The organism is Paraburkholderia xenovorans LB400, assembly GCF_000013645.1.
GTDB classification, from domain to species: domain Bacteria; phylum Pseudomonadota; class Gammaproteobacteria; order Burkholderiales; family Burkholderiaceae; genus Paraburkholderia; species Paraburkholderia xenovorans.
Window position 1 is genome coordinate 1,153,433 of the sequence record NC_007953.1, and the last position, 57,671, is coordinate 1,211,103.

Annotated in this window: 43 protein-coding genes and 2 pseudogenes (2 of these 45 running past the window's edge); 13 read left to right on the forward strand and 32 right to left on the reverse strand. The window is 62.9% G+C overall.

Annotated features, from left to right (window positions below; translation table 11 throughout):
* Positions 1–1,012: the 5' portion of a helix-turn-helix transcriptional regulator gene (locus tag BXE_RS41895; RefSeq protein ID WP_011494220.1), read on the reverse strand. It extends 185 nt beyond the left edge of the window; the window shows 1,012 of its 1,197 coding nt (coding positions 1–1,012); the start codon lies at positions 1,010–1,012; its stop codon lies off the left edge, out of view.
* Positions 1,013–1,275: 263 nt separating this feature from the next.
* On the opposite strand from BXE_RS41895, the gene BXE_RS41900 reads away from it, so the two are divergent.
* Complete coding sequence (locus BXE_RS41900; protein WP_011494221.1) at positions 1,276–2,616, forward strand: UbiD family decarboxylase; 1,341 nt, start codon at positions 1,276–1,278, stop codon at positions 2,614–2,616.
* Positions 2,613–3,248: a UbiX family flavin prenyltransferase gene (locus BXE_RS41905; RefSeq protein WP_011494222.1), complete on the forward strand. Its 636-nt coding sequence runs from the start codon at positions 2,613–2,615 to the stop codon at positions 3,246–3,248. The genes BXE_RS41900 and BXE_RS41905 overlap by 4 nt, the downstream gene beginning before the upstream one ends.
* Before the next feature lie 3 nt (positions 3,249–3,251).
* Here BXE_RS41905 and BXE_RS41910 read toward each other — a convergent pair whose 3' ends face one another.
* The 6 genes from BXE_RS41910 to BXE_RS41935 form a co-directional block, all read right to left on the reverse strand.
* On the reverse strand, positions 3,252–4,169 hold the full coding sequence (locus BXE_RS41910) for an ABC transporter permease (RefSeq protein WP_011494223.1): 918 nt from the start codon (positions 4,167–4,169) through the stop codon (positions 3,252–3,254).
* Positions 4,166–4,948 (reverse strand): ABC transporter ATP-binding protein, encoded by a 783-nt coding sequence (locus BXE_RS41915; protein WP_011494224.1) that lies wholly within the window; start codon positions 4,946–4,948, stop codon positions 4,166–4,168. The genes BXE_RS41910 and BXE_RS41915 overlap by 4 nt, the downstream gene beginning before the upstream one ends.
* A gap of 50 nt (positions 4,949–4,998) precedes the next feature.
* The gene (locus tag BXE_RS41920) at positions 4,999–6,057 is read right to left on the reverse strand and encodes an ABC transporter substrate-binding protein (protein ID WP_011494225.1); all 1,059 of its coding nucleotides are present in this window, start codon (positions 6,055–6,057) and stop codon (positions 4,999–5,001) included.
* 117 nt (positions 6,058–6,174) lie between these two features.
* Positions 6,175–7,686: an NAD(P)/FAD-dependent oxidoreductase gene (locus BXE_RS41925; RefSeq protein ID WP_011494226.1), complete on the reverse strand. Its 1,512-nt coding sequence runs from the start codon at positions 7,684–7,686 to the stop codon at positions 6,175–6,177.
* Between the two features lie 72 nt (positions 7,687–7,758).
* Positions 7,759–9,495 (reverse strand): thiamine pyrophosphate-dependent enzyme, encoded by a 1,737-nt coding sequence (locus BXE_RS41930; RefSeq protein WP_049782487.1) that lies wholly within the window; start codon positions 9,493–9,495, stop codon positions 7,759–7,761.
* A gap of 155 nt (positions 9,496–9,650) precedes the next feature.
* A complete protein-coding gene (locus BXE_RS41935) occupies positions 9,651–10,802 on the reverse strand; it encodes a porin (protein ID WP_011494228.1) in 1,152 nt (383 codons plus the stop codon).
* Between the two features lie 484 nt (positions 10,803–11,286).
* On the opposite strand from BXE_RS41935, the gene BXE_RS41940 reads away from it, so the two are divergent.
* Positions 11,287–12,273 carry an ABC transporter substrate-binding protein gene (locus BXE_RS41940; RefSeq protein WP_233518893.1) on the forward strand — a complete coding sequence of 329 codons (987 nt, stop codon included), beginning with the start codon at positions 11,287–11,289 and terminating at the stop codon, positions 12,271–12,273.
* Between the two features lie 2 nt (positions 12,274–12,275).
* Entirely contained in the window at positions 12,276–13,064 is a 789-nt protein-coding gene (locus tag BXE_RS41945; protein ID WP_011494230.1) for an aspartate/glutamate racemase family protein, read from the forward strand.
* Positions 13,065–13,134: 70 nt separating this feature from the next.
* On the opposite strand, the gene andAa is transcribed toward BXE_RS41945, so the two are convergent.
* From andAa to andAc, 4 genes are read right to left on the reverse strand one after another with little or no spacing between them, the layout of a single operon-like run.
* Positions 13,135–14,352: an anthranilate 1,2-dioxygenase system ferredoxin--NAD(+) reductase gene (gene andAa / locus BXE_RS41950; RefSeq protein ID WP_011494231.1), complete on the reverse strand. Its 1,218-nt coding sequence runs from the start codon at positions 14,350–14,352 to the stop codon at positions 13,135–13,137.
* Entirely contained in the window at positions 14,342–14,665 is a 324-nt protein-coding gene (andAb, locus tag BXE_RS41955) for an anthranilate 1,2-dioxygenase ferredoxin subunit AndAb (protein ID WP_011494232.1), read from the reverse strand. The genes andAa and andAb overlap by 11 nt, the downstream gene beginning before the upstream one ends.
* 10 nt (positions 14,666–14,675) lie before the next feature.
* Positions 14,676–15,149 (reverse strand): anthranilate 1,2-dioxygenase small subunit AndAd, encoded by a 474-nt coding sequence (andAd, locus tag BXE_RS41960; protein ID WP_011494233.1) that lies wholly within the window; start codon positions 15,147–15,149, stop codon positions 14,676–14,678.
* Positions 15,150–15,162: 13 nt separating this feature from the next.
* A complete protein-coding gene (gene andAc / locus BXE_RS41965) occupies positions 15,163–16,434 on the reverse strand; it encodes an anthranilate 1,2-dioxygenase large subunit AndAc (protein ID WP_011494234.1) in 1,272 nt (423 codons plus the stop codon).
* 210 nt (positions 16,435–16,644) lie between these two features.
* On the opposite strand from andAc, the gene andR reads away from it, so the two are divergent.
* The gene (andR, locus tag BXE_RS41970) at positions 16,645–17,610 is read left to right on the forward strand and encodes an anthranilate 1,2-dioxygenase regulatory protein AndR (RefSeq protein WP_011494235.1); all 966 of its coding nucleotides are present in this window, start codon (positions 16,645–16,647) and stop codon (positions 17,608–17,610) included.
* On the opposite strand, the gene BXE_RS41975 is transcribed toward andR, so the two are convergent.
* The 11 genes and pseudogenes from BXE_RS41975 to BXE_RS42020 form a co-directional block, all read right to left on the reverse strand.
* Complete coding sequence (locus tag BXE_RS41975) at positions 17,594–18,733, reverse strand: helix-turn-helix transcriptional regulator (RefSeq protein WP_233518892.1); 1,140 nt, start codon at positions 18,731–18,733, stop codon at positions 17,594–17,596. The genes andR and BXE_RS41975 overlap by 17 nt on opposite strands.
* Positions 18,734–18,939: 206 nt before the next feature.
* Entirely contained in the window at positions 18,940–20,646 is a 1,707-nt protein-coding gene (locus BXE_RS41980) for a hydantoinase B/oxoprolinase family protein (RefSeq protein WP_011494237.1), read from the reverse strand.
* Positions 20,643–22,787: a hydantoinase/oxoprolinase family protein gene (locus BXE_RS41985; protein WP_011494238.1), complete on the reverse strand. Its 2,145-nt coding sequence runs from the start codon at positions 22,785–22,787 to the stop codon at positions 20,643–20,645. The genes BXE_RS41980 and BXE_RS41985 overlap by 4 nt, the downstream gene beginning before the upstream one ends.
* 124 nt (positions 22,788–22,911) lie before the next feature.
* On the reverse strand, positions 22,912–24,507 hold the full coding sequence (locus BXE_RS41990) for a ShlB/FhaC/HecB family hemolysin secretion/activation protein (protein WP_011494239.1): 1,596 nt from the start codon (positions 24,505–24,507) through the stop codon (positions 22,912–22,914).
* Between the two features lie 276 nt (positions 24,508–24,783).
* The gene (locus BXE_RS41995) at positions 24,784–26,931 is read right to left on the reverse strand and encodes a filamentous hemagglutinin N-terminal domain-containing protein (RefSeq protein WP_011494240.1); all 2,148 of its coding nucleotides are present in this window, start codon (positions 26,929–26,931) and stop codon (positions 24,784–24,786) included.
* A gap of 310 nt (positions 26,932–27,241) precedes the next feature.
* A pseudogene (locus BXE_RS47720) lies at positions 27,242–27,343 on the reverse strand (SMP-30/gluconolactonase/LRE family protein); the annotation flags it as partial.
* 5 nt (positions 27,344–27,348) lie between these two features.
* Entirely contained in the window at positions 27,349–28,200 is an 852-nt protein-coding gene (locus tag BXE_RS42000) for a transporter substrate-binding domain-containing protein (protein WP_011494242.1), read from the reverse strand.
* Between the two features lie 12 nt (positions 28,201–28,212).
* Positions 28,213–29,859, reverse strand: a complete 1,647-nt coding sequence (locus BXE_RS42005; protein ID WP_011494243.1) for a rhodanese-like domain-containing protein — start codon at positions 29,857–29,859, stop codon at positions 28,213–28,215.
* Between the two features lie 52 nt (positions 29,860–29,911).
* The gene (gene metC, locus BXE_RS42010) at positions 29,912–31,102 is read right to left on the reverse strand and encodes a cystathionine beta-lyase (RefSeq protein WP_011494244.1); all 1,191 of its coding nucleotides are present in this window, start codon (positions 31,100–31,102) and stop codon (positions 29,912–29,914) included.
* Entirely contained in the window at positions 31,102–31,734 is a 633-nt protein-coding gene (locus BXE_RS42015; protein WP_011494245.1) for a cysteine dioxygenase family protein, read from the reverse strand. Before BXE_RS42015 ends, metC begins: the two co-directional genes overlap by 1 nt.
* Before the next feature lie 42 nt (positions 31,735–31,776).
* Positions 31,777–32,613: an amino acid ABC transporter ATP-binding protein gene (locus BXE_RS42020; protein ID WP_011494246.1), complete on the reverse strand. Its 837-nt coding sequence runs from the start codon at positions 32,611–32,613 to the stop codon at positions 31,777–31,779.
* A gap of 301 nt (positions 32,614–32,914) precedes the next feature.
* Between BXE_RS42020 and BXE_RS42025 the strand changes: the two genes are divergently transcribed.
* The 4 genes from BXE_RS42025 to BXE_RS45130 all read left to right on the forward strand — a co-directional run bounded on the left by BXE_RS42025 (position 32,915) and on the right by BXE_RS45130 (position 35,761).
* Entirely contained in the window at positions 32,915–33,766 is an 852-nt protein-coding gene (locus tag BXE_RS42025) for a transporter substrate-binding domain-containing protein (RefSeq protein ID WP_040123622.1), read from the forward strand.
* A 2-nt stretch (positions 33,767–33,768) separates the two neighbouring features.
* Entirely contained in the window at positions 33,769–34,512 is a 744-nt protein-coding gene (locus tag BXE_RS42030) for an amino acid ABC transporter permease (protein ID WP_011494248.1), read from the forward strand.
* A complete protein-coding gene (locus tag BXE_RS42035) occupies positions 34,502–35,347 on the forward strand; it encodes an amino acid ABC transporter permease (protein ID WP_011494249.1) in 846 nt (281 codons plus the stop codon). The genes BXE_RS42030 and BXE_RS42035 overlap by 11 nt, the downstream gene beginning before the upstream one ends.
* A gap of 240 nt (positions 35,348–35,587) precedes the next feature.
* Positions 35,588–35,761, forward strand: a complete 174-nt coding sequence (locus BXE_RS45130) for a hypothetical protein (protein WP_199577095.1) — start codon at positions 35,588–35,590, stop codon at positions 35,759–35,761.
* Positions 35,762–35,827: 66 nt separating this feature from the next.
* Here BXE_RS45130 and BXE_RS42040 read toward each other — a convergent pair whose 3' ends face one another.
* Together BXE_RS42040 and BXE_RS42045 are read right to left on the reverse strand one after the other, a co-directional pair.
* Positions 35,828–36,628, reverse strand: a complete 801-nt coding sequence (locus BXE_RS42040) for an EAL domain-containing protein (protein WP_011494250.1) — start codon at positions 36,626–36,628, stop codon at positions 35,828–35,830.
* A gap of 57 nt (positions 36,629–36,685) precedes the next feature.
* Positions 36,686–38,578 carry a methyl-accepting chemotaxis protein gene (locus tag BXE_RS42045; RefSeq protein ID WP_011494251.1) on the reverse strand — a complete coding sequence of 631 codons (1,893 nt, stop codon included), beginning with the start codon at positions 38,576–38,578 and terminating at the stop codon, positions 36,686–36,688.
* 1,255 nt (positions 38,579–39,833) lie between these two features.
* On the opposite strand from BXE_RS42045, the gene BXE_RS42050 reads away from it, so the two are divergent.
* Genes BXE_RS42050 through BXE_RS42060 form a run of 3 tightly spaced genes read left to right on the forward strand, consistent with a single transcriptional unit; the run spans position 39,834 to position 45,670 of the window.
* On the forward strand, positions 39,834–43,025 hold the full coding sequence (locus tag BXE_RS42050; RefSeq protein WP_011494252.1) for an efflux RND transporter permease subunit: 3,192 nt from the start codon (positions 39,834–39,836) through the stop codon (positions 43,023–43,025).
* Positions 43,015–44,199, forward strand: a complete 1,185-nt coding sequence (locus BXE_RS42055) for an efflux RND transporter periplasmic adaptor subunit (protein ID WP_011494253.1) — start codon at positions 43,015–43,017, stop codon at positions 44,197–44,199. Before BXE_RS42050 ends, BXE_RS42055 begins: the two co-directional genes overlap by 11 nt.
* Complete coding sequence (locus BXE_RS42060) at positions 44,192–45,670, forward strand: efflux transporter outer membrane subunit (protein WP_011494254.1); 1,479 nt, start codon at positions 44,192–44,194, stop codon at positions 45,668–45,670. Before BXE_RS42055 ends, BXE_RS42060 begins: the two co-directional genes overlap by 8 nt.
* 103 nt (positions 45,671–45,773) lie before the next feature.
* Here BXE_RS42060 and BXE_RS42065 read toward each other — a convergent pair whose 3' ends face one another.
* The 3 genes from BXE_RS42065 to BXE_RS42075 all read right to left on the reverse strand — a co-directional run bounded on the left by BXE_RS42065 (position 45,774) and on the right by BXE_RS42075 (position 50,691).
* Positions 45,774–47,957: a peptidase domain-containing ABC transporter gene (locus BXE_RS42065; RefSeq protein ID WP_233518891.1), complete on the reverse strand. Its 2,184-nt coding sequence runs from the start codon at positions 47,955–47,957 to the stop codon at positions 45,774–45,776.
* An 82-nt stretch (positions 47,958–48,039) separates the two neighbouring features.
* Positions 48,040–49,203 carry an HlyD family secretion protein gene (locus BXE_RS42070; protein ID WP_233518890.1) on the reverse strand — a complete coding sequence of 388 codons (1,164 nt, stop codon included), beginning with the start codon at positions 49,201–49,203 and terminating at the stop codon, positions 48,040–48,042.
* A 159-nt stretch (positions 49,204–49,362) separates the two neighbouring features.
* Positions 49,363–50,691, reverse strand: a complete 1,329-nt coding sequence (locus BXE_RS42075) for a TolC family outer membrane protein (protein ID WP_011494257.1) — start codon at positions 50,689–50,691, stop codon at positions 49,363–49,365.
* A 663-nt stretch (positions 50,692–51,354) separates the two neighbouring features.
* Here BXE_RS42075 and BXE_RS42080 point away from each other — a divergent pair.
* Entirely contained in the window at positions 51,355–51,699 is a 345-nt protein-coding gene (locus BXE_RS42080; RefSeq protein WP_011494259.1) for a hypothetical protein, read from the forward strand.
* Between the two features lie 352 nt (positions 51,700–52,051).
* Here the strand turns inward: BXE_RS42080 and BXE_RS47730 are convergent.
* From BXE_RS47730 to BXE_RS42105, 5 genes and pseudogenes are all read right to left on the reverse strand, one after another.
* Positions 52,052–52,577 (reverse strand): annotated as a pseudogene (locus BXE_RS47730) (IS3 family transposase); the annotation flags it as partial.
* A 14-nt stretch (positions 52,578–52,591) separates the two neighbouring features.
* The gene (locus BXE_RS42090) at positions 52,592–53,143 is read right to left on the reverse strand and encodes a fimbrial protein (protein ID WP_011494261.1); all 552 of its coding nucleotides are present in this window, start codon (positions 53,141–53,143) and stop codon (positions 52,592–52,594) included.
* 149 nt (positions 53,144–53,292) lie between these two features.
* The gene (locus BXE_RS43610) at positions 53,293–54,435 is read right to left on the reverse strand and encodes a fimbrial protein (protein ID WP_011494262.1); all 1,143 of its coding nucleotides are present in this window, start codon (positions 54,433–54,435) and stop codon (positions 53,293–53,295) included.
* 62 nt (positions 54,436–54,497) lie between these two features.
* Positions 54,498–57,236, reverse strand: coding sequence for a fimbria/pilus outer membrane usher protein (locus BXE_RS42100; RefSeq protein ID WP_158340974.1), 2,739 nt, complete (start codon positions 57,234–57,236; stop codon positions 54,498–54,500).
* A 122-nt stretch (positions 57,237–57,358) separates the two neighbouring features.
* Positions 57,359–57,671, reverse strand: the end of a protein-coding gene (locus tag BXE_RS42105; RefSeq protein WP_233518889.1) for a fimbrial biogenesis chaperone. The gene runs 380 nt beyond the window's last position; the window shows 313 of its 693 coding nt (coding positions 381–693); its start codon lies beyond the right edge, outside the window; it ends in the stop codon at positions 57,359–57,361.

A 57,671-nucleotide genomic window follows, 5' to 3' on the forward strand; every position in this document is an offset into this window, starting at 1 on the left:
AGTAGTCGCGAAACGCCGCGGTAAAACTTGTCTGATGCTGATAGCCCACCGCGAGCGCCACTTGTCCCACCGGCTGGCGTTCATCGACCAGCAGATGCAACGCATGGTTCATCCGGCAACGATGCCCATAATCGAAGATCGTCATGCCGTAGAGAAACTTGAAACCGCGCTTTAGTTTGGACGCGTTCGTGCCTACTACGCGAGCCAGTTCCGGAATGGTAGGCGCGTGCCGCAAATCTCCGACGATCATTTCGCGCGCCCTCTCGATGAGCCGCAAATCGCGCGCCGAAAGCGTTTCGCCGGGTTTGTCGGCGCTTAGATGCGCGAGCCACATTTCAATGCACGCGCACAGGATTTCCGTGCACTTGCCTTCGAGATACAGCATCTGACGCGCGCCGCGATACGGCGATGCCAGCAACTGCTCGGCAATATGCAGCGCTTCGACGCTGAAGGGCATCTGGCGGTTATAGATCTGGTCGAAGCCGATTGCAGCCAGCTCCGCGCGGATGCGATCCGCTTCGCCACCCAGCGAGCGCAATAGCCGATCGAAATACCGCTGCGTCACGTAAAGTCCGACCGACTGCCACGGACCCGGCCCGCACGTGACCTGGTAGCGCACGTCCGCGCCTTGCCGGCACACCAGCAGATTCGGTGCATTCACCTGTAGATTGCCGGTATCGGAAAAGTCGACGCTTGCCGGGCCCGACAGCGAAAAGTGGAACTCGACAAACGACTCGGGCAGCACGCTTTCCGAGCGGCTATGCGCGTAGTTGCAATCCGACACGACAATGAAGATCTCGTCGCGAATGCTCGCCATGCGCCACGCGCCTTCTTCCGCATCACCCGGCACCGGCACCACGGCCCCATAAAGGCCGAAGTCCGGCACGCTGATGCAATCCGGCCGCGTGCGGAGCGCGTCGAACGCTTCGGTGAGCCGCGCTTGCGGCCCCGCAAGCGAAGTGCGAAAAAGACCTCGGGGCAGACTTGCGGGAATTCCTGAAAGCGTCGACATATCGGACTCCAGAACCAGAGAAGCTGGCTAACTGACTACGCGATTAACCGCATCGCGGACCGCGTTATTATTGCCCCACAAAAAAAAGCGCGCTCCTGGTGCGTTCCCCACGTCGGACGCGTAATGAGACGAGGCGCAGATAAAAACCGTTTTGCCTAGATCGACGTCCCGATCGCTCACGTGCCCTTCAATTGGCGAAGGTATAAGTAGCCGACACGCGGCGCTGGCCGCAACGTGCTATTACCGATGAGATCCGCCCGACCATGAGACATTACCTTTCCCGGCTGCGCGCTCGCGGCGAACTGCTGACCGTGACTCGCGAAGTCGATCCGCGCCACGAAGTCGCCGCTGTCGCGCGCCAGTTGCAGCAGAAGACAACGCGGCCTGTGCTGTTCGAGAACGTGCGCGGCAGCCGTCTTCCCGTGCTGCTCAACGTCTATACCGATCACGACCGTCTGCGCGAAATCATTCGCTGCGAAGGGGATGAAACGTTCTGCGCGCGTCTCACCCGCGAGATTTCACTCGCGGCTCAACTCGACACGCCAGTCGAACGCGTCGCTCCGCCCGCGGACTGGATCACCGGCAAGCTCTCCGATCTGCCAGTCCTGACCCATCACGAGCGCGACGGCGCGCCGTACATTACGGCCGGCGTCTTTCTCGCGAAAGACCCCGATACCGGGCGCGGCAACCTGTCGTTTCATCGTTCGATGGTGGTCTCGGATGACGAATTGCGCATCCGTCTTGGCAGCAGTCACGACCTTGCGCAGTTCCAGTTGCGGGCAGAAGCGCGCGGCGAAGCGCTGGAGGCCGTCATTCTGCTTGGCGCCGATCCCGAGATCTTCATGAGCGCCTGCGTTTCGCTACCGCCAGACGCCGACGAACTGGCACTGGCCGCAACGATGCGCGGCGGCCCTATCGCCGTGCGCCCGGCTTTCACGGTCGATCTCGAGGTGCCCGTTTCGGCGGAGATCGTCATCGAAGGTCGCATCCTGCCGAACGTGAAGCGGCCGGAGGGGCCGTTCGGTGAATTCATGGGCTACTACGTCGAGGTCGGCGACAATCACGTGTTCGAAGTCACGCACGTCGGTTGGCGCCCAGGCGCCGTCTATCAGGGCCTGATTTGCGGGTCCGACGAAGATCTGCGTCCGCTCGAAGCGGCCACGGCCGCGCGCATTTACAAGGCCATTACGGGCCAGGTGCGCGGCGTGCTCGACGTGAGTTGCCGCCCTACGGTGATGAACACGGTCATCAAGCTCGACAAGCAATACGAAGGACACGCGCGACATGCGTTGCTCGCCGCGCTTGGCTCGCACCTCGATTACAACAAGCTCGTCATCGTGGTGGACAAGGACGTCGACATCTACAACATGGACGAGGTCATCTGGGCGTTTCTCACGCGCGGCCGCGCCGACACCCGCACGATGGTGCTACACGACGTCCCGGGCTTCTACCGCGACGCGCACAAGGACCATTGGGGCCGGCTCGCACTCGACGCAACCAAGCCGTGGGGACGCGAAGCCGAATTCGAACGCAAGTCGATTCCCGGCGTGGAGCAAATCGTGCTCGACGACTATCTGCCGCATTTTTCGCGGACCGAACCATGAACGCGCGGATGGCCGCTCACGATGACGGCACGCGCAAACCACAACGCCGCGTCGTCGTCGCGATCTCGGGCGCGACCGGCGCGATCTATGGCGTGCGGCTGCTGCAAGCGCTGCGCGCATGCAGTGTGACCACGCACCTGGTCGTGTCGCGGGCGGGCTGGATGACCGTCGCCGACGAAACGGGTTTCGACCGTGCCGCGCTGCGCGACGCAGCCGACGTCTACCACGACCAGAACGAAGTGGGCGCCAGCATTGCAAGCGGCTCGTTCCAGCACGACGGTATGGTGATTGCACCGTGTTCGATGAAAACGCTGGCCGCTGTCGCGCATGGCTTCGACGACAATCTCGTCGCGCGTGCGGCAAGCGTCACGCTAAAGGAGCGGCGCAAGCTCGTGCTGCTGGCACGCGAAACACCGCTGACGCTCGCGCATCTGCGCAACATGACGCTGGCAACCGAGATGGGCGCAGTCGTCATGCCGCCGCTGCCCGCGTTCTACGCGAAACCGGATAGCATCGACGCGATGGTCGATTACACGGTGATGCGGGTGCTCGACCAGTTGCGCATCGCGTCGGACAAACCGTATGCGCGCTGGCAGGGACTCGCGGCATCGCCCGCGAGTTTCGCGCGATGAAACTTACGCCCCCGCCGCGACCGTCCTGGCCTTCCTGCTATTGCCGCCGCGCTTCTTGCGAGCGGCCATGGAAAGCAGCGTGACGAGCACGAAAAGCGCCGTGACGAGCTTGAGATCCGATGGCTGGAAGCCGACGGCGAGCACGATCGAGATGAGCTGGAAGTAGATGATCGAGCCGAGGATCGGCGCGAGCACCTGACGCAGCATCGACCGGTTGCCCACCACCGCTTCGCCGAGCAACAGCGCGGCAAGGCCGTTGACGAGCACGCCAAAGCCCATGTTCACGTCGGCGAAACCCTGGTTTTGCGCGAGCATCGCGCCACCGAGCGCGGCGAACAGGTTGGCCAGACCGAGGCCGACCAGCGTATACACCTTCACGTTGATGCCTTGAGCTTTGGCCATCGAAGGACTGGATCCGATCGCGCGCATCGCAAGACCGTGCTGCGTGCCCAGGAACCACAACACGCCCGCGCCGATCACCGCGTCGATCACCGTCAGCATGAGAATGCGCGGCAAGTACCCGCCGCCCGCTTCGGGCAGCCACGAGAACACGCTGGAATAGGCAAACAGCGCCGAGTTCGGCTGACCCATCACGCGGATATTGACCGAGTAAAGCATGGACAACACCAGAATGCCGCAAAGCAGCGTATTGATTTTGGCCTTCTCGTGAATGTAGCCCGTGAGCACACCCGCGACAAAACCGGCAAGCGCGCCGCCAAGCAGCGCCATGACCGGATTGAAGCCGATCATCAGCAGCTTCGCGCACACGCAGGCGCCGAAGGGAAACGCGCCCTCGCCCGTCATGTCCGAGAAGTTGAGAATACGGAACGGGATCATGATTGCCACGGCGATCAATGCATACGTCAATCCCTGCATCATGCCGACCGGAACCAGCCCGATAAAACCACTGATCAGATTCATGCGTTCACCGTGCGTGCCATTGCTGGCTCTTCGTTGAAGGTTGCCATGAGTTTTTCCATCGTCATGGCGCGTTTCGCGTCGCCCGTCAGATCGCCGACAATGCGTCCGTCGCGCATCATCACGAGGCGGTTGCCGTAATCGAGCGCGTGCTGCATGTTGTGCGTCACCATCAACGTGGTGAGGCCGGCTTCGCGCACCACCTGTTCGGTGACGCGCATCACGATCGCCGCCGTGCGCGGATCGAGCGCGGCGGTGTGCTCGTCGAGCAGCAGCAGTTGCGGACGCTGAAGCACCGCCATCAGCAGCGAGAGCGCCTGGCGCTGTCCACCCGAGAGCAGCGACGCCTTGGCCTTCATGCGCTTCTCCAGACCGAGGTCGAACGACGCCATCCGCTCGCGGAATGCGTCGGACTGCGCTCGCGTAAGACCGCGCCCGAAGCCGCGTTTGAGCCCGCGCAGATTGGCGACGGCCAGATTTTCCTCGAGACTCAGCGCGGTGGCCGTGCCGATGGACGGGTCCTGGAACACACGCGAGATGTATTTCGCGCGCTGGTGCGTGGGCAGCGCCGTAATCTCCTTGCCGTCGATGGCGATCACGCCCGAGTCGGGTATCACTTCACCGGCAAGCAGGTTGAGAAAGGTTGATTTTCCCGCGCCATTGCCGCCCACGACAACAGCGAAATCGCCGGCCTGGAGCCTGAGTGAAACATCGGTCAACGCGATGCGCTCGTCCACGGTGCCCGGATGAAAGGTCTTGCTGATCTGTTCCACCGACAGCATCGGTATGTGCTTCTCACGCATGGTCGTCACCTTTGCCGGCGGATGGTCTTTCAGTCGATAAAGCATTTGCAATCCTCGAAAGACCTGGGGACCGTCAGCCCGATTTTCGCAAACTGGCTGCGGCTGATCTGGACGACGTAATCGGCCTTGCCGGGCAGCATCACCGGCATCGCGGTGGTCTTTTCGCCCTTCAGCACGCGCACGGCCACACGTGCCGCGTTCGCGCCCACCGATTGCAGCGAGACCGCATAGGAAGCCGTTGCCATGCCCTTCTTGATGGCTTCGGTTTCCGAACTGATCACGGGCACCTTCATGCGCTGCATGCTGGCCGCCACAGCCGGAATTGCCGACTGCACGAGATTCGATCCGGTGATATAGACGAAGCCCACGCCGCTGAGCATCTGCGCGCGTTGCGTGATGTCGTTCACGCTGTCCACGCTGACCGGCTTGAATTCGAGGCCCGCGCGCTTCGCGGCGGCTTCGAGCGCGTGTGTCGTGACCACGTCGTTCGCCTCGCCGGGGTTGTACAGCGTGCCGAACGACTTCACGCCGGGCAGCAGCTTCTTGGCGAAAGCCAGCACGGCGTCGAAGTCCTGCAAGTCCGACGAGCCGTTGAAGCGCGCGCTGCCGTGCTGCCAGTCTGGCGTCAGGCCGGCGGCGACGGGGTCGGTGACTTCGGTAAAGACGAGCGGGATAGCCGGATTGGTCACCGCCGAGCGCGCCACCTGCGAAACCGAGGTGGTTACGGTAAGGATGAGCGCCGGATTCTTCGTCAGGATTTGCGAGAACATCTGGGGCATCAGCGCCTGCGTGAAATTGGCGTCGCTGTACGCGTAATTCACGTTCTTGCCTTCCACGTAGCCTTCGTGGGCCATTTCGTCCTTGAAGCCCTGGATCGTCATGGCAAGCGACGGGTGCGGCCCGAGACTGGCGATGCCGATGGTCGTCGGCGTGCCCGGCTGCGTCAGCGTGGAGGCCGACGCGGCCAATGCGGCCGGCGCGGCGAGAAAGCCGGCCAACGCGGCAAGACCGGCAATACCGGCGATCGCCGCGAGGATGGCGCGCTGGGCAGCCGGCTGGCGTCGGGCGGTGCTGGTTGAACCTTTCATGGCAGAGTTCCGTAGCGTAAATGGGGTAGGGGGTAGCGAATTTGTAGCATTGAACCCGAAGGCGAATTTATTTCGCACCCGGCTTATGCCGTTTCGCTAAAAGTTGGTCCGTTTTGCCTAGTTTTGCGTGCGCGACAGCACGATCCGCGCGGCGCGTTCACCGCTCGCGCACGCGCCCGTCAACAGCGCCTGGGAAGTCCAGTCGCCGCAGTAGACGACCGGGCGTTCAGCGTTGTGCGCGGCGTTCTCCTGCCAGCGCCAGAACGCCTGCAAACGCTCGCCGTAGCCCGGCGCGAATACCGGCAACTTGCGGGGAATCCACTGATTCACGACCGCGCTCACATGACGGTCGAACCCGGGAATCCGCGCGCGCAGTTCGTCGCGCAGCAGTACATCGAGGTTGTCGGTCAGACCGCGGCGCTCAGCCTCCCCGGCGGCTTCCGGCGTGAGCTGGCAATAGATCTGCGTGAGCGGCCGCCCGTTGGCGGGCGCGGCGGGCAGTTGCTGGAAAGTCGAAATGCGACCGGGCGCGCCACGCAACGCAAACTGCATCGTCGGCGGGAGCGGCTGCGAAAAACCGTAGTGGACGACGCCGAGCGCGTTGTAGCGCACCGCCTGCAACATCTCGCGCTCCTCGCGCTGTGGATTTCGGACCAGCGCGCCCGCGAGCGAGCCTTCGGTTGCACACACGACGTGGTCCGCCGTCAGCACCGTGCCGTCGCTCAGCGTCACGGCGCAACGCCGGCCGCGCGCCGCGACGTTTTCGGTACTCGCCGCCGCGCCGTCGCGCCTGTCAGGCACGGCGTCCCGCATGGTTTCAATCGAAGCGACGGGCGCATTCGTGCGCACGTCGAGCCGCCCGGCCAGCGCCTGGCACACGCAGCCCATGCCGCCCTTCAACGTGTACACGGTATCTTCGCCAATCAGATGCGGCACGGTTGAACGGTAAAACAGCGCGGACAGCGTTTCGGGATTGAAGCTGCGGGTCGAGCGGAACACCGGTTCAATCATGCTGGAGAGGGCCTGCGGTCCGATCGCGTCGCGCACGTATTCGGCGAGGGTTTGGCGATCGGCGGCAGGGTCGTCGGCGATTGCGCTGATCGCCCAGTCCGGATCGACGCGGCTGCGTTGCGCGCGCATTCTGAGCGCATGGCTCACCAGCGCGAAGCGCTCGCGCATCGGCAGACCGGGCGTGGCCAGCGAGCGAACGGAAGGCATGAGCTCGATGGTGTGGCTGCCGCTGGGCGAAACGCATTGCGCCGTCAGATGACGCAGCGGAATCAGCACGTCGTGAAGCGAAAGATCCGCGATCAGCCGGTTGAAAGCGCTGCCGAACGGATACACGAGACGCGCGCCGCTATTGAACGCGATATCACCCACGCGCCGGTCGCCCATGCGGCCGCCAACGACGCCGTTCGCTTCGAGCACGGTCACCTGCATACCCGCCTGATGCATGCGGTAAGCCGCGGTCAAACCGGCAATACCGGAGCCCACGACAATCGCGCTTCCTTTTCCGCCCGATGGCGCCGTTGTATCGTTCCGCGCGCGTTGCCATGCGGCAGGATTGCGCAACAGTGCCGATGCGCGAGACGCATCGGGGTCCGATACAGACGTTTCAATTGCTTTCATGGGACTGCCGGGGAAAGTACTTTAAAAAGCCGTTTCAAGCGGCGCTTATCGATCCTTGCAGGCGGCGATGCGTCACGCGAGCGGTTTGCCCACCGAGCGCGGAACACGCAGTTCAATCAGCCTGACGCCGGGCTGCGCGAGCGCTGCATCGAGCGCGGGCGCAAACGCCGGGGTCTCTTCGACCACCCAGCTTTTTACGCCGAACGCGCCGGCAAACGCGGCGAAATCGATCTGGCCGAGTTCAGTGCCCGTCGTGCGTCCGAAAAGCCGCCGCTGCGCTCCGTCGATTGCACCATACGCGCGGTTGTTCACTACCAGCACGAGCAGCGAGATGCCCAGCCGCACCGCCGTTTCGAGTTCTTCCGCGTGCATCATCAGGCAGCCGTCGCCGGCGATGGCGACGATCTGCCGCCCGGGCTCCAGCACCAGCGCCGCGCCGATCGCGGCAGCGAGCCCATAGCCCATCGCACCGCTTTTTGGACCCAGTTGCGTGCCCGGCCGATGGTGCGTCAGATAGCGTTGCGGCCAGATCGCATAGGCGCCCGCGCCCGAGGTCACGACGGCGGTGTCGTCCAGCGCGGCATCGAGCGTGACGTACACGGCGCGTAGATCGAGCGAACCTTCGCAGCGTCCGCTCGTCACGTACGCAACGCGCTCGGCACGCAGCACGCTCATCCATTGGCGGCGTGCGTCGAGCGCTTGCGCGTCACACCACGGCGGGTCCGCCGCGCTGACCTGGTGCCACGCCTCGACCGCCGCGTTGGCTTCCGCGAGCAACGCGAGGTCCGCCTGATAGACCGCGTTCAGTTCGCCCGCGTCGGCGTGAAGGTGAACGAGGCGCTGAGTCTTGACGCGCTGCTTCGCATCCGGTTCGATCAGCGCATAGCCCTTGAATCCTTCGCCAAGCGTGTTGAGTTCGCCGAGGCGGCCGTTCAGCACGATCAGCAGATCGGCTTCGCTCACGCGTCTGGCCAGCGACGGATCGATCCCAATGCCGATTTCGCCGACGAACACCGCATCGTCGTGATCGACCAGATCGCGGCGACGGTAGGTCGTCGCCACCGGCACGACATGCCGGCGAGCGAGCGCGGCAAGCGCTTCCAGCGAAGCACGCTGCCAACCCGTTCCGCCCGCAATGATCATCGGACGATGCGCCGTTTGCAGCATGCCGCGCAAACGGTCGAGGTCGGCCCGCGCGATAGACGGCGTGGGCAACTGCGGCCTCGCAGGAATGGAGAGCCGGGCCTGAGCCTGTGCGACGTCCTCGGGCAGGACCAGCACGACCGGTCCGCGCCGCCCGCTCATCGCCACATGCCACGCGCGCGCGAACATCTCGCCGATCCGCTCGGGCGCGTCGATCAAGCCCACCCACTTGGCGAGCGGACCGAACACGCGCTGGAAGTCGTCGACATTGAGCATCGCCTCGCGGCCGGAGATCGCCTGGCTCGCCTGCCCGACGATCAGGACCATCGGCGCGCTATCCGTGAAAGCCGTGTGGACGGCAAGCGTGGTATTCAGCGCGCCAGGCGCGCGCGCGGCCAGACAGACGCCCGGCTGACCGCTCAACTGGCCTATTGCCTGGGCCGCGTAGGCCATGCCCGCTTCGTGACGAAAACTGGCGAGCGCGATCTGCGGCGTGTGGACCGCAAGTGCATCGACGATTTCAAGGATGCCTTCACCGGGAATGAACGTGACCGCGGGCACACCGTAGGCGCCAAGCACTTCCGCCACGATCCGGGCACCGCTGACGACGCGGTCGATATTACCGTCCGCTGCCGCTCCGGACGGGGCTGCCGCTGATGGATGCATTGGACCTGCTGGGTGCTCGCGACTCATATGAAATGCAACTCCTTTGACGTGACACGGCGCGCGCCGCCTCGCCTCATGCCTGATTGAACCCTGCTGGTGGCCTGCGTGCAGCGGCATCGCCTCGTACGACGAACCGCCGCCGCCACTCACCGTCATTAGAACCGGTGATAAATACCAGCGGTTATGGACACCTGACGCTTGGTCGCCGAAGCCCCGCCAGAACCGCTTGCGTATTCAATATTGGCGTGCTGTGCATCACCCGCAGCCAGCTGGAAGATACCGTCCAGATAGAGCGCGGTTCGCCTCGACAGGAAGTAGTTGTTGATCAGCGAGATCTGGTGATATTGCGGTTTGAAGTCGGTCGGCTGGATCGAGCCGATAGTGTAGGTGTAGTCGATCGCAGCCTGATAATCGGGTGCGAAATAATGGCTCACGTTCGCTTCGACGTTGGTGTAACTGGCGCGGCCGTGCATGAGACCCAGTTGCGCGACGCCCAGATCGTCGTAGCGGCTATGCGTGACGACGATGCCCGCGAACGTGTCTTTGGTGAAGGCGTACTGGCCGCCCGCGCCGTAAATTTCCATGCTCGAAGGCGCAATCGCATAGGAGACCGTCGGCGAACTGGGTGAGATCGACGCGAACGACGCCGTGGTCCACAAGCCTTCGCTGGCTGCCGAAGCCGGATGATTCATGCGCATGTAGGCGGCGGAAAGCTTGAGCGGGCCTTGCGCGTAGTTCACGCCGAATCCGACTGCGCTCTGGTTGCCGAAGCTGCCGGCCACGCCGCCGAAGCTGTACATCAACCCGGCCTGCAAACCACGATACGAGGGCGACACGTACTTCACCGAATTATTGGTGCGAAACTGGTAATTGAAGTTGTTGTTGTCGCCGATGGTCGCCGTGTAGCCGTTCCACATCAGCGGCGAAGAATACTGCGCAAGCCAGTCCTGCGTGAGATCGTACTGGCGGCCGAGGGTCAGCGTGCCGTAACGGCCGTTGGCCAGACCCACGTAGGCCTGGCGGCCGAATTCCCGGCTGCCCTGCGCCGCGGTGCCGGTGTTCGGATTGAAACCGCCTTCGAGCACGAAGACCGTGCTGGTGCCGCCGCCCAGGTCCTCGACACCCTTGAAGCCCCAGCGGCTGGGACCGTTCGCGGTGCCGATCGATGCGCCTTTCAGCGAGTTGTTGGAGTAGATCAGGCCTGACATCACCACGCCATATAGGGTGACGCCGGAGCCCGGCGAGCTTTGCGCGTGCGCGGCAGCCGCAAGGGAAAAAAGCAGAGCCGTAGTGTAGATACGTTTCATCTCGAAGGTCCGTAGAGGGATCGATGGTTTGCGGGAACATCCGTCCGTAGCATGTTGAACGCGTCGGTACGGCAACGCGGTTGCCAGAGCGAAGACTAGGAACGGCACAAACCAGTGACAATGTCCTCAAAATAGTTAGAACCGTTTTCCTTCAATTCTGAATCGCTTCACTAGAGCGCGGCCTCATAAAACGTTGTCAACGCACACCGCTTGCGCGTTTGTGCAACGCCGCAGCAGTATGGTTTTATATGATCGTCACCTGGCGTTGTGGCGGGACGGACGTTGCCAGAGGCTTGAATTGTTAGGTTTTCGGAACTGTTTATTTTGGCGGCGTGGGCTCGGCCACGCAGCTCCACCAGAATGAGCCTGTCACGACAGCGCAACGGCGTCACTGGTTGCCCCATTTTTTTTCACTTTTTTCTCAGGCAAATACGCTATGAAACTGCTCAGCGCGCGTGTCCGACGGACCGGCGGACGCCGCAGTATGACCACCGCGTTGCTATCGGCGGCGATCGGCTTCGGCAACCTCATGCCGGCCACGACTCATGCACAGACCGCGTCCGCCGCGCCGATCGTCGTGGGCATCGCGAACTTCGGACCGCATCCTGCGCTCTCGCGCACTATCCAGGGCTTCAAGGACGAAATGCAGGCGCACGGTTACGTCGAGAACAAAAACGTGCGCTACGTCTACAGCGATGCCAATTTCACACCCAGCCTGATTCCGCAGACGCTTGCGCAGATCGTCGCGCAGCATCCATCGGTGATCCTGACAGTCACCACGCCGGTTGCCCAGGCCGCCGTGCGCAACGTCGGCAATCTCGACACGCCGCTCGTGTTCTCGCAGGTCACGGACCCGGTCAAGGCCGGCATCGTACCTGACTGGCAGCACGGCAGCAGCCGCATCAACGGCACGTCGAGCATCACCGATTACAACGCCGTGCTCGACTTCGCGAAAAAGGTCTTTCCCAAGGCCAAGAAATTCGGCGTACTGTACAACGCGGGCGAAGTCAACGACGTGGCCGCCATCGCGAGCCTGAAAGAGGCTGCCGCGAAGTCCGGCCTCGAGATGGTCGCGACCTCCGCCGATTCCACCGTCGATGTGCCGCAACGCGCCAGCACGTTGCAAGGCATCGACTTCTTCTACGCGATCGGGTCCAGTCTGATCCAGTCGTCACTGCCGGCGGTCGCCTCGATCACCGATCACATGCATGTACCGATCCTGAGCGCGGAACACGAACTGATCCGCAAGGGCGACATCATCGCCGTCGCGTATGCCCCTTCCTACGAATCGCAGGGCGCGCATGCCGCCGACATGGCGTTGCAGATGCTAAAGGGCGTCAAACCGTCGGCGATGCCCGTGTATCGCGCCGTACCCGCCGACTACAAGGAACTGATCAACCGCCGCAAGATGGCGTCACTCGGCTTGCCGGTTCCGGCCGCGCTCGAAGGGTGCAACTGCTTCGTCAACTGACCATGACCGCACACTCGCACCCTGATGTACCAGTCAGCTCCGAAGCACGCGCGGTGCGCGCGCGCCGCCGCACGATCCACGGCGTGAGCATCGGCATCCTGATGCTCGACACCGGCTTTCAGCGCTTGCCCGGCGACATCGGTCACGGCGCGACGTGGCCCTTCCCCGTGCAATACGGCCTCATGACGGGCGTGACCGGCCCGCAGGTCATGGCGGCCACGAGCGGCGACGCGAAGGCGGCTGCACCGCTCATCGAGCGCTTTGTCGAAGCGGCGCAGCAGCTCGTCAATCTCGGCGTGGACGGCATCACGACGAGTTGCGGCTTTCTCGTCGCATTCCAGCAGGCGTTGACCGAGCGCTGCGCCGTACCGGTTGCGACCTCCGCGCTGCTGCAGATTCCTTCGGTCGCCACGCTGCTATCCAGGCGGCAGCGCGTGGGCATCCTGACGGCGCGCGCCGCTTCGCTGACGCCACACCATCTGCTCGCCGCGAACGCGCCAACCGATCTGCCGGTGGCCGGCTTGCACGAAAACAGCCGCTTCTTCCGCAACAATCTCGAGAATGCGCCGACGGTGGATTTCGACGAGCAGGCCGACGATCTTCTCGAATGCGCTGAGCGTCTGCTGCGGGCGCATCCGGAAACCGGCGCCATCGTCAGCGAATGCAGCAATTTCGCGCCTTACTCGGCGTTGCTCAGCGAACGGTTCGGCATACCGGTGTTCGATATCGTGACGATGATCGAATGGTTTCAGTCGGGCTTGAGGCCACGGCGGTTTCAGGCCGCCTCGTAGGTAGGCGTTGCAGATGTGGCAGCCGTGCGAGCGATGCTCGCACGGCCTTGAATCACCGGGCCTGCCGGCATCAGAGCAACGACCGCAGTGCTACAGCGGGATCGGCAAGCAGCGCTGGATCGAGCACCTTGCCGGCCACGACGAGCCGCTTGCAGGCGCCCATCTCCCGCCCCGCGTTGATCGCGACGACGGCGCGCAAACGCCTGCCTGCGTCGAGCGCGAGCACGCAAAACGGGCCGTTCCGCGCATCGCCGCGCTCGATCAACGTGTGCGACGCTTCGATCGTGCCCAGCGTCTGGATATTGCAATCGAACTGATCAGACCAAAGCCACGGCCACTCGGCGTATTCCTGCGTATCGCCGAGCATGTTGGCCGCTGCAATCGCAGGCTGATTTTCCGCAACCTGCCACGATTCGATACGAACGTGACGACCCAACAGCGGATTGAAATGCGCCGTCACTTCGCCCGCCGCAAAAATGCGTGGGTCGGACGTGCGGCACTGCGCATCCACCACGATCCCGTTATCCACCTGGAGACCCGCTTCGCGCGCCAGTTCGACATTGGGTAAGACGCCGATCCCCACCACCACGAGATCCGCCGCGAGTGTCCCGCGATCCGTTTCGAGCAGCGCACGGCCGTGCTCGTAGCCGATGCGCGACGGCGTTTCGGCGAGCCTGAGCGTCACGCCGCGCCGCGCGTGAAGCGCGGCGACGAAGCGCGCAGCCGCTGGCGGCAGCGAGCGTTGCAGCAGCGCGGCCGCCGGTTCGATCACCGTCGCTTCGCAGCCCGCCTGGGTTACCGCCGCGGCAACTTCCAGCCCGATGAAGCCGCCGCCCAGAATCGCGACCTGCCTGCCCGGCGCGAGCGCGGTGCGCAGCGCCAGCGAATCGGCCAACGTACGCACGTAATAAAGCGGCACACGCTCGTCCACCGGACCGGCAAATTCGCGCACACGCGACCCGGTTGCAAGCAGCAGTCTGTCGTAACCGATCGAACTGCCGTCGTGCAAACCGACCTCGTGGCGCGCACGGTCGATCGACTCGACCGTGGTCGCGAGTCGCAACTCGATATCGTGCGCAGCGTACCAGTCCAACCCGCGAATAAACGCTTTCTGTTCACCGCCTGGCGCGAGCAGCGCATCTTTCGAAAGCACCGGACGATCGTAAGGCGCGTGTGGCTCCGCGCCGATCATCGTGATCCGCGCGTGCGGGTCGCGCTCGCGCAAGGTTTCCGCGGCGCGGCGCGCGGCATGGCCCGCGCCGACGATCACATGCCGGTCAGCCGACATGAATCTCGACCCGCGAATCGACAATGCGAACCGGGAAGGTGCGCACCGGCTCGGTAATGGGCGCGCAACGCGGCGCGCCGGTGCGAATGTCGATCAGCCCCTGATGCAGCGGACATTCGACACAGCCGTCCTCCACATAGCCCTCCGACAGACGCGCATGGCCATGCGAGCAGAGATCGTTCAGCGCGAATACTTCGCCGCCGAGCCGGAAAACCGCAACTTGCCGGTCGCCGGCAATAATGGCGGCCGGTTCGCCCTCGGTGAAATCGTCGAGCGTGCCAATGGTTTGCCAGTTATCGAGTGTCTGTTCCATCTGCCCTCCTTCAGATCGGCGTGGCGAGCAGCGTCTGCACGCGCGACGTGTCGTACACCACGCGCTTGCTCCAATAGCGCAGACCGTCCGGCGTACGCACGACCCGGTCGTAGTACTTGCCCGCCTGGTATACGCCGGACTCGCCATTGGCGCGCGTTTGCACGACCACGTAGCTGCTTTCCGTTTCGATCACGCCGTCCGTCTCGCTCACGACCGTCAGGCCCGAGGTCATATGACGATACGTGTGCGCCTCGAAGATATTGGCGTTACGCAGCGACACCACGCGATCGCGCAGCATCCGCTGGTTCGTGCAGTGAATGATGCCGATCGGCAAACCCATGTCGGCGTTTTCCTTCGGCACGATCTCGTACGTACAGTCTTCGGTGAACAGCGTCGGCCATGCTTCGAGCCGGTCGTTGTCGAGATTGCTGATGTACTGGTTCTGCAGCATGTGCAATTCGAACCACAGCTTCATCGCTTCCATCTGCGTCCCCTGATCAATAGCCCATCAATTGCTGATAACCGACCCAGAAGCGGCGAATCAGGCTTTCGGTGATCACCGTGTCCTGCTGGTCCGGATTGCCGCGCGACATTTCGATCACCGAGGTCGCGTCGCCATCGCGAATCGTTCCGCGCTGGACCAGTTCCGTGGCTTCGGTGTCTTCCATCGAGATATAGCCCGCCGGTCCCACGAGATTCGCCTGCTTGATGCGTAGCGCGCGCAGCTCCGGCGTGTCGTCCGTGTAGCCGAAAAAATGGAAGATCAGTTCGAAATTGTTCGGGCCTTTCGGCAACAGCTGGCGCGCGACCAGTGTGTTGTGAATCTGCTGGATCACGAGTTGCGGGAAGATCGGTTGAATGTGGTTCGTGGTGTCTTCCTCGTACTCGGAGATATGAGCGAGCACCGTGTCGTCTTCGAGCGAGAAGCCTTCGTCCATCGAGCGGATGTTCTGCTGCCTGTATGCCGCCGACGTGTCTTCGCCCGTTTTCGTGACCGTGATGATGCTATGCAGACCATGCGTGGCGTCCGGAATCGAACGTGCCTTCATGCCCACGCGAAAAATGTTGAAGGTCGTATGGAACAGATGCAGCATGCTCGCGTGATACGGGTCCTTCACGTTCTCGAAGTACAGCTTCCAGTTCGACTTCGAATACTGCCGCGTGCAGCCAAGATATTCGATCGGCTTGTGAAAAATGCGCTCGATCCACGGGCGCATTTCCGCGCCGAGATAATCGGGTAGCGGCGCGACCTCATCGCTGAATGTCGCGAACACCACGCCACGGTAACTGTCCACCCGCAGCTTGCGCAGGCTGTGATTGTTCGGATCGAAGTCGGCCGGCATCCCGCTCATGCCTTTCTGTCCGCGACGGAACGGTACGCCGAGCAGATTGCCGCTATTGTCGAAGCTCCACTGGTGATACACGCAGGTATGCGACGTGGCGTTGCCGCGGGCTTTGCGGCACACGGAAGCGCCACGGTGCGCGCAGCGGTTGACCCACGCCGCGATCGAACCATCTTCCACGCGTGTAACAACCACCGGCGTATCGCCCACGAAGGTGCTCTTGAAGTCGCCCGGCTGTGGAATCTCCGCTTCCAGCGCAACGAAATTCCACGTCGGGCCGCGATAAATACGCTCCTGCTCGCGCTCGTACACCGCTTGCGAACTGAATACCTTGTATGGGACACGCGAGCCGTCGTCGCGCGGGAACACGACATGATCCGACTCCATGTTTTTGTTAATGCGCACGGGCGTTTCGGCCATTTCCATGCTGATGACTCCGCTAGATTGCTGGGTGCTGCCTGTATAAGGGGACGGTCGTTTGCACGCAGCTTTTTTGACGGCTGCAGAGTTATTTTTGGAGATCCAAAATAGTGGAGCTATCCGCTTCTGGCAGTACGCGCGCCGCCTGTCCGATTCAGGCGGTTTTCTGAACGAAGCCCGTTGCGGCCGGAACGCAGCACCTTATCCTTCGCCGTCATGCCCCGCTCCGATTTCCGTCCCCATGCGCTGCGCGATCATCGTCTGTTCGAGTCGAAAGACCTGGACGAGACGCGCGAACTCATCTCGCGCGTGATGCAGCCTCATTCGCTCGCGCCGTTCGGCGAGGGCAGCGGGCGCTCGCATATGGATTTCGTCAAAATCGGCCGGCTCGGCATTGGCGCGATCGGCTTCGGCAGCGGCATGCATGTCGATGTCGAGGCGGTAGACGGTTATTACCTGTTGATGTTCTGCGTTTCCGGCAGCGCCGAGGTGAAAGCGGCGGGCCGCACCATTGAAGTCAACGACCGGCAAGGCGTGGTTCGCGCGCCCGGCGAGCCGTTCAGTGCGAAGCTGTCGCCCCATTGCGAGCAGCTCGTGCTGCGTATCGATCCCGCCGCGTTGCCGGAAGACGCGGCGCTTGGCGCGGAACCGGGCGGCGCGCTCGTGCGCTTCGCGAGCGGCGCGATGCGCGCATGGCAAGACCAGTTGAAACTGATCGCGAGTTCGCCGGATCTGCTCGCCAGCGCGTGCGACAACGCTCGCGTGGGCGCGCACGTCGAATCGCTGCTGGTCAATCTGCTCGCGGCGGGTTCTGCCGAGCGCGATGCCCCGGCGGTCTCGCTGCCGCGCCCGGGCGTCACGCCGGGTTTCGTCCGCCGCGCGGAGGACGTGATGCTCGCGCGGCTCGGTTCGCCATTGCAGCTTGCCGATCTCGCCGAAGCGGTCGGCGTGCCGGTACGCACGCTATGCGACGGCTTCATGCGTTTCCGTCAGACCAGCCCAATGCACTATCTGCGGCAGATCCGGCTGGAACGCGCCCGCGCAACCATTCGCGCGACGCCTGCGGACGTACGTATCGCGAGCATTGCGCTCGATTGCGGTTTCAGCCACTTTGGACGTTTTGCGCAGTGCTACAAGGAACGCTTTGGCGAATCGCCGTCGCGGACTAGCCGGCTGCGTTAGCGCGGTCCGCGCCGCGCAGCTGCCGCGCGTCCTTCGGCGCGAAACCGTAAAAGTCGCGGAACGACGTCGTGAAACTCGTCTGATGCTGATAACCGACTGCCGCCGCCACCTGTCCCACCGATTGCCGCTCGTCCACCAGCAATCGCAGCGCCTCGTGCATGCGCCGACGCAAGCTGTATTCGAACACGGTCACGCCGTGCAGGAATTTGAACGCGCGCTTGAGCTTCGACGCATTGGTGCCGACCGCGCGCGCGAGATCGGGAATCGTCATGCTTTTCTGAAGGTCGGCGTCGATCATCATCCGCGCGCGTTCCATCAGCATCAGATCGCGTGACGACAGGATGCCGTCCTGCGCGCCATGGCGCAAACTGTCGATCCACACGCCCACGCTCGCGTACAGAATCTCCGTGCACTTCGCCTCGACGAACAGCAGTTCGCGCACACCTTCGCGAGGGCTCGCAAGCAGTTGTTCGATGGCCTGCACCGCGTCCATCGTCAGGCGCATCTGGACGTTGTAGAGTTCGTCGTCCTTCACGGCGGCAAGCCGCGCGCGAATCGCTTCGCCTTGCGCGCCGAGTGCCTCGATGAGCCGCGCGAAATAGCGCGACGACACGTACAGGCCGAGCGCGCGGCGTGGTCCTTGCGGACAGGTGATCTGATAGCGCAATCCCGCGCCCTGATAGCAGAGAATGAAGTTCGGCGCCTCGACCTGCACGGAATCGGCGTCGTCGCCGCCATCCACGCCGACATGGGCCGGGCCGGTCACGAGGTAATGAAACTCGACGAAGCCTTCGGGCGGCACGCATTCAGTGCGTGCGCGGGCGTACTGGCACGCGGAGATCGCCACGAAGATTTCGTCGCGAATCGAGATCATCTTCCACGAACCTTCGTCGGTATCGCCCGGCACGGCGACGCGGCGGCCGTACAGGCCCATTGCCGGCGCACTGATACAGCGCGGATCGTCGCGCAGGCGGCGATACGCTTCGCTCAGCGACGCGCCCGCCTGCGCGAGCGCAGTGCGAAACAGTCCGCCGCGCGCGTCGTCGGCGGGTGCGCCCGATGTTTGCACGGGCGGAAAAGAAGCTACAGGCGAAGGCGCAGGGAGCGTGGGAAGTCGGTCCATGAAGGCGGCCGCGCGGCGCGGTTCCATCGTCGTATACATAGGGACGATTCTAGTCATACGCCGCCCATCGCCAATATTCTGCCGATGCGCGAGCGACCCGTCCCGCGCGCGCTGAGGCGACAAAGAGCGGATTTCCTAGATTACGCGTCCGATCGCCAGAGTCGCCCCGTGACGGAACGCACGGCCACGCGTTTCGACATGCGGCGTCAGCGCAAACCATAAGCGTCGGCGGCGATGCGTTCACTGACGTAGCCGAGCCGCACGTCTCGCGCGACGTCCTCGCGCGCGCGCTCATGCGCCGCGCCAATGCCCGCGCCGCCCGGCAGATCCAGACACAGGCGACGCCCGCGCGGCACGGTTTGCAGGCCCATCGCGGCCATCGGCGTGCCGTCGTCCAGCGCGACGGCGCCCGGCGCGCCGGCGCCGCCGCCATCCCGGCCGCGCGCCGCGTGCACGATGCGGTCGTACATGCCGAAGAATTGAAACGGTGCACCATCGACGCTCGCGATTTCAAGCCGCTGTCCGAGGCCGCCGCGCCAGCGCCCGGGGCCACCGCTATCCGGCCGCAACTCCTTGCGCCAGATCACGACCGGATACAGCGATTCGACGATCTCGCAGGCGATCGCCCGCACGCCGCTGGGAAACGCGGTGCCTGACATGCCATCGTCGCCCACCCGCGCGCCGGAACCGCCGCTGTTGAAGAACAGCGTTTCGAAAGCGCGCGGCTGGGCCTGCGCGTTCGCGTCCGGCAATGCCTCGCCCACCGCCATCCACGCCGCCGCGCCGCCGCGCAGTTGCGCGCCCCACACACACGACGCGCCTTCGGCCGGCACGCGCTCGGGCAGCACACCCGCAAGCGCGCCAAATACGACGTCGGGCAGGAACTGGCCGATGATGTGCCGCGCGCACACCGGCCACGGCCGCTGCACATTGAGAATCGATCCTTCTGGCGCGCTGATGTCGAGCGGTTCGAGCGAACCCGCGTTGTTCGGCACTTCCGGCGCGACCGCCGCGCGTACCCCGAACGCCGCATACGCGCGCGTGTAGTTCAGCACCACGTTGATACCGCGATGGCTGGCGGGCGACGTGCCCGCGAAATCGACGCCGACCCGGCCGTTGCGCACGTCGAGCGTCGCGACGAGATCGACCGGCGTATCGAATCCGTCGATCCGCATCGCGTACGGATAACGTCCTTCGGGCAGCTTAGCGATTGCCTGCTGCATCGCCGCGCGCGAGCATTCGATGATCGCGTCGGACACGCGGACCATGTCGGATTCGCCGAACTCGTCGAGCATCGCCACAAGCCGCGCGCCGCTCGCCTCGTTCGCGCTGACATAAGACAGGATGTCGCCTTCCACTTCGTCGGGCGTGCGAACGTTGGCGCGAATGATCTCGATGAGATCGCTATTGATCACGCCCGCGCGTGCGAGCGGCAAACGTGGAATGCACAGGCCTTCCTCGAATACCGAGCGCCCGTCGGGCCCCTGACCGATTCCGCCGATATCGACCTGATGGCACGTGCACGCGAAAAACGCAATCGCGCGCTCGCCGCGAAACACTGGCGACACCACTGTCACGTCATGCAGGTGGCCCGACGCGAGCCATGGATCGTTGGTGATGAAGTGGTCGCCGGGGCGCATCGTGGCGAGCGGAAACACCTGTAAAAAATGCCCGACCGCTGCCGCCATCGAATTGACATGTCCTGGCGTGCCCGTTACCGCCTGCGCGACAAGACGTGCGCGCGCATCGAACACGCCAGCGGACAGATCACCGGCTTCGCGCACGGTCGGGCTGAACGCAGTACGCATCAGGAGACGCGCCTGCTCTTCGACGACGGCGATCAGGCGGTTCCAGATCACCTGCAAACGGATGGGATCGAGCGTGTCCTGCCCGATATCGTGCGGCGCGTTCATGCGTTCTCCTTCAATGGGGTGCGGCGTTCGAGCAGCAGATGGCCGCTCCTGTCCACGCGCGCGTCGAAATTGGGTGGCACGACCACGGTCGTTTCACGATCGACGATGACGACCGGGCCGCACACGAACGCACCCGCCGCGAGCTGGTCGCGACGATAGAAACGCGAGGTGACACGCTCGCGTCGCGACTGGTCGAGCACCCGGCGCTCGGCGGTCGGTATGGGTTCGGCCGTGGTAGCGGCAGCGACGGACGCAGCCGCGTGGCCGACCGGGGCCGCGCGCAGATCGCGCGGCGGCGCGCTCAGGCGCACGCTCCAGCCCAGCATTTCGATCGGCGCACGCGGCACGAGGCGCCCGAAGCGAGCCAGATATACGGCTTCAAACCGCTCGCGCAATATCGCGTGCGCGTCGGCATCGAGCCGCGCGGCAGGCAGCGCGACTTGCAATTCATGGCCCTGCCCACGATAACGCATCGATACCGTGACTTCGATGCTGCACGAGTCGCGCGGCACGACCTTACCGACGATAAGCGCGGCCTCTGCTTCCAGCGTGGCAAGCAGCGCGTTCACCGCGTCCACATCGACTTGCATGAGCGGCTCGATGCGGCTGCGAACCGCGTCGAAGGCGACCGGCGCGAGCAGAAAGCCGAACGCCGAGCCGACACCCGCGGCAGTGGGAATCACGACGCGGTCGATGCCGAGCTTTTCGGCGAGCCGCGCCGCGTGCAGCGGCGCCGAGCCGCCAAATGCAATCAACGTGCGTCCCGCGACGGATTTGCCCAGTTCGATCGCATGCTCGCGCGCGGCACAAGCCATCGCCTCGTCGGCGATTTCGGCAACGGCGTAGGAGGCGGCATCGGCATCGATCCGCAGCGGCGCGGCGATGTCCGACTCTAGTGCGCGGCGCGCCGCGTCGGCATCGAGCGCAAGCGTGCCGGCGGCGAACCAGGCGGGATCGAGACGGCCGGCAAACAGGTGGGCGTCGGTCAGCGTGGCGCGCTCGCCGCCCTGGCCATAGCATGCCGGCCCCGGCACCGAGCCCGCGCTAACCGGCCCGACCTGCACGCGCCCCAGCGTATCGACGCGCGCAATCGAGCCGCCCCCCGCGCCGATCTCGCACAACTCCACCACCGGGATCCGCAGCGGGATGCCGCTGCCCGGCTTGAAGCGGTAGAGCCGCGCTACTTCGAGCGAACGCGACATGTGCGGGCGGCCTTCGTCGATGAAGCATAGCTTGGCCGTCGTGCCGCCAATATCGAGCGACAACACCTGCGAAAGACCCAGCGATTTGCTGACATGCGCGGCCATCAGCGCCCCACCCGCCGGCCCCGATTCGAGCAGCCGCACCGGCAGGCGGCGGGCCGTGTCGACATCGCACAGACTGCCGTCGGACGTCATCAGCAGAAGCGGCGCGTGAATCGACAGGCTCGCGAGCGCGGCGGCAAGGCGCGTCAGATAGGAATGCATCAGCGGACGCACGTAGGCGTTCACGGCGGTCGTCGAGAAGCGTTCGAATTCCCGTACTTCCGGCGATACGTCGGACGACAGACTGATCGACAGACCAGGCAGCCGCGCGGCGAGCCACTGCCCCGCCTGCTGCTCGTGACGCGAATCGCGATAACTATGCATGAAGCCGATCGCAAGGCTTTCGATCTCGTGGGCGTCGAGCGATCGCGCGATGTCTTCGAGCGCGTCCATGTCGAGTGCTTGGAGTTCTTCGCCTTGCGCGCTCATGCGGCCGGCTATCGTGAAGCGCAGATCACGGTGGATTAGCGGCGTGGGTTGCCGCACGCGCAGATCGTAGTGATCGGCGCGCGCCTCGAAGCCGGTTTCGATGACGTCGCGAAAGCCTTCGGTGGTGAGCAGCGCAGTGCGCGCGCCGCGCCGCTCGATGACCGCGTTGGTGGCAAGCGTGGTGCCGTGGATGATGGTGTCGAGATCGCCAGCCGCAATGCCCGTCTCGTGCAACAGGTGTGCGATGCCTTCGAGCACTGCGCGTTCTGGCGCATCGGGTGTGGTGAGGCGTTTATGCGTGTGGCGGCGCTCACCGGCTTCGAGCACGAAGTCGGTAAAAGTGCCGCCAATGTCGACACCGAGACGCGCGTGGCGCGAGGACGCGCCGGATTCTGCAAATTGACTCATGACGTAGATCGGGCAAGTGATGGACACGCGTGGGTACGCAACCGGTGCATGAACGATACGAGGAATAATTTGCGCAGGGGTTGGATATCGGAACCCTATCGTTTGATATTGGCTATCAGCCGGCTCACGTCCCGATCGACACATACAAAAGCACAGTCGGCGCCTTCGAGCCATTCGGCATGGGTGCGCGTAAAGGCGCGCCATAGGTACAGCGGAAATCGACGAATCGCGACCACTTGAAGCGCACGCCTGCGCCGACGGCCGCGAGCAGACCCGGATCGTGCTCCGCCGGCTGGTCGATGCGATTCCACACCTGTCCTGCGTCGAAAAACACGAAGGGTTGCACAACCGCATCGCTCGCGCCGAGTGCGATCGCCGGTGTGCGCCACTCCGTCTGTACGCTCCAGCCGCGATCGCCGAGCACGGTATAGGGCTCGTAGCCCCGCACACTCGATTCCCCACCGAGCCCCAGCTCCTCGCTCGGCATCAGCGTGTTGGGGGTCCACTGGAACGTTCCATTGGCCGCCGCCGTGAAGCCGCTGCCGAGCGAAAATGCGCGTGACGCCGCCAGTTGCATATACAGGTAGCGGGCCGTTGCGCGCTGGCGTGACGCGTTGAATGCCGCGTCGCGGTTGTCGCCATCCAGTCCGCCCGGACTCGCGACCAGTGTCGCCGACGCATGCGCCACGCCGGCGTCAGCCGGCTTGCTGATGTCGTAAGTCAACAGGAACTGGTGGAGGTGCGTATTCGAGTTGAACACCTGAAAGCCGCCGAATTCCAGATCGTTGTTGCTCCGCTTGAAGTCGTAGCCGAACTGGATCAACTGTGTGGTGTCGGTGATCGTCGGTAGACGCAAGTCGTAACGCAAGCTGAGTTGGGCGGAAACGCCCGTTTGCCCGTAGGTGTCGGCAAGCCGTGGCGTGCTCTGCGCGTAGACGCCGAACAACTCGATGCTGTCGAGCCACGGCAGCGGCACCGTATAGCTCAGCGCGTGCGCGGTAAAGCGCGCGCGGTTCGCGTGGCCTTCGATTGCCGGACTGCCGCTGAAGAAATCGTTGCTGGCCGTGAACTGATAGGCGATCTGCTGATCGAGACCAAACAGGTTGCCGTAGATCACGCCCGCAAGGAACCGATCGCGCCCTGGCTCAGGCACGCCGGCATTGTCGTAACCCACGCTGGCGCGAAGCGGCAGGCGGTCTTCCGTTTGCAGCACGACGTCGGTCGTATTTGCCGCTTGACCGGCGGCGAACACAGCATCGACGCGTCGATAAGGATTCGCGTTGAGCACGGCTAGTCCCAACGAGACAGCCGATTGCAGGATCGGGCCGCCTCGGTCGAGCGGCATTTCGCGCTTGAGCAGTTCACTCGAAAAATAGCGGTTGCCGCTCGTGTAAACCCGGCCCAGTCTGAATTCGGCGATGTCGATGTGCACGACACCGGAGCCCACATCCTGCTCCGGCACATAGACGTCGACCAGCGGCTTGCCCGCCGCGCGATAACGTTCGACGACGGCGCGGCGTATCCCGGCAAGCCGGCCAAACGTGAGGGGTTGGTCGAGGTCCGTGGCAAACCGCTTGAGGAAGTCCGCGTCGAGTACCGGGAGTCCTTCCGCGACGATACGTTGCCGCTGCGTCGGCGGCGCTGCAAAAGCCGCGCCAGCGAGCGCGTCGCGCCAGATGCACCACGCGTCGACGACAGATGACGCGGGCCGGCTACGCAAGCTGCCGGCGCACAATGTGGCGCGTCGCTCCGGGCGGCGTCACCGCAATACCATGCGGAACGAACTCAAACGTCGATCGAAAGCAGCCGGCTTGCAACGCCAATCTCAACATGTCGCGCCTTCGTCGCTTGCGTATCCGGGATGCGCCGTGCCCAACCTATTGGCCGGCGGACCACCTCAGCACCGGATGGGTCGCGCCCGCCGGCATGAGCCAGACGCCGTTCGGCCCGAAGTCATACCCGGCGAAGCTCGCCCGATCGCTCATCTGCGCGGTGGTCAAACCGTTGGTTGGCGGCAAGTTCCCGCCGCTGCTCGGCTGGCCTGTCGTCTCCGTGTTCCAGTACACGTCCGGCGCGAGCGTGCCCGAACCGAACGCGATGACGCCGTGAGTCGGCATTGCCCCCGTCTGCACGGGGCCCGTCGCGAACGACTGGCTGATCGATCCGTCATTGATCCCGGCGAGGCCCCGCCGAATCCCGTCGAGAACACGGGATTGACGGCACCTGTCGCGTACGATTGCGTGATCGTGCCGACGTTGTAACCGACCAGGCCGCCATTCGCGCTGGAACCTGAAATCGTCGCGCTGCTCCATGAGCGCTCGATGGTCCCGTCGTTTTCGCCGACGAGTCCGCCGAATGTCGTGCCGTTCTGATAGATCTCTCCGGCACGACCGGTGGTGTGAGCATACGCGATCACACCCTGGTTGACGCCCGCCAGGATGCCGCTGCCTTGACTGCTCGTCGAGACGACACCGTTGCCGATGCCGACATCGCGCAGCACGCCGGCCGGTCCGACCACCCCAAACAGTCCCGCCGAATGGTCCTTCGTGAAATCGTCGATCTTGATCGTCGCATTCGACACGGTATGCCACATGCCGTCGAACTGGCCCGTGAACGGCGTCGTATGGTTGCCGATCGGCGTGAAGGTGTGGCCGGTGGCGTCGATATCCGTACCAAGCGCGTAATTGCCGCCGAGATCCTGCCGGATGTTGTCCAGGTCGGTCACGTTGTTGACCAGCTTGTACGCGGTGATCTGCGCGACCTGTCCGCTCGCGGAAGCGGGCGTCCATGCCGGATTGCCAACTAGCGTACCGGCGCTATAGGTCCCGCTCATGTCATAAAGCACATTGACGATCCCCGTGCTGCGCGACCAGTCGATCACACCCTGGTTGGCGACCGAGCCGGCGTTATCGAGGCTCGCCGCATCGGCGCGCAGCGCCAGCTTGCCGCTGCCCTGATTCGAAATGGTGGTTGTCGAACTCACCGTCAGCGTGCGATACGCGGCGAGCGAGAGCGCTGCGGCTCCCCGCCAGTTGATCGACCAATCGACGGCGAGGTCGCCGCTACTGCCGCTATGGCCGCTATGGCCGTTGGCGCCGGTCGTGCGCACGCTCACCGATGTGCCTCCATCGAGGCTCCGCGAAATAGCTTGCGCCGCCGCCCTGTCGATGGTGATGCCCGGCGTCGAGATGTCCCACTGGCTCGCGTTGACCGTCGTGCCGCCTGCCGGAAAAGTCAACCTGCCGGCATTCATGCTGACCGTACCGCCCGGTGCGTCGATCACGCCGCCCGGCTGCACGTGACCGTGCCCGGCGACGAGCCACACATGCCCGTTGCGCGTGGCCGTGCCGGTCGCACGAAGCGCCTCGTGATTGGCCGCGAGCGCGTAGATATTGCCGTCGACGGCCTGCAAGCTGATCTGCGCGGCCTGTATCCTGCCCAGATTCGTCAGCGTTCCGCCCGTGCCCGCCTGGACGAACACCTGTTTGTCCGAAGCGGAATCCTGCAACAATACCTGCTGCGCCACGGCGAGTTCCGCCGTGCCGGTGGGCGCGCCGATCGTGCCTTCGTTGACGACGGCTTGGCGCGCGATCAGGAACACATCGCCATCGCTCGATGAAATCTTGCCGAGATTGACGACGCCTGCCGCCGAATTACCGGTGAGTACGAGCGGCTGGCCGTCCATGAAAGCGGTGGAGTCGGCGTCGAGTGTCGACGCAACGAACCGGCCATTCGTGGCGACGACGCCCCTGGGCCCAACGACGATACCTTGTGGATTGATCAGATAGACACTGCCGCTTGCCGTGAGCGTGCCGAGAATGGCCGATGGCGCGCCACCCGTAACGCGATTGAGCGTCGCGCCGTTGCCGTTCGCGAAGATAACGCGGTTGTTGTTACCGATCGAGAAGCTGTCCCAATTGATGACGCCGCGTCCCGTCGATTGATTGATCGTCAGCGTCGAGGCGCTCGCGGAGATCGCACCGCTACCGGCGACGAACTGTCCTCCACGCGGCAATGTGCCCGCCGCTTGCGCATGCGAAGACGCCAGCGCACAAAAGACCATCGCGGCAACCGGCAGCACGACGCGTACATCGCCCCGCGGGCCACACCATCGGACAGGCGATACCGGCCATGCGTCATTCATCGCGTTTCCTGTCACTGGCAAGAGGTATCGGGCGTGATCAACCGCGCGGGGATACCGTGAAATGGGCGCCGAATGCAGACAGGGCGGGATACCGATGACGCACCGGAGCAGTTGCGCTCACGCGGTATTGTGGCAGAGGCTTTCAACAGGCGAACAGCGTTGCGACGCTCCACATATCGGCATTTTCGGCCTAAAGGCCAGCGATATTGGCCAGCAGCAACGCAAGCAACGTATGTATTTGAGTAACGATTACAGCCGGCACGCAACTGGGCCATGCGGCGTGGACGCCGGTTCGCTGACGCTCCAGCGTTGACCCGTCCGGTATCAGAGGGATCCGCCAGATCGCGTTGTCACGCGTCATCGCGACAAACAGCAGCTTCTCATCGGCAGACAGAACCAGTCCGTTCGGTGTCCCGCTCAGTTTTCGTTGCTGGCGGCGTATTGGCGATGCAATTGGAGCAGCCGTTGCGAAGGCGGCATGTGCCACCGGTTGCCTTCGTCGATCAGGAAGCCCGTGCGGTGCCAGTTCTTGACGATCCGGTCCAGCGCCGCGACGGTGTCCGTTTGTCCTTTGCGCACCCAGATCACCGACGGCGAAGGAACCAGTTGCGTCGCGATCGGCGACTCGTAGTCTTTCCATTCGCCCGAACTGCTCGCGAGCCGCGCCTGGATGCCCGGCGTCACGTGAACGGATGCCACGCAGGAGCCGCCGCGCAGCGCGAGCAGCGCCTCGGGCATACCCTTGAACGCCTTGACCTGCGCGCCGTATTGTTCGATCAGCGGCTTCGTATAGTTGCTGCCCTGCGAGACACACACCGGCTTGTCACGCAGATCTTTCCAGTCGTGGATTCCCGAGCCCTTGTGAACCATCGCGCTGCCGCCGATCTGTTCGAACGGCGTCGGCACGTAGCTGAGAATTTCGTCGCGCTCCTTCGTGTATTGCATGCTGGCGATCAGCACGTCGACCTTGCCTTGTTGCAGGAACTGCACGCGGTTGGGCGGCGTCACTTCGACGGCTTCGAATTTCACGCCGAGATGGCTCGCAAGGCTCTCGCCCAGTTCGACGTTGTAGCCCACCGGTTTGCGCGTCACGGGATCGAGCGAGCCATACGTGCCGTCGAGCACGACGCCAACCACCAGCGTACCGCGTGACTTGATGCGATCGAGCGTGGCGTCCGCGTGTGCCGTGTTGAGCCACGAACCGCCGACCAGCGCGATCGACACCAGCATGGAGAGCCGCTGCGTGCGTTTCGAAAAACGGGATGTCATGAACGAATGATGTCAGCGAGAGAAAGCTGCGTTGAACGCTTTCGTTTCGATACGGGCGTCGATATTGAAGTGGTCGAGTTCGTCGGGCGAGCACTGGGCGATGAGTCCGGTTTCCCACGCGAGATACGCGCGCGCGGCATCGAGATTGCCTTCGTGCCGGTCGTGCACAAAGAACAGGTGATCGATACGCTCGCTGTCCGCCGGTATGCCCGGCGACGAGTCAAGCGGTAGGCTCGCCTCGGTCCACGATCCAACGCCTTTCGCCGCAATCCGGACCGCTGTGAAGCCCGCCTCACGCAGATCGAGTGCCGCTAGCGCCGCGAATTCCGGGGTCTCGGCAAACAGCACGACCGGATCGGAGGCGCGCGCGCCGCTGCTGGCCAGCGTGTCGAGCAGCCGCGGCCGGATCGACCAGCGCGCGCCCGCCGGATGTTGCTTCCGATACGCCGCGCTCGAACGCAGATCGATCAGATGGCGGATGCTCGCGCCATTGAGTTCGCGCAGCCCGTCGGCATCGATGAGATCGGCTTGCGGCACGGCCGGCTGGCGGGCGCGTGGCGCCGGGCGCTGCAACGAAGCAGCATCCTGCGCAACCACCAGTGCGCTTTCAATGCCCATCTGCGCGAGCCACGTTGCAATCACGGGTGCGCGCACGGCGTCGTGGTCAACCAGCAGCACGCGCGCGCGGCGCACGCCGATCGTCTGATCCGTCGCCTGCAGCAATTGACCGCCTGGCGCATGCACGGCGGCGGGCACACCGTCGCGCGCGAACTCCTCGGCGCTGCGCACGTCGAGCAGATACGTCGTGCGGTCCGTTGCAGCGAGCCACGCCTGGGCGGTGCGCGCGCCGAGCGTCGTAATGGAAAAGCGGGTGGCCAGTGCGGCGGCGCGGCGGCGTGCCTGCGCTAACGAGCTTTCATCAACGGCATCCGGATAACGGCGCGTGCTGCCGTGCTCCAGCGTCAAACCCGCCAGCGCCCAGCCCTGCGTGCCATTCTCCAGCGCGATCACCGGATTCGGCAGGCCCAGATTGCGCAATAACTGCGCGCCGATGATGCTGCGCGTGCGCCCGGCGCAATGAACCACGATCGGCGTCCGCGGATCGGTGGCGAGCGGGCCGATCCGGTAGGCCAATTCGCCGTTCGGGCAGCTCACGGCACCGGGAATCGTCATCTTCGTATGCTCTTCGACCGTGCGGCCATCCAGCAGCACGAGCGGTACCCGCTCGTGCTGCTGTCTCGCGAGTTCGGACGCCGAGATGCGCGGCGTTTCGCACGCATGTTCGACGAGCTCGCCAAAGGTTTTCGACGGCACGTTCACGCCTTTGAACAGCGTATAGCCTACCGCCGCCCAGCCGCGCACCCCGCCTTCGAGGATCGACACATGAGTATAGCCAAGCGCTTGCATCCGCCGCGCCGCGCGTCGTGCTGTCACCTCGGCCTGGCTTCCACCGTCGGTCAGCACGATGCGGACGTTGCGACGCGGCGCCAGCCGTTCGATATCGAGTTCGAGACGGCTATACGGCAGCGGGATCGCGAAGAACGGATGGGCTTCGCCAAACTCGCCGGCTTCGCGCACGTCGAAGAGCGCGATTTCGCTCCGGTCATTCAACCATTCGCGCAAGGTCGGCGCGGTAATCAGCGGAAAAGTATCGGCCATTGGGGTCCTGGCGGGATCGGTCAGCCACGGGAAGAGAAAATGGAGAACGCGTCTATTTGAGGACGCGGCGAAATGCCTGGCTAAGATCGTCGATCAGATCGGCCGGATCTTCGAGGCCGATATGCAGCCGCACGACGGGTACGTCGCCGCGCCAATAGCTGTGCTCGCGCAGCCGTGCGGACGGCGCGATCAACGCCAGGCTTTCATAGCCGCCCCACGAAGCACCGATACCGAATAGCCGCAGCGCGTCGACGAATGCGCTCGCGTCGGCCGGTTGCGCGTGACGGAACGCAAATGAAACGAGCCCGTTGGCGCCGGTGAAATCACGCTGCCACAGTGCGTGGCCGGAATGGTCAGGCAACGCCGGATGAAACACCCGCGCGACCACGCGAGTCCCGGTTTGCAAAAAGCGCGCGACTTCGAGCGCATTGCGGCCGTGCTGCGCGAGGCGCACGGCGAGCGTGCGCAGGCCGCGAAGCGCCAGATAGGCATCGTCGGCGCCGACGCTCAGACCAAGCGCGTCGTGCGTGTCGCGCAGACGCCTCGCCAGCTTCGCATCGGCTGTCGAGACCGCTCCTTGCATCAGATCGGAGTGACCGCCGGGATACTTGGTCGTCGCCTGCACGGAAATATCCGCGCCCAGCGCGAGCGGCCGATACAGCAGCCCTGCGCCCCACGTGTTGTCCGCGGCGAGCAACACGCCGTGTTCGCGCGCGAAAGCCGCCAGCGCCGGCAGATCGACCACTTCATACAGGAACGACGACGGCGACTCCACATAGATGAGCCGCGTTTGCGGCCGCAGCAGCGCCGCAGGCACGCCGTCGCTCGCGCCGAAGTAGCTGAACGACACGCCCAGCCGCGTCAGCAGCGGCTCGATGCGTTCGCGCACTGGACCATAGACGCTGTCCTGCACGAGCACATGATCGCCCGGCGACAACAATGCGATGAACACCAGCGAAATCGCCGCGAGTCCCGACGGCGCAAGCAGCACATCGCTCGCGCCTTCGAGCTCGCCGAGCGCCGCTTCGAGCGCGCGATGCGTCGCCATGCCGTGTCGCCCGTAAGTGCTGACGGCTTCGCCCGCCTCGCGCCGGCGATGCAACGTGGCGCGCTCCGCGTCGCGCTCGAAGCGAACCGTGCTGGCACGTACGACCGGCACGTTCACCGGCGCGGCGCCGCTGTCGAACGGCGGCGAGCCTGCGCGCAGGACCCGCGTCTGCAATCGGTCGTCCCGCCCCGACATCAGCCGACCGCCTGGGTGGCACGCTGCATATGCGCGGCGTTGTAGCGCACGACGAGGCCGGTGTCAGGTTCGAAACCGAGCCGCCCGGTCAACGTTTCGAGCGGCCTGCCGTACAGGTGAAAGTGCAGCGTGGGCTCGGCGCCGCCGACGTGAATACTGTGAATGTCGTCCGGCAGAAAGGCGATCGGCACGCCGGGACGCACCACCACCTCGCGCGTCACTTCGACCTGCGCGCGATCGGGGTCGCGGCCATCGTCCGTGCGCCGATAGATACGGTTGAGTTCCGCGCCGTCGATCGCGGCGATCACAGCCCACGTATCGTGGTTGTGCGGGATCGTCGTCTTGCCCGGCAACAGTGAATTCAGATACAACGCGAGGCCGTCTTCACCGGGATTGAGCCGGTAGCGCGTCGAGGTGTCGCCGCTATCGGGCTGCGGCGGCGGAAAATCGGCGGCGTCGAAGAGCTCGCGGCGGCTCGCGAGTTCCAGCAGCCGCTCGCTGATCGTGTTCAACGCGTGGCGCGTCACCCCGTGTCCGGCGATGATCCGGCGGGCGTCGCCGAGCAGCGTTTCGACGGCCTCCTTGCGTTGCGTTGCAATGGCATTGCCAGTTTCGTTCGTGCGGGTCGTCATGGTTGTGGGGGAAATAGACGGAATGTGGAATGAGACGCCCGCTTAAGCGCGGCGCCGCACACGGCCTGCCCGGTCTTCGCCGCGCGCGCGTTGCAGGAATAGCCGCGTTCTGTCGTTGGACGGATTGCCGAAAATCTGCGCGGCACGGCCGTGTTCGACGATCACGCCGCCCTCGGTGAAGAACACTTCGTCGCTGATGTCCTCGGCAAAGCGCATCTCGTGCGTGACCAGCACGCAGGTCTGACCTTCGTCGGCCAGCTCGCCGATCACGTTGAGCACTTCGCCTACCGTTTCCGGGTCGAGCGCGGACGTGACTTCGTCGAAGAGAATCAGGTCGGGCCGCATTGCCAGTGTTCGTGCGATCGCGACACGCTGCTGCTGGCCGCCGGACAACGCGCCGGGATGCGCGTCGGCTTTGTCGGCGAGGCGCACTTTCGCGAGCAGCGCATGCGCGTCGCTTTCGGCCTCCGCACGGCTGCGTCCGAGTACACGCATTGGCGCGATGGTCAGGTTTTCGAGTACGCTCAGATGCGGAAACAGGTTGTACTGCTGGAAAACGAAGCCGATCCGCTTGCGCAGCGCGATACGTTGCGGGTCGGTTTTCTGCGCCCGCACGTCGATCCCGTCGACATGGATTTCGCCGCGTTGCGGCGCGATCAGACCATTGATACAGCGCAGGATCGTGGACTTGCCCGAGCCGGACGGTCCGATGATCGACACCGCCTCGCCACGCCGGACCGCCAGATCGATGCCTTTGAGCACCGGCGTATCGACATACGACAGATGCACGTCGCGCAGCGAAAGCAATACGTCGTTGGCGCGCGCGTTGGGAGCAATGTCGATGCGGGCGGCGCGCGCCGGCAGAATCAGTTCCGTCATCCGTTGTCCTTTCGAAAATGCGAGGCGCTGAGTGCAGCCCAATCGCCCGACCAGCAACCGACAATTTTAGGAACACCTGCGATATTCGCTAACCAACGAATGCGCGAAACCTTATCTATCGGTTTGCTATGTGACGGGCACGCGCGCGCCAGCGCATCGCGCCCACGCTTTAACCTCCGCATGCTTTGCTTAGCAGATCCATTTGGTTTGCCAGGCATGGAAACTGGCCTAGGGTATGCGGTTGCCGACGGCGGCGTCTTTAAAGACATGCGCGTCACCCTTCTCCCTTCATCCGATCGCTATGACATTATTCAAAGCGGCACGCAGCAAAAATATCGTGCGCACGGCGTTGATCGCCACCACCCTCGCCGTTGCCACCACCGCGCCCGCTCATGCGGACCCGACACTCGAGAAGATCGCCTCGCGTCACCAGATCGCGGTCGGCGTGCTGATTGGCGGCAGCCCGTTCGGCTCGCTCGATCCGCAGACGCAGCAGCCGCGCGGCATCAACGTGGACCTCGCCAACGACATCGGCAAACGGCTCGGCGTCAACGTCCAGCTGGTGTCGGTGCAACCGTCGACACGCGTGCAATTCCTGCAGCAAGGCAAGGTCGACATCCTGATCGCGAACATGGAGTACAACCCGCAGCGCGGCGAGATTCTCGATCATGTGCCGACGCCTTACTACCGCGTGGGCGGCACGGCGATCACACCGAAAACGAGCGGCATCACGAAGTGGGAAGATCTGCGCGGCAAGCCGGTTTGCATCTCGCAGGGCAGCAGCTATATCCGTCCGATCGTCGAGAAATACGGCGCGGTGCCACGCGCCTTCCCGGGTGCCTCGCAATCGCTGCTCGCGCTGCGCGGCGGTAGCTGCGTCGCCGCCGTGCATGACGCCGCGCCGCTGCTTTATCCGTTACAGCAGCACGATCCCGAGTGGCGCGATTACCGCACGATCCAGCCGGAGCTGGTGCCCGCGCCATCGGTAATCTGGGTTCGGCAGGGAGAAAAGGACACGGCCGCGAAGCTCGATGCCATCGTGCGCGACTGGCATCGCAGCGGCTGGCTGATCGAGGACGAAGCAAAAAACGGCCTGACGCCGCCGTCGCCGGCGCTGGCCGAATGGCACCGGCAACTGCCCACGGAGCAATGAACATGGCGGCTTCGCTGCATGCGCTGATCGATGCCACGGCCCACGCGGGGCTCGACTTCCGCTTCCTGCTCGACGCCTATGAGCGCGTGCCGTTCCTGCAAGGGATCGTGGTGAGCATCGGGATTGTCGTCTCGACGATGTGCGGCAGTGCGCTCGCCGGCCTGTTGCTGCTGCTCGCGTTGCGGGGCCGCAATCGGTGGAGCGCGGGCGCGGCGCGCGCGTTCGTCGAACTGACGCGCAATACGCCGACGCTCGTGCAGTTGTACTGTGCGTTTCTGGTCCTGAACATGCTCATCACGCAATGGCTGCGCGAGAGCCATCTCGACAACCCGTTCAAGCCGTTCTTCTGGGTCGTGCTGGTGTTGTCGTTGCACAAGGGCGCGTTCCATGCGGAGGCGTTGCGCGCGGGCTTCGACGCGTTGCCGGCGCAAACGCTCGAAGGCGCCGCGGCGCTCGGCTTCGACCGCGCGACGCGCTTCTGGCGCATCGAGTTGCCGCTTGCGTTTCGCACGGCATTGCCGGCGCTCGTGAACAACTTCGTCGAGCTCGTGAAGGCGTCGGCGCTCGCGTCGGCCATCGCGGTCGGCGACATTACGTATCAGTCGATCATGATCTGGACGCAACGCGACAACGTGCTCGCGCTGATGATCCTGATCCTCGCGTTCTTTGGTCTGCTGACGTGGCTGGTCAGTCTCGCGGGACGCTGGCTCGAACGACGTTTATGGATTCCCGGCTATGGCGCCTGAAGCAATCGCTACCTCCGCCGTTGGCGAACCGGCCTCCGGCCGCGACTCCGGCTCGCGCCGCACAACGCGCATGCAGGGCCTGGCCTCCGGCACCGCCACCGTGCTCGGCGTACTGATTGTCGGCGCGCTGCTGTGGGCCATCGCCCCCGATTCCGGTTCACGCGGCGAAACGCTCGCCCGTTTCGTCGAATGGACGCCCGCGCTTGCGCACGGATTCGCATTGAACGTGCTGATCAGCCTCGGCGCCATTGCGATCGGCTCCGTCATCGGCCTGGCGGTCGGCGCGCTGGCGCTGTCGCATTCGTTCGTGGGGCGCGTTGCCCGGCTTTGGGTGCAGGCCTTTCGCAACGCGCCGTGGCTGGTGCTGATCTACTTCACCACCTACGTGTTCCCGTTCGAATTCACCGTGTTCGGCGCGACACTGCCGTTTCCCGACTGGCTCAAGGTCACGCTGGGCCTCGCGCTGCCGGCAAGCGCGAACATCGCCGAAGTGTTTCGCGGCGCGGTGGCGTCGATCCCGACAACCCAATGGGAAGCCGCCAGTTCGCTCGCGTTCTCGCACACTCAGATCCTGTGGCATGTCGTGTTGCCGCAGTGCGTGCGGCGCATGTTGCCGCCGTGGATGAACGTCTACGCGATCATTACGATGGGCACGGCGCTGTCGTCGCTGGTGGGTATTCATGATCTGATCGATACCGCGCAGATCGCGAGCAGCACGGTCGCCCGTTCCAGTTTCACCGTACTCACGTACGTCGCGACGCTGGTGATCTTTTTTGCCTACTGCTATCCGATTTCCCAATTCACGCGCTGGCTGGAAAGGCGGTTCGCCGCCTGATCGCACAGCAAGGCGATCGGCGGGCGCCGCTACCATTCCGGGGCCATGGGTTTCACCCGCCATGCTGATTTCCGTCGAGCGACTTGAGTGACCGCGCCAACTCTCGCTGACGGTCTGCCAACGCTACGTCCGACCCTCAGCTTCGTTGATCAATGAGACCCGATCAGCTCAATTGCGTCCACCGACATCGCCGACGAACTGAAACATTGGTTCAGGAGCGAGGCCGCCGATGGCTTTGCCGTGATCCCGCCGATTCTGCCGGCAAGCCTCGACAGCTTCGTCGATCATGTCGTGCCGGAATTACAGCGGCGCGGCTTGTTCCGTCAGCGCTACGAACATGACACGCTGCGTGCGAACCTCGGTTTACCGGCCGACGTCGCTGCGCTGAGCAAGCTGCAGCGCTCCGCCGCTTGAACGGTTCGCGACCTTGCCGGCACAACCTTAAAGTTCGCGGGAATGTCGAAGCAGATTTTCCGGTGACTATTCGCCTGACCCGGGCAACGCACCACGCATGTCGCCAGCGACCGCCGAGAAGGGCAACTTCATCAGCATGCCCGTAGCCCTTTCCGTGAGTTCGCCGGACGCCTCCGGCAGACCGCCTATGAAAGGTCTGGCAAACAGAAAGCCTTGCATCAGATCAATGTTGGTTGAGCTCAGCGCCGCGACCGCTTCCAGGGTCTCCACGCCTTCCGCGACGAGGCGCATGCCGAGTCGATCTCCGCCCGAACATATCCCGAACATCAGCGCCTGCCGGTCATAGTCTGTCTCGATCTTCTGCACCAGTTTCATGTCGACCTTGACGATATCGGGCCGAAGTTCAAGGAGCGTGTTAAGGCCGTTAAACCCGGTGCCAAAGTCGTCAAGCGCGAGCCTCGCCCCGTTGTCTCTGTGGCGGTCGATACAGCGCCGCAGCGGTTTGTAGTCAGTCACCGGCTCGCGTTCAGTAAGTTCGACAATGAGCCGCTCAACAGGAAAGCCAAGTTCGAGTGCTGCCCTGACAGTCGCATCGATACCGTAACGGGGATGACAGGTGGCGCCAGGCATGAAATTCAACGACAGGTTGACGACCAGCCCCAGCCTGACTGCTTCACGAAGAGCCTGCGTGCGACAGCGAAAATCGAAAGCGTAAAGCGCCTCCGATGCATGCGACTTCAACAGATCGACGGGAACCCGTCCCTGCGCATCTCGCGCGAGCGCCTCATAGCCGTATGTAACGATCCCGTTCCTCGTCACGCTTGCGATCAACTGAAAAGCGGTGCGTATCGGCGAGCCCTGATTCATTGCGGTAGTTTCCGCCTGATAAAAGACTGTTGCGCGCTTTCGCCAGGCTCGATGGCGTCATGGATCGACACGAAACAGGCTTACCGTCGAGCGCAATTCCCGCCCTTGCGCGCTTAACGACTCCGACGCGGCCGCGATTTCTTCAACTAGCGCGGCATTTTGCTGCGTCGACTGGTCCATGAGGGCGACAGCCTGATTGATTTCATCGATTGAACGGGTTTGCTCGTCGGCGGTAGCGGCGATCTCCGTGGTGATGCTGGCGACTCTTTCCACTGCGTCATTCAGTTCGGCAATCGTCCTGCCCGCCAGGCTGATCTGGGTGGCGCCTTCCCTCACGTTACCGACGGATGCCTCCAGCAAGGTCTTGATTTCCTTTGCCGCGCCGGTTGAGCGTTGTGCAAGGTTTCTGACCTCCGCTGCCACCACGGCGAACCCACGGCCGCTGTCGCCCGCGCGCGCCGATTCCACCGCGGCGTTAAGCGCCAGAATGTTGGTCTGAAAGGCAATACCTTCAATCAGCGCCACAATGCCGACGATACGCTCCGACTGGGTCACCGCGGCTTCCATCGTCGTGGCCGCATCCGCTGCCGCCACGTTGCCTCGATGAGCGGTCTGGACGGCGTCCGATGCGATCGCATTGGCGCGCTTCGCGCGATCGGCGGCTTCGCGAACCGCGCCGGCGAGCTGTTCCATGCTGGCGGCCGTCTGCTGGATCGATGCCGCCTGCTGCTCGGTTCTGGCGGAAAGGTCGCCATTGCCGGCGGAAACCTCGCGCGCGGCGGTCTCGAAATGAGTGCTGCTCGACGCTACCTTGACAAGCACGCCATGCAGTTTTTCGACGAACGCGTTGAACCGGGTAGCGAGTAATCCAACCTCGTCTTCGCTGACCACCGGCAGACGCCGGGTAAGATCGCCATCTCCGGCAGCGATTTCATGCATCGACCCCGCGAGCTTCCGAAGCGGAACCGTGATGCGACGTCCAAGGACAATGGTGGCAAGCAGGGCCGCTGCCAGCACCAGAACACCTGTCAGTATCAACGCGAAGGTAAGGCGGTTGGCGGCGGCCATCATCCCCGACTCAGGCTCGAGAGCGTAATAGCGCCACCCGTTCCTTGGCGACGTATACGCATAAGCCTGATAGACGGTCGAATCGACGGCCACGCGCGTGGAGCCATCGGGAGCGGAAGCGAGCTGCTGATACCCGCCGCCCAGGCCCTTGAAGTCTTTGAATTCGTGTGCCTTGTCGCGTGGGTCGATCAGTATCTTTCCATTGCTGTCCGTCACGATAAGGTAGCCACTGTCGCCAAAGCGGATACCACTGGTCAGTTTGGCGAAACCGTCCAGCGAAAGATCCCCTTCCAGCACGCCCAGCACTTCGCCGCTAGCGCTCTTGACCACCCGGGCGAAAGGAATGATCGCTCCGCCGGAACCCGCAGCGCTGAGATACGGCGCCGGGCGCACGACGTGATCCGGATCGGTCATCGCCAGCTTGTACCAGGGCCGCTCCCGCGGATCATAATGCTCGCCGTTAAGGCTCTCGATCGGCCACTGCACATAGCCTCCCGAGTGCGTACCGATGTCGAGGTAGCGCATGTTCGGGTGGGTGTCACCGAACTGTTTGAGCAGAGCGAAGATAGTCTGTTCGATTCCGCCGTTGGAGTCCGGCTTCATCTGGCCACCGTGCGTCAGATAATTCGTGATGGAGTCGTCGGCAGCCTGCAGTTGGGAAGTCTGGACGAGGTACATCAGGTTCTGCTCGACCTCCTTGAAGGTTCCGTCAAGGGACTCGTCGGCCTGGGTAATCCTCGCGTGACTCGATTGCTCGAATTCGTCGACAGCCTGGCGCCGGACGTTCAAGGCGCCGACCGTGGTCAACACCGCAACGCTTAACGCGAGGGCGGTGCCGAATGCGGCCGTGATCCTGAAACCAATCGAGCTTGTGACTTTCACAGTAATTCTTCCGTTGAGCGCGTTAACTTGACCGGACACAGCCAGAACCGCACTGGGGACAAGCCTGTCTGTCGGCACAATCGAAGATTTCTTTATAGGCTTTTAATACGGCAAATTACATGGCGGGGAAACTCAAATTGCCGTCGCTTCACACACCTAAGTTTCAAACAGACACCTGTAGAATGGGCCGGCGTCCGCGCGATGCCGCTAAAGATCGTAATCCCGAGGTACGGACGATTACGGACGATTCCCGACCATTGAGCGCGACCTGGAGAGCGGTCACACCGCGATCGGGCGCAGCGGTGAGCGCGGCCTTCGCGCCGTCTTCCGCGACACCGCCCCACGAGCCGCCGATCGCCCAGGCCCCAGAGCCGATTTCCGACACGTTCTAGCCGGTGCGACCAGTTTTCTCTTCGCAAGCGTCATTTAAGTGCTCGTGCTGGGTTTCGCCAAATTGCGAACCGCGCCGCGTCCCCTGCCGGCGGCTCTTCCGGTTTGAATACGTGCAGGAAGACCGCGGCGCCACGCAGAACCCCTGGCGGCATCTTCGTTAAAGGAACGGTTCGGGATTAACCTTATTCCTTAAACGGCATTATTGTTAAAAACGCGATCAATATAATTTCCCCACGCGAAACCCGTGCCGTAAATATTGGTAATAAAAAACTGGATTCGTCGTCGGCCGACCTCGCCGGGACCCCGACTGTATGCTCCGAACGGAAGGGACGAACCGGAAACCGCTATCACACAGGGGTAACGGCTGCCCCACGGTTTTTTGCGCACAGCCGAAAATTGGCTGAGATAGAGTCAGACATGTCCGCGAATGCGCATTAGAACACTGCAAAATTGTTGTCGATTGTGTACATTCCCGCCTTGCCCGGCTCGGACACCATCACACGGGCGCAGTGATGTTTCATTTTTCAAATCGCTTTTTTTGCAGAACGTTTGAAAGGAATCCGAAAACCTGGCGACTCCGCTCGGCACCGCGTCGGCGCAGCCGCTTAAGCCGTGCCTGAACCGCATTTGAACCGCGGGATTGGCGCAATCGGATACCCGGACGAACGGCTTCCCCGTCAGCGGTCTCCGGAACAAGGATTATGTGTCGCGTCTTTCAGCAAAACGTCTTCAGCCAGGACGATATTGATTCCGTCCGGTGCCTTTCGCGGGCAGCGCGATTAGCCAAGGCCGAAGCTCGCCGACCGACGCGCGACGCGATGCATGGACGCCACCCAGTTCAACCCAAAGCCCTGGAAATTTCATGCTCGGCCTAGTACGTATCGCTCTCCGACGACCCTACACCTTTGTCGTCCTGGCGATCCTCATCTTGATCATAGGACCGCTGTCCGCGCTCAAAACGCCGACCGACATCTTCCCCGACATCCGCATCCCCGTCATCAGCGTGGTGTGGCAATACACGGGTCTGCCGCCGGACCAGATGGCAGGACGGATCACGTCGACGTTCGAACGCTCGCTGACCACCACCGTCAACGACATCCAGCACATCGAAGCGGAATCGGTGAACGGCTTCGCGGTCATCAAGATTTTTTTCCAGCCGGGCGTGAACATCAGCAACGCCAACGCCCAGGTAACCGCCATCGCTCAAACCCAGCTACGCCAGTTGCCGCCGGGCACCACGCCGCCGCTGATCCTGAACTACAACGCGTCGACGGTGCCGATCATCCAGCTCGCGCTGTCGGGCAAGGGACTGTCGGAACAGAACCTGGGCGACCTTGCGTTGAATCAGTTGCGTCCGGCGCTCGTTACCGTGGCCGGCGCGTCGATTCCGTATCCGTTCGGCGGCAAGTCGCGCGAAGTGCAGATCGACGTCAACCCTGCCGCGATGCAGGCGCGCGGGCTGTCCGCGCAGGACGTCGCGAACGCGCTCGCGAGCCAGAACCTGCTGACGCCGATCGGCACGGAAAAAATCGGCGATCATGAATACACACTGCAACTGAACAACGCGCCGTCCGCGCTCAAGGCGCTCGGCGACCTGCCGATCAAGGCGGTCAACGGCACCACCGTTTACATTCGCGACGTCGCCAACGTTCGCGACGGCAATCCGCCGCAAACAAACATCGTGCACGTGGACGGCAAACGTTCCGTGCTGATGTCGGTACTGAAGAACGGTTCGGTGTCGACGCTCGGCATCATCTCGGGCATCAAACAGCATGTGCTCGATGCGAAAGCGTCGTTGCCCGACGCGCTGCAGATCGCGCCGATCGGCGACCAGTCGCTATTCGTGCGCGCGGCGATCAGCGGCGTGGCGCGTGAAGGCGTGATCGCGGCCGCGCTGACCAGCCTGATGATCCTGCTGTTCCTCGGCAGCTGGCGCTCGACGGTGATTATCGCGACCTCGATTCCGCTCGCCATTCTCGGTTCGATCGCAACCTTGTCGGCGCTCGGCGAGACCCTCAACATCATGACGCTGGGCGGCCTCGCGCTCGCGGTGGGGATTCTCGTCGACGATGCGACCGTCACCATCGAGAACATCAACTGGCATCTCGAGCAGGGCAAGCAGGTTGAGGAGGCCATTCTCGACGGCGCGGCGCAGATCGTCACGCCGGCGTTCGTCGCGCTGCTGTGTATCTGTATCGTGTTCGTGCCGATGTTCTTCCTCGACGGCGTGGCGCGCTTCCTCTTCGTGCCGATGGCCGAGGCCGTGATCTTCGCGATGATCTCGTCGTTCATCCTGTCGCGCACGCTCGTTCCGACCATGGCGAAATATCTGCTGCATCCGCACCATCCGGAGGAGCCGGAACATGAAAAGAAACGTCCCGGACCGCTTGCGCGCTTTCAGCAAGGCTTCGAACGACGCTTCGAAAAGATTCGCGCCGGTTATCACGGCGTACTCGAACTGGCGCTGAATCATCGCGCGCCGTTCGTAAGCTGTTTTCTCGGCTTCGTGCTGCTGTCGTTCGCGCTGGTGCCTTTACTGGGGCGCAACTTCTTCCCGGACGTGGACGCCGGTCAGATATTGATGCACGTGCGCGCACCGGTCGGCGTACGGGTCGAAAAAACCGCGGAGATTTTCGCGAACGTGGAAAACTCCATTCGCCAGATCATTCCGGCCGCCGAACTCGGCACGATGGTCGACAACATCGGCATGCCGGTCAGCGGTATCAATCTCGCGTACAACAACACCGGCACCATCGGCTCGCAGGACGGCGACATCCAGATCGCGTTAAGCGAAGATCACCACCCCACTGCCGACTATGTGCGGCAGATGCGCGAGAAGTTGCCGCGCCTCTATCCGGGCGTGACTTTCTCGTTCCCGCCCGCGGACATCATTAGCCAGATTCTGAACTTCGGGTCGCCGGCGCCGGTCGACCTGCAGGTGCGCGGCAACAACCTGTCCGCGAACTTCGCGTACGCGAGCCGCCTGTTGCGCGAGATCCGCCAGATTCCCGGCGTGGTCGACGCGCGTATCCAGCAGGCACAAAATGCACCGACTTTCAACGTCGACGTGGATCGTACCCGCGCGCAACTGCTTGGCATCAACGAACGCGACGTGACCAATAGCCTGGTGGTCAACCTCGCCGGTTCGAGCCAGGTCGCGCCGACGTTCTGGCTGAACAACGCAAACGGCGTGTCGTATCCGATCGTGATGCAGACGCCGCAATACAACCTCGATTCGCTCGCCTCGCTGCAGAACCTGCCGATCACGTCGAGTCTGCAGAGCAGCGGACAAATCCTCGGCGGCCTCGCGACCGTCCAGCGCGTGAACACCAATGAGGTTGTCAGCCAGTACAACATCCAGCCGATGGTCGAGATTTTCGCGACCACCCAGGGTCGCGATCTCGGCGCGGTCGCGGCCGAGATCCAGCGAGTGGTGAAAGACAACGCCGGCACGCTGCCGAAGGGTTCGTCAATCGCGCTGCTCGGCCAGGTGCAGACGATGAATAGCGCGTTCGCCGGCATGCTGTTCGGGCTGCTCGGCGCGGTCGTGCTGATTTATCTGATTGTCGTGGTCAACTTCCAGTCGTGGGCCGATCCGTTCGTGATCGTCATGGCGTTGCCCGCGGCGCTCGCCGGCATCATCTGGATGCTGTTCGCCACCCATACCACGCTGTCCGTACCCGCGTTGACAGGAGCGATCATGTGCATGGGGGTCGCGACCGCCAACTCCATTCTGGTGGTCAGCTTCTGCCGCGAGCGCCTCGCCGAACACGGCGATCCGTTCAAGGCCGCGCTCGAAGCCGGCTTCACCCGCTTCCGTCCGGTGCTGATGACCGCCCTGTCGATGATCATCGGCATGGCGCCGATGGCGCTCGCGCTAGGCGAAGGCGGCGAACAGAACGCACCACTGGGCCGCGCCGTGATTGGCGGCCTGCTTTTCGCCACCACCGCGTCGCTGCTCCTCGTACCGGTGATCTTCTGCATTGTTCACTCGCGCCCTGGCCGCGCGATTGCCCCGAGACCTGCTACAGAAGGACCCGCTCATGTCGTCTGAACCTATTGTCACCAGCCAGCCGGTGCCGCGCCGCCGGCTCGTCATCATCGGTGTGATCGGCATCGCCATTGCCATCACCGTGGTCGCGGCAGGCGTGACGCTGCGCGCCGTCGATGCCCGTAACCTCAAGTCGTGGACCAATGCCCAAACCGTCCCGACTGTCACCGTGATCCATCCGGTGAGCGCGGCGAACGGGCCGACGCTCGATCTGCCCTCGCATCTCGAAGCGTATTCGCGCGCGCCGATTTTTGCGCGCGTGAGCGGTTATCTGAAATCGTGGGACGCCGAAATCGGCACGCCCGTGAAGGCCGGACAACTGCTTGCGGTGATCGAATCGCCCGAACTCGACCAGCAGTTACTGCAGGCGCGCGCGGACCTTGCCAGCGCGCAAGCCAATGCCGCGTTGGCCGGTACCACCGCGAAGCGCTGGCAGGCGCTGCTGGGCACCGACTCGGTCGCGCAGCAGGAAGTCGACGAACGTACCGGCGACTACACCGCGAAAAAAGCGGCCGTGGCGGCCGCGCAGGCCAACGTCGACCGGCTCCTCGCCACCAAGGGATTCGAGCGTATCGTCGCGCCCTTCGACGGCGTGGTAACCGCGCGCGACACGGACGTCGGCGCGCTCATCAATGCGGGCAGCGGCGGCGCCGGGCAGGAACTGTTTGTCGTCTCCGACGTAAAACGGCTGCGTGTGTATGTGCAGGTGCCGCAGAGTTTTGCGCCCGATGTACGGAGCGGCACGACCGCCACCCTGACCGTGCCGGAATATCCGGGTCAGCGTTTTACCGCGCGCGTGGTCGCGTCGGCGGATTCGGTCAACGCGGCATCCGGCACGACGCTGGTTCAGTTACTGGTCGACAACAGCGACGGCAAGCTGTTGCCGGGCGGTTTCGCAAGCCTGCAGTTCAAGCTGCCGGTACAGCAGAACGCGGTCCGGGTTCCCGCCAGCGCGCTGGTGTTCGACGCGCATGGCCTGCGGGTCGCGACGCTCGGGGCGAACAACCAGGTCGTATTCAGGACGGTGACGATCAATCGCGATTTCGGCGACTCGGTCGAGATCGGCTCCGGACTCGACGCGACGGACCGTGTGATCGATACGCCGCCGGACGGGCTGGTCGACGGAGATCGCGTGCAACTCGCCAGTAGCGCGACCAAGGGGGGCGCCCATGGCTAGTATGAGCAGGATCGCCGCGGTAAAGCTTCCCGCGCTGCTGGCCAGCGTCTGCGCGCTCGCGGCGTGTTCCCTTGCGCCGGACTACCATGTGCCGACGGCGCCGGTCGCCGCGCAATACCACACAGTGGGACCGTGGGTCAACGCGCAGCCCGCGGACCAGTTAACGCGCACCGACTGGTGGAATATCTATAACGACCCGCAACTCGACGATCTCGAACAGCGTCTGCTCGCGAACAATACCGATCTTGCCGCGTCCTACGCCCATTACCGGCAGGCCATGGCATTCGTCGATCAGGTCTCGTCGAATCTGTTCCCGCGGATCAGCGCGAGCGCGGTTCCGCAGCGTGACCGTCAGTCCGACACGCGGCCATTGCGCGCCGGCGGGCCCGATTACTACAACTCGGCCACGCTCGGCGGCGAAATCGATTACGACCTCGATCTATGGGGCCGCGTGCGCGATTCCGTGGCGGCGGGCAAGGATGAAGCGCAGGCCACCCAGGCCGATCTTGCCTCCGCGCAACTGAGCCTGCAGGTTCAACTCGCCGACAGTTATATCCGCCTGCGCGGGCTGGACCAGCAAACCCGGTTGCTGACCGACACCGTCGCGGCGTACGCGCGCGCATTGGAACTGACGCAAACGCTGCATGGCGGAGGGATTGTTTCGGGGCTCGACGTATCGCGCGCGAGGACGCAGTTGTCGTCGACGAAATCGCAGCTGTCGCAGAACCTTGCACAGCGCGCGCTGATCGAGCACGCGATCGCCGAGCTGATTGGCGCGTCCGCATCCGAATTCAGTCTGGCGCCGAAAACCGCATTGATCGCATTGCCGGTCATTCCGGTCGGCGTGCCGTCGACGTTGTTGCAACGACGTCCGGATATCGCGGCCGCCGAGCGTCGCGTGGCGGAGGCAAATGCGAAGATCGGCGTGGCACGCGCCGCTTATTTCCCGTCCATTACGCTGAGCTTGCAAGGCGGCGTCCAGAGCGCCGCGTATGCCGGGTTGGTCAGCGCACCGAACATTTTCTGGGCGATCGGTCCGCAACTCGTGCAATACGTTTTCGACGGCGGCTTGCGCCGCGCGCAACTCGACTCGGCGAAAGCGGCCACCGACGAAGCGGGCGCGCGTTATCGCGGCGTCGTGCTGTCGGCGTTCCAGCAAATCGAAGACAATCTTTCGCTGCTCCAGGACCTCGGCACCGCGCTTGACCAGCAGCGCGATGCCGACGATTCGGCGCAGCACGCCGTCGACCTGGCCTTGAACCGCTACCGGCAGGGCACGGTCGGCTATCTCGACGTGGTACAGGCGCAGACGGCGGCGCTCGATGCACAACGCGGCGTGCTCGATCTCCAGACCCGCTTGCTGAGCGCGAACGTGCAACTGGTCAAGGCGCTCGGCGGCGGCTGGTCGAGCCAGGAACTCGCGACCGCCGCGCATGCTCCAGCCCTGGTCGCAGCCCGCGGTTCACCATGAAATTCGCCTTCGCGGTACCGATCCTGGAACGGTCCGAATATGCCGGTCTGTAGCACAGCCACAGCGGAAAGCCGAGCCAGACAAGGCGATGCTGGCCTGTCGATCAGGGGTAAGTGATCTTGACGTTGCCCGAATCCAGTCTGCCCGCGGCAAATGTCGTCGATGGCTCGCCCGCCTGTTGCGCGCGGAGCTCGTGCGCCACGCCTTGCTGCATGGCAATGATGCGATCCGCGCTGCGGATGGTCTCCGGCCGGTGCGCAATGATGATCCGCGTGACCTCCATATTGCGGATCGCATCGTTGATCAGCCGTTCGCGATCCACGTCCAGGTGGCTTGTCGCTTCGTCGAGAATCAGAATTGACGGGTTGCGGTACAACGCCCGTGCAAGCAGGACGCGTTGGGCCTGACCACCGGAAAGCGACGATCCCATGTCGCCAACCAGGCTTTGATAACCCATCGGCATAGCCGTGATTTCGTCGTGAATCTGCGCGATTCGCGCCACTCTCTCGACTTGCGCGTAATCAGGATGGGTATCGAAAAAGCTGATGTTGTCGGCAATGGAACCGGCAAAGAGAATGTCGTCCTGCATGACCGAGCCAATCATGTCGCGGTAGCCAAGCATCCCCAGCTTTTTGATGTCCACGCCATCCACCCTGATTTCGCCTTTTTGCGGCATCAGGAGACCGAGCAGCAGTTTAGCCATGGTGGTTTTACCCTGGCCGGACGGGCCAATCAGTGCGACCGATTCCCCCGGCTCGACTGTGAACGAACAGTCTTTGATCACCCAGGGTTCCGTATCAGCATAGCGGAAACGCAGGTTGGAGACTTCGATGCCGGGCGCACGGTCTTTGGCTTCTTCAACCAGGTTCGCGCGAGTGACGGACCCCTCCATGTTGCTTTCCGGTTCCGTGAGGACGATGTCGGCCAGACGCTCCCCATGCAGACGCAACATACGAATATCGATGACGGTGTCGATCAGGCCGGACGCGCGCGACGTAAATTGGTCAGCAAAGCTGATGAACGCCACCAGCATCCCGGCGGAGAACTCGTTCTGCAGGACCTGACGGGCGGCCAGCCAGATCAGCACCACGCGGCCGATCCCCGAAATGACGCCTTGCAGCGTACTGAAGCTGATTGACAGGCGCTGGATGGCAATGCCCCGATTGGTCATATCGACCACGGAGTTCGTATAGGTAGCCACGCGTGCTTCCTGCTTGTTCCCGAGCTTGATCGTCTGAACGCCACGAATGGATTCCAGCAGTTGCGACTGCGCGCGTGCCGAATACGCGATCTGATCTTCATTGGCTCGCCGCAGCGGTCTGTAGGCAATCCACCGGATCAGCGCATAGACGGCAAACAGCCCAAGCACAAGCCACGTGAGCATGGGGCTATAGACGAACAGCATCACGAGGGTAATGCTCGCCATCACGCCGTCCAGCAGCGTGCTGATAAAACGGGAAGTGAGCATGCTCTGGATCGTTCCGACCGAACCGAAGCGCGAAACAATATCTCCCATATGCCGCTGCTCGAAATACGACATCGGCAATTTCAGCAAATGCGAACAGACGCTTGCTGTCCACTGCACGCTCAACAGGCTGGAGAACCACGTTACGACCCAGGAACGTAGCGCCGCAATCGCATTCTGGAACACCACCAGCATCAGGAAACCGATGCCAAGCAGCGTCAGCAGATCCACGTCGGCGGATACCAGAACCTGGTCCATCACCCACTGCATATAGAAAGGCGAGATGATGCCGCACACCTCCAGGGCGGCGGAAATAAGCAGAACCTGTACAAACGCCGAACGTATGCCGATTACGCCGCCGATAAGTTTAAGCATCGAGATCGACTGCTTTTCCGCAACCGGCTGGAACGACGCCGATGGCATCAGCTCGAGCGCAACGCCGGTAAATCCGCGCGATACCTCGTCCATCGGAATATCGCGAATGCCGCGCGCAGGATCATGCACCGTGATCTTGTCGCGCGAAACCTCCTTGAGCACGACAAAGTGATTCATCTCCCAATGGAGAATGCACGGACGATTCAGCTTTGCCAGATCATTCAGATCCAGCCGTAATGCCCGCGGCGTCAAGCCGAGCTGGTTGGACATCTGCATGATGTCATTCAGCGTGGCGCCTTTGAGCGACGTCGTGAAACGGCGCCGCAGGCTTGCCAGATCCATATCGTGGCCGAAGTAGTTGGCTATCATGCCAACACAAACCAGTCCGCACTCGGCGGCCTGAGTCTGCAACATCATCGGCAGACGGCGCTTCCAGCCGAAGCGCAATGCGTTCAGTGCTTTCATGGTTCTCGATGCACCAACGGCATCAGTAAAGAGATTAGGAAATTAGTGCGCGTCATTGGTGCCATTACAACGATGCACGTCGGCCAATGGCGAGCAAAGGTTCGAAGACCCACTCGATCAGGCGGCGATTTTCAAGCAGAATATCCGCCTCCAATGCCATGCCCGGCCGCAATATCTCGCTGTGACCGTATGTCATGATGTCCTGGCGATCCAGCGCCACGGTCACGCGATAATGCTGCTCCTGCACGTTGGACTGCCCCGTCATATTGGCGATCTCCAGAGGCGTCAATGCGGTGCGCGACAGTTCGACGATGCGGCCATACTGCTGTCCGAATTTCTGGTACGGATACGCCTGATACCGGAGAACGACACGGTCGCCTTCATGGATGAAGCCGATGGCCCGGCTTGGAACCATCAGTTGCGCTTCGAGCTCCGCCCCCTTGGGCAGCAGCGAAACCGCCGTTTGTCCGTTGCTGATAATCTGGCCCGGCTTGGCAAGCATCGCGGCCACGGTGGCCTCCTGCGGAGCGCGCAGGATCACCGCACGGCGCGATTCGTTTTCGATCATGGTCTGGTCGATATCGGCGAGTTTTCGCTCGATATCGTGGCGATGGTTCAACGAGTTGATCGGCAGCTCGCGCAGTTGCTGTCGAATCTGCGTGAGTTGCTGCTCCACATCCAGGCGCTGGCGTGCAAGGTCTTGCAGGCGCGCGCCCGCATCGATCACCACGCCTTCCTGCTGATCGACCTGACTGTTGGACGCGTAGCCCTCTTCCCGCATTTTCAGCAATTTGTCGAGTTGCGCCTGAGCCAGCTGGGCTTGCCGCTCGCGTTGCGACTTCTGCAAGCCGATCTGGGTCAACTGCGCCTGCAATGCCGTTGAACGCGCTTGCAGGCCACCACGCTCTTCACTGTTCAATTGCCGTTCGCCATTAAGGTCCATCTCCAGTCTGGAGCGCTGCAGCTTGAGTTGTTCCGCGATCGATTCACGCGTGCCGCCCATCTGGGTGGCCACTTCCGCCGAGATCACCATCAATTCGGTACCTTTTTCGACAGGCTGTCCCTCCTTGACCGACGTGCTGACGACCGTGCCACTGATCGGCGGGCTGACATTCAACGCCCCCTTGGCGGGAAGCAACTGGCCCGCGACGCGCTCTCGCCTGGTGTAAGTGCCGAACAAAAGCAGCAAAACGATGGTTAAGGTCAAGGCGGCAACAATGCTGATCACGAGCCACCGATACGGCGGCGTATACAACCTGACCGAACCCATCAGCTTGTATTTGTTGGCATCCAGGGCTTCCTGCCTGAAAAGTGAGTTAGCCATACGAGAAGCTCTTCAAAAAAATGATCGTAACGAGGACGCCGACGAGGCTGCGGGCAGGAGATCTCATTCGGCGATCGGAGGCCGGCACGCCAGAGCGTCGACATTGGCCTTGTCCAGCGCGCCAAGCGCGACATCGAAGTCGAGATGCGACTTAAGGTATTTGTAGCGGGCGTCGGCGAGATCCCGTACGGCTTCGAAGTACTGCTGATCGGCGTTGAGCACATCGATACTGTTGCGCAGCCCGACGTCGCGGCCAAGCCGCGTCGATTTCACTTTGCTGTCGGCGGAGGACAGCACTTTTTCCTGGGCTCGCACAAGAGCGAGGCCGTTGATGATGCCGAGGTACGACACTCTGGCGCGTTGCCGTGCCTCGCGCAGCGCATCTTCCCGCGCGTCGAGCGCGGCGCGGTAGTGGTGGCTTGCTTCCCGTACCGAGGACAACTGTGCCCCGCCGGAAAACAGCGGTATGGTCACGCCGATGCCCACCATGGTGGATTTCGACTTCGAGTTCGTACCCAACAGGATGTCGCCTAACGTTTCTGGCCTGTTGTTGTGGCTCCAGCTACTGCCATAGCTCGCCTGGAAGGAGACAACCGGCAGATTGGAGCTGGCGGCGGACAGTTTGTCCACCTTGCTCTGCTCGACTTGCAGTTCCGCGCTGACGACATCGAGATTGTCCGCGGCCCGATCTTCCGCAGTGGCGGCGTCGACCGGTACGCCCGCAGGCATGCACGACCAGTTGAACGGCGTCAGGTCCTCGCTTCCAAGTCCCGTCAGGCGTCCAAAAGCCGTGCCCGCCGAATCAAGGTTGTTCTGCGCGCTGATTTCCCGCGCGCTGGCCTGGTCATAGTTGGCCTGCGCCTCGTCGACGTCGGTGCGAGCCCCTTCCCCGATGGACAGGGCCATGGTCGCCTGCTTGAGTTGCTCTCCAAAGGTAGTCTTTGCGGCCTTCGCTGCCTGCAATACCTCTCGCTGGAACAGGACACCGAAGTAAGCGTTCGATACGTCGTAAATCAACTTCTGCCGGGCTTTGGCGAAGTCGATGTCCGCCTGCTCAGACAGTACTTTGCCTCGCTTGAACTCGGCTATCCTGGAGCCGTCGAAAATGGGCTGGACGACGCTGAAGGAATAGCCGTGCTTCCGGACTCCGGCGGCATAGGCCGCGCCAGGTTGGTCCTGTTTGCTGCCATGCGCTTCGAACTGCGCATTGGGAAGCAAGGCCGCGATGCCTTGCCAGCGCTTTTCGTGTCCGGCGGATTGCACGTTTCGCGCGCTGGATATACCGGAATCGTAGCCAAAGGCCGCATCGACCGCGTCGACCAGATCGACGCTCCCATGGGCAAGAACGGGAAATACCAGGCTGCAAAGCAGAAACGGTGTGGCAATTTTCATAACAAGCTTAATCAGTCGCGCCTTGGGTCTAGCATGGTTTTAAATGGGGTATTGGGAGGGGCTATCGCACGGCAATATTCGGGCCGCCCGACAGGAAGAATTGAAATCGAACCGGGAAAGCTGAAATCAACCAACTTGCAAAGTTTTACAGGCTGGCGACGGTCTTCAAATAGCTATCCATCCATTCTGGCGCTGCCTTTCGGATCCGGCAGAACGCCCGTCCGTCCGCGCGTGCTGGTTGCCAATTGCTAACGAGGCGAGATTCGAAGCGTTGCGCCCGCATGACCGGCTTCCGGCGAATGGGGTTGTCTGCGTTCTGGTTTGGAGGGCGCGACGGCGGTGTCGTTGCGGTTGTCGCGGCTTTGGTTTGCGGTCGGTGTTTCCGGTGCGCGGCAATTGCATGGAACCAATATGCGCAAATCCGTGCCCGCTGAATTTGGACGTTCAGCGATAGGCGCGCCAGGTTTGCATTGCCACAATTCTCATTCGTCGTAGATGAGGTACATGTAAAACAGATTCGCGCCGGCAATGGCTCGCGTCTGATTGAGCGTGCATCTGCGTACGACCGCTTCCCGTCCGGTAATACGGACAGGAATATTAAAGTGCCGGCTGCTATTGACGCCGGATTGACTAGTTCTATTTATCTTTTTTAAGAGTATTGAAATGCGTGAATTGACTTCGTATGAACTGCAAGCCGTGTCGGGTGGCGACTTCTTTAGTGATCTCGGCAATGCCTTTACCGCAGTGACAAACGTTGTTGCGTCGGCAACGGTGGGTGCCCTGTGGGGCGGCGGTATCGGCTCCACCATGGGCGGCCGTTACGGCGCGACGGCAGGTGGCTGGGGCTTCAGTGCTATCTCGGCTGGCGTGGCCCTGATTTTCGGTGGGGTTCTTGGCGCTGCGGTGGGTGCCGCTACCGGCGCCGTTATCGGCGATGCAAAAGTCATGATCGACAAAGCTGTCGAGTTCACCTCGATCCTGTTTGGCCCGGGCTCGAACATCGCCTAAGCATGTCGGTCCAGTCCAAGGCATGAAATGAGCGCTTCATGCCATGTTGGATGGCGGCGGGGGGTTGGCACGTTGGGTGCTGATCCCCCGCCGCCTTTTTAGGTGGTGCCATCATGCACCGTTGAGGCGCGACGTCATTCCGCGATGATCACCCGGTATTTCACGGTATTGCTTACGGGATGTATCCGGAGCGTTGGATGTGAAGCCGCCCGGGAATCACCGCCCGCTGTTGACACGCTCGCGGCAACGCAGCACGGCATTATGCTTTTCCAGCCGACATGAACGGCCTTTCCTCGTCGCCCACATCGGCGACCGAGCGCGGAGTTCGTCTGAAATCGCAGAGGCCAACGGGTTAAGCCGCGATCTGATTCAAATGGGCGCGCGGCGTAAATGCGGCAGGCGATTCGTAACAGAGATAAGCCTGCGTCCGTTGCCGGTTATAGAAGATCTCGATGTATTCGCTGAGCGCTGCCGTGCCTGCTCGCGCGCGGCGAAGCATTGATTGCGACCCGCGATCGGTAGGATAAATCAGGCCCTCAGGCGGTCGTCTGGACGCGACGGCGCGAAACAGGTCCGCCGGCCCAGATTTTCCGTCATTCGCTCGCTCGTCGCGTAGCTGACCATCTCGCCACTGTACAGGTCCTTCAGCGAGATACAGTCATCGGGCGCGATACAACGTAATGTCGCCGCACCGGACCTGATTGAGCGCTGTCGCCGGGAAGTTGTGGCTCAGCATCTGCAGATTCGGCGCGACAGCGCAGGTCGTGCTTCGACTGGATCGTGGCCATGACCCGGCGTTTCTGCTTACAGCGCAGTCCCGGTTTCTTGCGTTGCCGCCTGATTCCATAAACGCCGGTTCGGACGCCACGTTCCTCGAGACTTTAATTTCCCGCTAGAAATAATTCATCGCAAACGTCACCGTACCCTGCACGTCGCCGGCACCCGCTGCAGCGCCAGCGGCGTAGTACTGGGTACTGTAGTGCAGGGTCGCCGTGCCGCCATTGATCGGCGTGGCAGCCGCTGCCTGCTGGCTAGCCGCATTACCCACCTGGAGTTGGGTACCATCCTCATACGTCAGTTGGATCTGGACATTCGCCGCGGGGCTGCTCGCCTGGTTGACCAGATTGAAATTAGGCGCGACATTCGCGCCGCCTTCAAAGAACGGACGGGCGCTCGCGTACGAGGCCGGACACGCGCTCAGCCCAATCGTGAGATCCGTCGCCCCCGCCGTGGCGCCGGCTGCCGGCAGCTGGCTTTTCGAGACCGTCGGCAGCGTGACGATATTTGCGGAACCACCGCCGTTGACAGAAACGGTACAGGTGACATCCACAATTTCCCCATCAATGGTAATCGTGCCGTCGGACGCCTGCGCAACGATGGGTGGCGCCAGGACGCATGCCGCTGCGAGAACATACAACCCATTCCATGCCAGTTTCTTTCTCATAGAAGACTCGTAAATAAAACCACTCCCGATGAAGGACCGACCGCACCCGGGTGCGCGTTTCCACCCTGAGCGCCGTTCGCTCCCGCCAACCCGTTTGCCCTTTCCCACCGGAGCCAAACGGCAATACCTGGGCAACGCTTGAAGCATGCTTATGGATAGCTAATCGTGAACGCCGCTTGCGCGCGGGCCCTGCCCGGCGATACTGTCTGGCCCGTCTGAATAAAGCGTGCATATAGCGGCACGGAAAAGCTCGTGGGAGGACGAATATCCACGCCGAACTGCCCCACCATCTGCAAATTTCCGAATGTCACCGGGTTGATGCCAGCGCCATCCAGAATCTGAATGCCTGCACCGCTTGCCGTGCTCGTGCCATCCAGCGCCAGCACCCCATTTTGCCCGGGCACCGATAGACCCGCCGGATCCAGCGTTAATGCCAACTTGTAGGATGCCGGAGTTCCGTTGGTGTAACAGTTCATATCGATCGTGAAAGACCTGCCAACGGAAGTACTGTTCACTGAATTCCCGAATCCGTTTTCGCCCAGCGTTACCTTCCCCAGATCGACGGTAGTATTGGGCGATGCCGCCTCGCACGTCTGCGGGAGCAGCTTGATGCTATTCAGCCCGTTTATCTTCAGGAAGTTGCTGACTACGGTCACCGGATACGGAGCGCCATAATTGGGCATGATCGTAGCAAGGAACAAAACGGGAATGGCACTACTCGTGAGGTTATTCGGGCCTACCGTCATTTCGCCGGTTTTCACCAGTTCGATATCGACCTGCGCCGAAAAGGTCACATTCTTCGACCCATAAATATTGGGCACATCGACCCCCAAATCGAGGGCGTAATCGGTCGCATTGGAATACTGGTTGCCGTTGATCGTGACAAAAAGTTCCAATCCAGATCCATTCCACAACTGGAGCTTCTGCGCCCCGCCACCGGCGGTGCTGCTGGTGTGCCCCACCAGCAAAAAGCCGACCCTCGGGGTTTGCGGATAAGTACCGCCACTATCCTTTCCACATTCGCCGGAAATCGTGAACGACTGCCGCCAGACTACCGTATTTATCGGCGTATTAGGACTCAGGCCGAGGCTGTTGGGTAAGGTTACCGTAGCAGGAAGTCCCGCGACGGGACTGCATATTACCGGCTTGGTCTCGGCGAACGCATTCGGCATGGCGACAAGGCCCGATACGACGCATATCAGCACTCTTGTTCCCAACCGCCACAACGTTCGCATGCGCGCCACGGCGCCTGGCTTCGACCGCCCGCGACGGCCCGGTTCATTCGCTTCCATTATCAATCTCCATGTGCTCTGCTTCACGTTTCACGTGCAATGCTGCGTTGCATTCGTTCTCTTCAGGAAGCAAGCCCATCCGCACTTTTCCCTGCCTTCCCTGCCTGGCGACTCGACGGAGCCGAGCCCTCCGTCATCTCGCAGGGTGCCTCCAGGCGCTCGAAGGCCATCGCGTTATCGCCCGCCTTATGCTCAGGCAGCCGGACACGAATGACACAGCTGTAAGCCGACGGCGAAGCGCCCCATGTCACCTTGAGCTCGTCGGCCAGTCCGTTGATCCGCGCGTAGACCATGCCGCCCTGCGTGACCATGCCAATGTTGTTGCCCTTGCCGTCACTGACGGGGGCGCCGAACGGCAGCGCATTTCCGTCCGGCAGGTGTGACCTGATGAGCACGGGGCGACCGGTGACAGTCGGATAATCCAGCATGACCACCGCGCCAAGACGTGGCGCGACCTGCCGGCTGGTCGTCTGCAGTTCTATATTGGCGTCGGTGCCTTTCGGATCCAGCGTGACCTCATTCAGCCGATAGGGCGTCAGATAGGGCACCACGGCGTTGCCGTTCGCATCGAGCTTGACCCCGGGATAGCCCGTGACGACAGCGCCCGCGCCACCCGGGGCCGACACGATGCCGATGGTATCGGCGGTGTATGCGCTAGCAGTCACCCCTCGAGGGTGCGCAACGATGGAGCCACTCACCCCAGCGTTAACCGATTTGTAGCCCGAGCCTGTGGAGAAGCCGGCCTGCAGATTGGTGTACGGCGCGCGGTACTGGCCCGACAGGTTGCCCGCGTAGCGAGCGCCGCCGTCACGCGTCACACCGGCGGCATAGCCGATCTGGTTGTCCTCGCCCGCCACACCGTTCACGAGGGTTTGCACCGCCGTTCCACTCGACCGATCGTTGACAACGTTGAAGCTCAACGTCGGCGCCTGCAGGGTGCGACCGAGAGGCAGCGACAGGTTCACCATGTACCGCGTATCCATCGCACCGCCGCCCGTGCGCACGCGTTCCACGGAAACGCCGTAATTCACCGCGCCGATACGATTGACATGACCGATCTGAAACTGCGTGTCGCGTCCGGGGCGCGTCCAGTAATCCTGGATATAGCCGCTGACAAACAGTTGTCCCCAGCGGCTATCATGGCCCAGCCCCTGGCTGGCCGTGACAGACAGGCGGTTCCTTGCGCGCTGGAGAGACGACATATCGCTTTGGCCAGTGCGCGCATTGTTGATGAACGTCAGCGCATCGTTCAGGTCCAGATACCCTGTGGACGAGAAACGATATGCCGCCACCGAGACGTTGCTATCGGTTTGCGTGATGAGTTTGCTGTAGGCGGCTCGAATACTCAGGCCGCGGCTGGCCCTCGCGCCAGAGGGCGACGCATTGGAGCCGGACGCGTCGAGCGCTATAGCGCCAACGGGCGTGCCGACTGCTGCGCCCGCGAGCACGGAACCGTAATTGTTGCTGGCCAGCACGCCGCCGTACAGCGTCAGCGCATTCGTCACACCACGCTGCACCGTCGCTAGCGCCACCGCCGGCGTATAGGAAAGCTGACGGCTGCGGATCGAGCCCGCCATCAGGTTGTAGCGCGTCATGCCGGGGCGCAGCGCCTGCGCGACCGATGCGTAGGGCACCCTGAAGGTGCGCACACGCCCGTCCGCTTCGATGATGGAAACATCCAGATCACCGCCATAGCCCGTGGGATACAGATCGTCGATAACAAACGGACCCGCCGGCACGGCCGTATCATAAAGGACGTAGCCATTCTGGCGGATCGTCACCCGTGCATTCGTTTCCGCCACGCCGCGAACGACCGGGGCGTAGCCCCGCATGGAGTCCGGCAGCATGCGGTCATCCGATGCGAGTTGCACGCCGCGGTAGGCAAATGTATCGAACAGTTCGCCATTGGTGTACGAGTCGCCCAGGGTGACGCGCGATTTCCACCTGGTGACATCGTGCTGGACATAGTTGTAGGCCGTGTTGTAGTGGCGCCGGGCGCTCTCGTAATGGTGCCCGCCGCCGTCGGACCAGGTCAGTGTGCCGCTGTGGCGGAATGTCCAGCCACCCATATTGAAACCAGCATTGAGACCGAGATATCCCGAGTTGGCCGCCCCGCTTCCCTCAAATTCGTTGCGATACAGATTGGCGGTATAGCTCAACCGCGCGGACGTCGCGCCCTCATCCCACAACGCGGGATCCACATAGCCACGGGCCGTGCGCTGCAACGACGCTTGCGGAATGTCGACGTCCAGCCGCAGATCCGACTGATTGAACGTCACGCTGGCGCCGGAAACGATGGACGACAGGTCGAGGCAGCCATCCGGTTGGGCGAACTCGGCCACATGCCCGCTATCAAGCTTGCTGGTATCGACATTGAGTCGCTCCAGCAGGGCACGATTGAAACAGACTTGCGCCCTGCCCTCGGCGTCTGCGCGAATAACCAGGCTTTCACGGCCGATCAGACGGCCATTCAGATAGACGTCCGATCGGTATTCGCCCGGCATGACGGGGTTGCCCGTCTCATAGCGGGAGACATCGACGGCACGATCCGCCGAACTCATGAGGAATGACGAATCGAACTGGACCGACGCCAGAAGCGGCGCCGCGGAAGCCATCAGAAGCGGTGCGGAGGAGACCGTCTTTTTCCCCGCGTCGTTGAGCATCGCGTCACGCGCCGCCGTGGCGCTGACGCCATCCTGAGTTGCGGCCCACGATGCCGGAAGATACGCCAGCAGCATGGCAGCGCACAGCGGCCGCATGGCCAGACCATTTCTGTTAGTTATGCCAAATAGTCGTTTCATTAAGCGAGCCCGAATCTCCATCACGCGGTCTAACGTCGAGTCACAGAGCCAGGGACCGGCGATGCGCTCATGGGGTAAATGCGAACGTGCCCCAGGCTAAGGAACAGCGCCCGCTGGTGTCGTCATTGTGAATATGCACCGATGCGCGCCTTGACAGGCACGAAGCCGCCGGCGTCGTTCACCACCGTGAAGTCGAACTCCGTACCATCGGGCACAAGGGTGGAAAGCCGCTCGCTGAACTCGAATGACCGGGATGCGCCCGGCGCAATCATGGCCCCTTCCTTGATCGTGTATTCGTGCCCGCCGCTGCGGATCTGAACTCCGGCGACGTTGACATGGTAGGCGGATGCGTTCGTTGCCCGAATGGCGTACGCGCCTTGCGAGCCCGCTGACACCAGTTTCCAGGCGACGGCGTTTACCGCTTCGCGCGCACCC

What these genes read in the sequence shown, in the direction of transcription:
- BXE_RS41995 (WP_011494240.1), bottom strand. Translation starts at nt 26,931, where the DNA reads ATGAATGACGCATGGCCGGTATCGCCTGTCCGATGGTGTGGCCCGCGG.
- BXE_RS41935 (WP_011494228.1), bottom strand. Translation starts at nt 10,802, where the DNA reads ATGAAACGTATCTACACTACGGCTCTGCTTTTTTCCCTTGCGGCTGCC.
- andAb (WP_011494232.1), bottom strand. Translation starts at nt 14,665, where the DNA reads ATGGAACAGACACTCGATAACTGGCAAACCATTGGCACGCTCGACGAT.
- BXE_RS43610 (WP_011494262.1), bottom strand. Translation starts at nt 54,435, where the DNA reads ATGGAAGCGAATGAACCGGGCCGTCGCGGGCGGTCGAAGCCAGGCGCC.
- BXE_RS42015 (WP_011494245.1), bottom strand. Translation starts at nt 31,734, where the DNA reads ATGACGACCCGCACGAACGAAACTGGCAATGCCATTGCAACGCAACGC.
- BXE_RS42025 (WP_040123622.1), top strand. Translation starts at nt 32,915, where the DNA reads ATGACATTATTCAAAGCGGCACGCAGCAAAAATATCGTGCGCACGGCG.
- BXE_RS41900 (WP_011494221.1), top strand. Translation starts at nt 1,276, where the DNA reads ATGAGACATTACCTTTCCCGGCTGCGCGCTCGCGGCGAACTGCTGACC.
- BXE_RS41925 (WP_011494226.1), bottom strand. Translation starts at nt 7,686, where the DNA reads ATGAAAGCAATTGAAACGTCTGTATCGGACCCCGATGCGTCTCGCGCA.
- BXE_RS41905 (WP_011494222.1), top strand. Translation starts at nt 2,613, where the DNA reads ATGAACGCGCGGATGGCCGCTCACGATGACGGCACGCGCAAACCACAA.
- BXE_RS42060 (WP_011494254.1), top strand. Translation starts at nt 44,192, where the DNA reads ATGGCTAGTATGAGCAGGATCGCCGCGGTAAAGCTTCCCGCGCTGCTG.
- andAc (WP_011494234.1), bottom strand. Translation starts at nt 16,434, where the DNA reads ATGGAAATGGCCGAAACGCCCGTGCGCATTAACAAAAACATGGAGTCG.
- andAd (WP_011494233.1), bottom strand. Translation starts at nt 15,149, where the DNA reads ATGGAAGCGATGAAGCTGTGGTTCGAATTGCACATGCTGCAGAACCAG.
- BXE_RS42100 (WP_158340974.1), bottom strand. Translation starts at nt 57,236, where the DNA reads ATGAAACGACTATTTGGCATAACTAACAGAAATGGTCTGGCCATGCGG.
- BXE_RS42030 (WP_011494248.1), top strand. Translation starts at nt 33,769, where the DNA reads ATGGCGGCTTCGCTGCATGCGCTGATCGATGCCACGGCCCACGCGGGG.
- BXE_RS41915 (WP_011494224.1), bottom strand. Translation starts at nt 4,948, where the DNA reads ATGCTGTCGGTGGAACAGATCAGCAAGACCTTTCATCCGGGCACCGTG.
- BXE_RS42020 (WP_011494246.1), bottom strand. Translation starts at nt 32,613, where the DNA reads ATGACGGAACTGATTCTGCCGGCGCGCGCCGCCCGCATCGACATTGCT.
- BXE_RS41975 (WP_233518892.1), bottom strand. Translation starts at nt 18,733, where the DNA reads ATGGACCGACTTCCCACGCTCCCTGCGCCTTCGCCTGTAGCTTCTTTT.
- andAa (WP_011494231.1), bottom strand. Translation starts at nt 14,352, where the DNA reads ATGTCGGCTGACCGGCATGTGATCGTCGGCGCGGGCCATGCCGCGCGC.
- BXE_RS42090 (WP_011494261.1), bottom strand. Translation starts at nt 53,143, where the DNA reads ATGAGAAAGAAACTGGCATGGAATGGGTTGTATGTTCTCGCAGCGGCA.
- andR (WP_011494235.1), top strand. Translation starts at nt 16,645, where the DNA reads ATGCCCCGCTCCGATTTCCGTCCCCATGCGCTGCGCGATCATCGTCTG.
- BXE_RS41985 (WP_011494238.1), bottom strand. Translation starts at nt 22,787, where the DNA reads ATGAGTCAATTTGCAGAATCCGGCGCGTCCTCGCGCCACGCGCGTCTC.
- BXE_RS41980 (WP_011494237.1), bottom strand. Translation starts at nt 20,646, where the DNA reads ATGAACGCGCCGCACGATATCGGGCAGGACACGCTCGATCCCATCCGT.
- BXE_RS42035 (WP_011494249.1), top strand. Translation starts at nt 34,502, where the DNA reads ATGGCGCCTGAAGCAATCGCTACCTCCGCCGTTGGCGAACCGGCCTCC.
- BXE_RS42050 (WP_011494252.1), top strand. Translation starts at nt 39,834, where the DNA reads ATGCTCGGCCTAGTACGTATCGCTCTCCGACGACCCTACACCTTTGTC.
- BXE_RS41910 (WP_011494223.1), bottom strand. Translation starts at nt 4,169, where the DNA reads ATGAATCTGATCAGTGGTTTTATCGGGCTGGTTCCGGTCGGCATGATG.
- BXE_RS42005 (WP_011494243.1), bottom strand. Translation starts at nt 29,859, where the DNA reads ATGGCCGATACTTTTCCGCTGATTACCGCGCCGACCTTGCGCGAATGG.
- BXE_RS41930 (WP_049782487.1), bottom strand. Translation starts at nt 9,495, where the DNA reads ATGCATCCATCAGCGGCAGCCCCGTCCGGAGCGGCAGCGGACGGTAAT.
- BXE_RS41945 (WP_011494230.1), top strand. Translation starts at nt 12,276, where the DNA reads ATGACCGCACACTCGCACCCTGATGTACCAGTCAGCTCCGAAGCACGC.
- BXE_RS42080 (WP_011494259.1), top strand. Translation starts at nt 51,355, where the DNA reads ATGCGTGAATTGACTTCGTATGAACTGCAAGCCGTGTCGGGTGGCGAC.
- BXE_RS42040 (WP_011494250.1), bottom strand. Translation starts at nt 36,628, where the DNA reads ATGAATCAGGGCTCGCCGATACGCACCGCTTTTCAGTTGATCGCAAGC.
- metC (WP_011494244.1), bottom strand. Translation starts at nt 31,102, where the DNA reads ATGTCGGGGCGGGACGACCGATTGCAGACGCGGGTCCTGCGCGCAGGC.
- BXE_RS42000 (WP_011494242.1), bottom strand. Translation starts at nt 28,200, where the DNA reads ATGACATCCCGTTTTTCGAAACGCACGCAGCGGCTCTCCATGCTGGTG.
- BXE_RS42055 (WP_011494253.1), top strand. Translation starts at nt 43,015, where the DNA reads ATGTCGTCTGAACCTATTGTCACCAGCCAGCCGGTGCCGCGCCGCCGG.
- BXE_RS41940 (WP_233518893.1), top strand. Translation starts at nt 11,287, where the DNA reads ATGACCACCGCGTTGCTATCGGCGGCGATCGGCTTCGGCAACCTCATG.
- BXE_RS42075 (WP_011494257.1), bottom strand. Translation starts at nt 50,691, where the DNA reads ATGAAAATTGCCACACCGTTTCTGCTTTGCAGCCTGGTATTTCCCGTT.
- BXE_RS41920 (WP_011494225.1), bottom strand. Translation starts at nt 6,057, where the DNA reads ATGAAAGGTTCAACCAGCACCGCCCGACGCCAGCCGGCTGCCCAGCGC.